Source organism: Variovorax sp. Soil_C_19, assembly GCF_057657255.1.
The window spans coordinates 1-57,032 of record NZ_JBDGIV010000021.1 but is presented as its reverse complement, the minus strand read 5'-3'; the positions used below and the strand labels follow the sequence as shown (position 1 = coordinate 57,032).

Annotated in this window: 48 protein-coding genes, 1 pseudogene and 1 riboswitch (1 of these 50 running past the window's edge); of the genes and pseudogenes, 42 read left to right on the top strand and 7 right to left on the bottom strand. The window is 68.9% G+C overall.

Translation table 11 applies throughout. From position 1 onward, the window contains the following. A pseudogene (locus AC3A6R_RS25430) lies at positions 1–779 on the top strand (nucleoside hydrolase); it begins 392 nt to the left of the window's first position. 6 nt (positions 780–785) lie between these two features. Here AC3A6R_RS25430 and recQ read toward each other — a convergent pair. Further along, the gene (gene recQ / locus AC3A6R_RS25425; protein ID WP_487860640.1) at positions 786–2,690 is read right to left on the bottom strand and encodes a DNA helicase RecQ; all 1,905 of its coding nucleotides are present in this window, start codon (positions 2,688–2,690) and stop codon (positions 786–788) included. Between the two features lie 320 nt (positions 2,691–3,010). On the opposite strand from recQ, the gene AC3A6R_RS25420 reads away from it, so the two are divergent. From AC3A6R_RS25420 to AC3A6R_RS25350, 15 genes are all read left to right on the top strand, one after another. Further along, positions 3,011–3,979: an ABC transporter substrate-binding protein gene (locus AC3A6R_RS25420; protein WP_487860639.1), complete on the top strand. Its 969-nt coding sequence runs from the start codon at positions 3,011–3,013 to the stop codon at positions 3,977–3,979. A gap of 13 nt (positions 3,980–3,992) precedes the next feature. Next, entirely contained in the window at positions 3,993–4,859 is an 867-nt protein-coding gene (locus AC3A6R_RS25415; RefSeq protein WP_487860638.1) for an ABC transporter permease, read from the top strand. Positions 4,860–4,870: 11 nt separating this feature from the next. Beyond that, a complete protein-coding gene (locus tag AC3A6R_RS25410) occupies positions 4,871–5,656 on the top strand; it encodes an ABC transporter ATP-binding protein (protein ID WP_487860637.1) in 786 nt (261 codons plus the stop codon). Between the two features lie 19 nt (positions 5,657–5,675). After that, positions 5,676–6,425: a histidine utilization transcriptional repressor HutC gene (gene hutC / locus AC3A6R_RS25405; RefSeq protein ID WP_487860636.1), complete on the top strand. Its 750-nt coding sequence runs from the start codon at positions 5,676–5,678 to the stop codon at positions 6,423–6,425. Positions 6,426–6,480: 55 nt separating this feature from the next. Next, the gene (gene hutH / locus AC3A6R_RS25400; protein WP_487860635.1) at positions 6,481–8,052 is read left to right on the top strand and encodes a histidine ammonia-lyase; all 1,572 of its coding nucleotides are present in this window, start codon (positions 6,481–6,483) and stop codon (positions 8,050–8,052) included. Between the two features lie 16 nt (positions 8,053–8,068). Continuing rightward, on the top strand, positions 8,069–9,787 hold the full coding sequence (gene hutU / locus AC3A6R_RS25395) for a urocanate hydratase (protein WP_487860634.1): 1,719 nt from the start codon (positions 8,069–8,071) through the stop codon (positions 9,785–9,787). 155 nt (positions 9,788–9,942) lie between these two features. Further along, positions 9,943–10,677: an IclR family transcriptional regulator gene (locus AC3A6R_RS25390; RefSeq protein ID WP_487860633.1), complete on the top strand. Its 735-nt coding sequence runs from the start codon at positions 9,943–9,945 to the stop codon at positions 10,675–10,677. A gap of 59 nt (positions 10,678–10,736) precedes the next feature. Then, a complete protein-coding gene (locus tag AC3A6R_RS25385; RefSeq protein WP_487860632.1) occupies positions 10,737–11,489 on the top strand; it encodes a transporter substrate-binding domain-containing protein in 753 nt (250 codons plus the stop codon). 7 nt (positions 11,490–11,496) lie between these two features. Further along, positions 11,497–12,165, top strand: coding sequence for an amino acid ABC transporter permease (locus AC3A6R_RS25380; protein WP_487865949.1), 669 nt, complete (start codon positions 11,497–11,499; stop codon positions 12,163–12,165). Next, complete coding sequence (locus AC3A6R_RS25375; protein ID WP_487865948.1) at positions 12,162–12,734, top strand: HutD/Ves family protein; 573 nt, start codon at positions 12,162–12,164, stop codon at positions 12,732–12,734. The genes AC3A6R_RS25380 and AC3A6R_RS25375 overlap by 4 nt, the downstream gene beginning before the upstream one ends. A 25-nt stretch (positions 12,735–12,759) precedes the next feature. Next, positions 12,760–14,040, top strand: a complete 1,281-nt coding sequence (gene hutI / locus AC3A6R_RS25370; RefSeq protein WP_487860629.1) for an imidazolonepropionase — start codon at positions 12,760–12,762, stop codon at positions 14,038–14,040. Continuing rightward, entirely contained in the window at positions 14,037–15,467 is a 1,431-nt protein-coding gene (locus tag AC3A6R_RS25365; protein WP_487865947.1) for a formimidoylglutamate deiminase, read from the top strand. The genes hutI and AC3A6R_RS25365 overlap by 4 nt, the downstream gene beginning before the upstream one ends. Positions 15,468–15,474: 7 nt before the next feature. Next, the gene (gene hutG / locus AC3A6R_RS25360) at positions 15,475–16,299 is read left to right on the top strand and encodes an N-formylglutamate deformylase (RefSeq protein ID WP_487860627.1); all 825 of its coding nucleotides are present in this window, start codon (positions 15,475–15,477) and stop codon (positions 16,297–16,299) included. Between the two features lie 41 nt (positions 16,300–16,340). Continuing rightward, positions 16,341–17,390, top strand: a complete 1,050-nt coding sequence (locus AC3A6R_RS25355) for a homocysteine S-methyltransferase family protein (protein WP_487860626.1) — start codon at positions 16,341–16,343, stop codon at positions 17,388–17,390. Between the two features lie 182 nt (positions 17,391–17,572). After that, positions 17,573–18,361: an SH3 domain-containing protein gene (locus AC3A6R_RS25350; protein WP_487860625.1), complete on the top strand. Its 789-nt coding sequence runs from the start codon at positions 17,573–17,575 to the stop codon at positions 18,359–18,361. A gap of 18 nt (positions 18,362–18,379) precedes the next feature. On the opposite strand, the gene AC3A6R_RS25345 is transcribed toward AC3A6R_RS25350, so the two are convergent. From AC3A6R_RS25345 to AC3A6R_RS25335, 3 genes are read right to left on the bottom strand one after another with little or no spacing between them, the layout of a single operon-like run. Next, positions 18,380–18,799 carry a PIN domain-containing protein gene (locus tag AC3A6R_RS25345; protein ID WP_487860624.1) on the bottom strand — a complete coding sequence of 140 codons (420 nt, stop codon included), beginning with the start codon at positions 18,797–18,799 and terminating at the stop codon, positions 18,380–18,382. Beyond that, positions 18,799–19,059 (bottom strand): type II toxin-antitoxin system prevent-host-death family antitoxin, encoded by a 261-nt coding sequence (locus AC3A6R_RS25340; protein ID WP_487860623.1) that lies wholly within the window; start codon positions 19,057–19,059, stop codon positions 18,799–18,801. Before AC3A6R_RS25340 ends, AC3A6R_RS25345 begins: the two co-directional genes overlap by 1 nt. Positions 19,060–19,114: 55 nt before the next feature. Next, entirely contained in the window at positions 19,115–20,029 is a 915-nt protein-coding gene (locus tag AC3A6R_RS25335) for a LysR family transcriptional regulator (RefSeq protein ID WP_487860622.1), read from the bottom strand. Between the two features lie 103 nt (positions 20,030–20,132). On the opposite strand from AC3A6R_RS25335, the gene AC3A6R_RS25330 reads away from it, so the two are divergent. The 5 genes from AC3A6R_RS25330 (at position 20,133) to AC3A6R_RS25310 (ending at position 26,742) form a co-directional block, all read left to right on the top strand. After that, on the top strand, positions 20,133–20,597 hold the full coding sequence (locus AC3A6R_RS25330) for a PACE efflux transporter (RefSeq protein ID WP_487860621.1): 465 nt from the start codon (positions 20,133–20,135) through the stop codon (positions 20,595–20,597). 49 nt (positions 20,598–20,646) lie between these two features. Further along, a riboswitch (S-adenosyl-L-homocysteine riboswitch) is annotated at positions 20,647–20,750 on the top strand. A 59-nt stretch (positions 20,751–20,809) separates the two neighbouring features. Further along, positions 20,810–23,524 carry a methionine synthase gene (metH, locus tag AC3A6R_RS25325; protein ID WP_487861086.1) on the top strand — a complete coding sequence of 905 codons (2,715 nt, stop codon included), beginning with the start codon at positions 20,810–20,812 and terminating at the stop codon, positions 23,522–23,524. A gap of 43 nt (positions 23,525–23,567) precedes the next feature. Continuing rightward, positions 23,568–25,379 (top strand): ArnT family glycosyltransferase, encoded by a 1,812-nt coding sequence (locus AC3A6R_RS25320; protein WP_487860620.1) that lies wholly within the window; start codon positions 23,568–23,570, stop codon positions 25,377–25,379. Then, positions 25,376–26,347 (top strand): glycosyltransferase family 2 protein, encoded by a 972-nt coding sequence (locus AC3A6R_RS25315; RefSeq protein ID WP_487860619.1) that lies wholly within the window; start codon positions 25,376–25,378, stop codon positions 26,345–26,347. The genes AC3A6R_RS25320 and AC3A6R_RS25315 overlap by 4 nt, the downstream gene beginning before the upstream one ends. Continuing rightward, positions 26,344–26,742: a GtrA family protein gene (locus tag AC3A6R_RS25310; protein WP_487865946.1), complete on the top strand. Its 399-nt coding sequence runs from the start codon at positions 26,344–26,346 to the stop codon at positions 26,740–26,742. Before AC3A6R_RS25315 ends, AC3A6R_RS25310 begins: the two co-directional genes overlap by 4 nt. A 4-nt stretch (positions 26,743–26,746) precedes the next feature. Here the strand turns inward: AC3A6R_RS25310 and AC3A6R_RS25305 are convergent, their stop codons facing one another. The 3 genes from AC3A6R_RS25305 to AC3A6R_RS25295 are packed head-to-tail and all read right to left on the bottom strand — an operon-like array spanning position 26,747 to position 29,463. Next, positions 26,747–27,946: an amidohydrolase family protein gene (locus AC3A6R_RS25305; RefSeq protein WP_487860617.1), complete on the bottom strand. Its 1,200-nt coding sequence runs from the start codon at positions 27,944–27,946 to the stop codon at positions 26,747–26,749. Further along, the gene (locus AC3A6R_RS25300) at positions 27,892–28,668 is read right to left on the bottom strand and encodes a TetR/AcrR family transcriptional regulator (protein WP_487865945.1); all 777 of its coding nucleotides are present in this window, start codon (positions 28,666–28,668) and stop codon (positions 27,892–27,894) included. Before AC3A6R_RS25300 ends, AC3A6R_RS25305 begins: the two co-directional genes overlap by 55 nt. Positions 28,669–28,689: 21 nt before the next feature. After that, positions 28,690–29,463, bottom strand: a complete 774-nt coding sequence (locus AC3A6R_RS25295) for a ferredoxin--NADP reductase (RefSeq protein ID WP_487865944.1) — start codon at positions 29,461–29,463, stop codon at positions 28,690–28,692. 316 nt (positions 29,464–29,779) lie between these two features. Here AC3A6R_RS25295 and AC3A6R_RS25290 point away from each other — a divergent pair, with 316 nt between their 5' ends. From AC3A6R_RS25290 to tssH, 21 genes are all read left to right on the top strand, one after another. Beyond that, entirely contained in the window at positions 29,780–31,405 is a 1,626-nt protein-coding gene (locus tag AC3A6R_RS25290) for a 6-hydroxynicotinate reductase (RefSeq protein ID WP_487865943.1), read from the top strand. Positions 31,406–31,407: 2 nt separating this feature from the next. Continuing rightward, positions 31,408–32,322 (top strand): UPF0280 family protein, encoded by a 915-nt coding sequence (locus tag AC3A6R_RS25285; RefSeq protein ID WP_487865942.1) that lies wholly within the window; start codon positions 31,408–31,410, stop codon positions 32,320–32,322. A 21-nt stretch (positions 32,323–32,343) separates the two neighbouring features. Then, positions 32,344–32,985 carry an amino acid synthesis family protein gene (locus AC3A6R_RS25280; protein WP_487860612.1) on the top strand — a complete coding sequence of 214 codons (642 nt, stop codon included), beginning with the start codon at positions 32,344–32,346 and terminating at the stop codon, positions 32,983–32,985. A gap of 124 nt (positions 32,986–33,109) precedes the next feature. Beyond that, positions 33,110–33,697, top strand: a complete 588-nt coding sequence (locus tag AC3A6R_RS25275) for an amino acid synthesis family protein (protein WP_487860611.1) — start codon at positions 33,110–33,112, stop codon at positions 33,695–33,697. 139 nt (positions 33,698–33,836) lie between these two features. Next, on the top strand, positions 33,837–35,045 hold the full coding sequence (locus AC3A6R_RS25270) for an ABC transporter substrate-binding protein (RefSeq protein WP_487860610.1): 1,209 nt from the start codon (positions 33,837–33,839) through the stop codon (positions 35,043–35,045). Between the two features lie 82 nt (positions 35,046–35,127). Then, complete coding sequence (locus AC3A6R_RS25265) at positions 35,128–37,050, top strand: ABC transporter permease (RefSeq protein WP_487860609.1); 1,923 nt, start codon at positions 35,128–35,130, stop codon at positions 37,048–37,050. Between the two features lie 607 nt (positions 37,051–37,657). Continuing rightward, complete coding sequence (locus AC3A6R_RS25260; RefSeq protein WP_487865941.1) at positions 37,658–38,449, top strand: ABC transporter ATP-binding protein; 792 nt, start codon at positions 37,658–37,660, stop codon at positions 38,447–38,449. Beyond that, complete coding sequence (locus AC3A6R_RS25255; RefSeq protein ID WP_487865940.1) at positions 38,446–39,180, top strand: ABC transporter ATP-binding protein; 735 nt, start codon at positions 38,446–38,448, stop codon at positions 39,178–39,180. The genes AC3A6R_RS25260 and AC3A6R_RS25255 overlap by 4 nt, the downstream gene beginning before the upstream one ends. Positions 39,181–39,219: 39 nt before the next feature. After that, positions 39,220–39,933 (top strand): bifunctional nicotinamidase/pyrazinamidase, encoded by a 714-nt coding sequence (gene pncA / locus AC3A6R_RS25250; protein WP_487863202.1) that lies wholly within the window; start codon positions 39,220–39,222, stop codon positions 39,931–39,933. A gap of 17 nt (positions 39,934–39,950) precedes the next feature. Next, positions 39,951–40,466: a (2Fe-2S)-binding protein gene (locus AC3A6R_RS25245; protein WP_487865939.1), complete on the top strand. Its 516-nt coding sequence runs from the start codon at positions 39,951–39,953 to the stop codon at positions 40,464–40,466. Next, complete coding sequence (locus tag AC3A6R_RS25240; RefSeq protein WP_487865938.1) at positions 40,463–44,239, top strand: molybdopterin cofactor-binding domain-containing protein; 3,777 nt, start codon at positions 40,463–40,465, stop codon at positions 44,237–44,239. Before AC3A6R_RS25245 ends, AC3A6R_RS25240 begins: the two co-directional genes overlap by 4 nt. A 65-nt stretch (positions 44,240–44,304) precedes the next feature. Next, the gene (locus AC3A6R_RS25235) at positions 44,305–45,495 is read left to right on the top strand and encodes a fumarylacetoacetate hydrolase family protein (protein WP_487865937.1); all 1,191 of its coding nucleotides are present in this window, start codon (positions 44,305–44,307) and stop codon (positions 45,493–45,495) included. Positions 45,496–45,633: 138 nt separating this feature from the next. Beyond that, positions 45,634–46,728, top strand: coding sequence for a type VI secretion system protein TssA (gene tssA, locus AC3A6R_RS25230; RefSeq protein WP_487863198.1), 1,095 nt, complete (start codon positions 45,634–45,636; stop codon positions 46,726–46,728). A gap of 86 nt (positions 46,729–46,814) precedes the next feature. Beyond that, positions 46,815–47,384, top strand: a complete 570-nt coding sequence (tssB, locus tag AC3A6R_RS25225; RefSeq protein WP_487863197.1) for a type VI secretion system contractile sheath small subunit — start codon at positions 46,815–46,817, stop codon at positions 47,382–47,384. A 14-nt stretch (positions 47,385–47,398) separates the two neighbouring features. After that, a complete protein-coding gene (gene tssC / locus AC3A6R_RS25220) occupies positions 47,399–48,913 on the top strand; it encodes a type VI secretion system contractile sheath large subunit (protein WP_487863196.1) in 1,515 nt (504 codons plus the stop codon). Between the two features lie 48 nt (positions 48,914–48,961). Further along, entirely contained in the window at positions 48,962–49,444 is a 483-nt protein-coding gene (locus AC3A6R_RS25215; RefSeq protein ID WP_487863195.1) for an Hcp family type VI secretion system effector, read from the top strand. A 135-nt stretch (positions 49,445–49,579) separates the two neighbouring features. Continuing rightward, positions 49,580–50,479, top strand: coding sequence for a type VI secretion system accessory protein TagJ (locus AC3A6R_RS25210; protein WP_487865936.1), 900 nt, complete (start codon positions 49,580–49,582; stop codon positions 50,477–50,479). Beyond that, a complete protein-coding gene (gene tssE / locus AC3A6R_RS25205) occupies positions 50,476–51,036 on the top strand; it encodes a type VI secretion system baseplate subunit TssE (protein ID WP_487863193.1) in 561 nt (186 codons plus the stop codon). The genes AC3A6R_RS25210 and tssE overlap by 4 nt, the downstream gene beginning before the upstream one ends. Before the next feature lie 124 nt (positions 51,037–51,160). Next, complete coding sequence (gene tssF, locus AC3A6R_RS25200) at positions 51,161–53,032, top strand: type VI secretion system baseplate subunit TssF (protein ID WP_487863192.1); 1,872 nt, start codon at positions 51,161–51,163, stop codon at positions 53,030–53,032. Further along, positions 53,029–54,189, top strand: a complete 1,161-nt coding sequence (gene tssG, locus AC3A6R_RS25195) for a type VI secretion system baseplate subunit TssG (RefSeq protein ID WP_487865935.1) — start codon at positions 53,029–53,031, stop codon at positions 54,187–54,189. The genes tssF and tssG overlap by 4 nt, the downstream gene beginning before the upstream one ends. After that, a complete protein-coding gene (gene tssH / locus AC3A6R_RS25190; RefSeq protein ID WP_487865934.1) occupies positions 54,186–56,909 on the top strand; it encodes a type VI secretion system ATPase TssH in 2,724 nt (907 codons plus the stop codon). The genes tssG and tssH overlap by 4 nt, the downstream gene beginning before the upstream one ends. Positions 56,910–57,032 lie beyond the last annotated feature (123 nt).

Here is a 57,032-nt window from a genome sequence, read left to right as displayed (position 1 = left end):
GCTGGCGGCCGGGGCCGGCGGCGACGGCTATCTGGGCGCCTGGAGCACGCCCGAGCCCAAGACCGACGCCGAGCTGGCGCCGATTCCCGACGGCTTCGCCACGCACACGCAGGTGCAGCCGCGCAGCGCGGTCGACTTCATCATCGACACGGTCAAGGCGCATCCGCACGAGGTGACCCTGCTCGCGATCGGCCCACTCACCAACATCGCCAAGGCGGTGCAGCGCAGCCCCGAGATCGTGCCGTTGATCAAGCAGATCATCTACATGGGCGGCGCCGTCCATGTGCCCGGCAACACCACCAAGGCGGCGGAGTTCAACTGGTGGTTCGATCCCGACGCCGCGCAGTTCGTGGTGCGGCTGCCGATCCCGCAGGTGGTGGTGCCGCTCGACGTGACCGACACCGTGCTCATGGACAAGGCGATCTACGACCGCATTGCGCACCCGCCCCGCCCCACCGCGGTGACCGAGGCGTTTCGCCAGGAGTGGTTTGCCGCCGACTTCGAGAAGGACCCGAACCACACCTCGAACATCTGGGGACACGCTGACCATCGCCTACCTGCTCGATCCCGCCTACGCGACCCAGGTCTCGGAAGAGTACGTGGACGTGATCGCGCGGCCGGGCGATCCCGAGAACGGCCGCTCGGTCGGCTACACGACGCCGCCGGCGGGCGCGCCGCTGCAGAAGATGAAGGTGGTGACGCGTTTCGACAACGCGCGGTTCTTCGCGCTCTACGTGGATCTGCTCACGCGGCCGGTGCCGGTGCGCCTGCCGCGCTGAGGCCGCCTAGAAAGCCGAGCACACCCGCAGCACCTCGCTGCCATAGGCCTCGAGCTTCTTCGTGCCGATGCCGCTGATGCCCTGCAGGTCTTCGAGCGTGGCCGGTGCGCGCTCGGCGATCGCAGCCAGGGTGGCGTCGTGGAAGATCACGTAGGCCGGCAGGTTGTGCTCGCGCGCCACCTCGGCGCGCCAGGCCTTGAGCGCCTCGAAGCGCTTCTGGCCCTCGGCGTCGAGGGCGGCCGCGGCCGGTGAGGGCGCGCCTCGCGCGGCCTTCTCGCGCCGCGCCTTGCCGCTGCGTGCGGCGGGCGACGAGATCGATTCGCGCAGCGACACCAGCGTCTCGCCGCGCAGCACAGCGCGGGAGGCTTCGGTGAGCTTGAGCGTGTTGTAGGCCTCGGCGTCGACCGCCACGGCGCCGATCGCGATGAGCTGGCGCAGCACGCCACGCAGCTGCACCTCGCTGAATTCCGCGCCGAGCCCGAAGGTGCTGATGCGCTCGTGCCCGTACTGGCGGACCTTGTCGGTCTCCTTGCCGCGCAGGATGTCCATGACATGGCCCGAACCGAAGCTGATGCCGCTTTGCTGCTGCACGCGGTACACCGTGGACAGCAGCTTGCGCGCCGCATCGGTGCCATCCCACACCTGCGGCGGATTCAGGCAGTTGTCACAGTTGCCGCAGGGCGTGCTCTTCTCGCCGAAGTAGCCCAGCAGCCGCACGCGCCGGCAGTCGCTCGCCTCGGCCAGCGAGAGCAGCGCGTCGAGCTTGCCGCGCATCACCTGCTTGAACTCCTCGCCCGCGGGGCTCTCGTCGATCATGCGGCGCTGGTTGACCACGTCCTGCAGACCGTAGGTCATCCAGGCATCGGCGGCTGCGCCGTCGCGGCCGGCGCGGCCGGTCTCCTGGTAGTAGCCCTCGATGTTCTTCGGCATGTCGAGGTGCGCCACGAAGCGCACGTCGGGCTTGTCGATGCCCATGCCGAACGCGATGGTCGCGACCATCACGATGCCTTCCTCGCGCAGGAACCGGTCCTGGTGCCGCTGGCGCACCGCTGCGTCCAGGCCCGCGTGGTAGGGCAGGGCATTGATGCCCGCGCCCTGCAGCATCACGGCCACGTCTTCCACGCGCTTGCGCGACTGGCAATAGACCACGCCCGCATCGCCCTCGTGCTCGCGTTCGATGAAGCGCAGCAGCTGCGTGGTCGCGTCCTTCTTCTCGACGATGGTGTAGCGGATGTTCGGCCGGTCGAAGCTCGAGACGAACTGGCGCGCCTCTTCGAGCTGCAGCCTCTCGACGATGTCGGCCCGCGTGAGCGCGTCGGCCGTGGCCGTGAGCGCGATCCGCGGCACGCCGGCATAGCGCTGGTGCAGCACCGTGAGCGCGCGGTACTCGGGGCGGAAGTCGTGGCCCCACTGGCTCACGCAGTGCGCCTCGTCGATCGCGAACAGCGAGAGCTTGCCGCGCGCGGCAAGCGCGTCCATCAGCTCGAGGAAGCGCGGCGTGGTCACGCGCTCGGGCGCGGCGTACAGCAGCGTGATCTCGGCGCGCGCCATGCGGCGCTCGACGTCCTGCGTCTGCTGCCAGTCGAGCGTCGAGTTGAGGAAAGCCGCGTCCACGCCGGCCTCGTGCAGTGCGCCCACCTGGTCGTGCATCAGCGCGATCAGCGGCGAGACCACCACCGCGAGGCCGTGCCCGGCGCGCTGCCGCGCGATGGCCGGGATCTGATAGCACAGCGACTTGCCGCCGCCGGTGGGCATCAGCACCAGCGCATCGCCGCCGGCCACCACATGCTCGACGATGGCTTGCTGCGGCCCGCGGAACTGCGCATAGCCGAAGACCTCGTGGAGGATGTCGGCGGGCGCGCTCGACGTGCTGTGGTCGGCGTCGGAGGGGAGGGGGGCAAGCGAGGACACGGGCGGCAGGCGGGCGGCGGAAGAACGGAACGAACGAAGGAAAAGGCGAAGAGGGAGCGCGGCCGTGGATTGTCCCCCAGCCACCAGGAAATGACCGTGGCACGAGGTTTGCAATCACAACGCCAGTCTCGAAGCCCTTCTTGTATAGACAGCAAAGTGGTGCATTGTCGTCCTGCCATGCACCGAATAGGTTCTCTCGGGTTATCCTGTATATACAAGTTGGGGCACACGGCAACAATGCGAGGCGCGCGCCACCCGGACGGACGACGGGGGCGCATCGCCGAGCCATCTCTTTCTCAAGAACGGAACCAGGAGTCCCCATGGTCAAGACGCTAGTTGTGAAGATTTCCCCGCTGCTGGCAGCGCTCGCCTGCACCGCAGGCCTGGCCGGCACGGCCGCTGCGCAGGAAACCAAGATTGCGCTCGGCATGTCGGGCTGGACCGGCTTTGCGCCGCTCACGCTGGCCGACAAGGCGGGCATCTTCAAGAAGAATGGCCTCGACGTCGAGATCAAGATGATCCCGCAGAAGGACCGGCACCTTGCGCTGGCCGCGGGCGCGATCCAGTGCGCCGCTACCACCGTGGAAACGCATGTGGCCTGGAACGCCAACGGCGTGCCGATCGTGCAGATCTTCCAGATGGACAAGTCCTACGGCGCCGATGGCATCGCGGTGCGCAACGACGTGAAGAGCTTCGCCGACCTCAAGGGCAAGACCATCGGCGTGAGCGCGCCCGGCACCGCGCCGTACTTCGGCCTGGCCTGGATGCTCAACAAGAACGGCATGACCTTGAAGGACGTGAAGACCGTCTCGCTCGAGCCGCAGCCCGCCGCGCAGGCCTTCGTGGCCGGCCAGAACGACGCGGCCATGACGTACGAGCCGTACCTGTCGACCGTGCGCGCCAATCCGGCGGCCGGCAAGATCCTGGCCACCACGCTCGACTACCCGATGGTGATGGACACCGTGGGCTGCGCGCCGACCTGGCTCAAGGCCAATCCCAAGGCCGCCGCCGCGCTCACCAAGTCGTACTTCGATGCGCTCGAGATGATCAAGGCCGACCCGGCCAAGTCGAACGAGATCATGGGCTCGGCCGTCAAGCAGAGCGGCGAACAGTTCGCCAAGTCGTCGGCCTACCTGCGCTGGCAGGACAAGGCCGCGAACCAGAAGTTCTTCGCAGGCGAGCTCATGAGCTTCATGAAGGAGGCCACGACGATCCTGCTCGAAGCCGGCGTGATCCGCAAGGCGCCCGAAGACTACGCCGCCACCTTCGATGCCAGTTTCGTCAAGTAAGGCCCTGCCGCCGATGGCGCCACGCGCAGCGCCTGCCGGCGAGGTCACGCAGCCCGCAGGGGCCGCGCCCGCCGCACCGGCTCCGCCCCTGCGGCGGCGCCGCGCATTCGCGCCGCTCGAACCCATCGGCGCGCGTGCGCGGGTACTGCTCGGGCTCGGCTTCTTCGTGGTGTTCGTGCTCGCGTGGTCCGTCGCCACGCTCGGTGGCTTCGTCTCGCCGACCTTCCTCGCAAGTCCGCCGACCATGGTCAAGGAAGGCTGGCTGCTCTTCACCGAGTACGGCTTCAGCCTGGACGTGGGCATGACGGTCTGGCGCGTGTTCGGCGGCTTCGTGCTGGCGGCCGTGTTCGCGGTGCCGCTGGGCATCGCCATGGGCACGTGGAAGACGGTCGAGGCCTTCTTCGAGCCCTTCGTCTCGTTCTGCCGCTACCTGCCGGCCTCGGCCTTCATCCCGCTGCTCATCCTCTGGGCCGGGCTCGGCGAAATGCAGAAGCTGCTCGTGATCTTCATCGGCTCGTTCTTCCAGATCGTGCTGATGGTGGCCGTCACCGTGGGCGGTGCGCGGCGCGACCTCGTCGAGGCGGCGTACACGCTGGGCGCCAAGAGCCGCGGCATCGTCGCGCGCGTGCTCATCCCCAGTGCCGCGCCGGGCATCGCCGAGTCGCTGCGCCTGGTGCTCGGCTGGGCCTGGACCTACGTGATCGTGGCGGAGCTGATCGGCTCGTCCTCGGGCATCGGCCACATGATCACCGACAGCCAGGCGCTCCTGAACACCGGCCAGATCATCTTCGGGATCATCGTGATCGGCGTCATCGGGCTGGTGTCCGACTTCGCCTTCAAGGCGCTCAACCGCCGCCTCTTCGCCTGGGCCGCACTGTGACGACAACGACGATGACGAACAACCAGCTTTCGATCCAGGGCGTGTCGCGCGTCTTCACCGGTGCCAAGGGGCAAAGCACGCAGGCGCTGCTGCCGATCGATTTCGAGGTGCGCGAGAACGACTTCGTCACCATCCTCGGGCCTTCGGGCTGCGGCAAGTCGACGCTGCTGCGCATCGTCGCGGGGCTCGACTTTCCCACCACCGGCCAGGTGCTGCTCGACGGCGAGCGCATCGAGGGGCCGGGTGCCGACCGCGGCGTGGTGTTCCAGAGCTACACGCTGTTCCCCTGGCTCACGGTGGCCCAGAACATCCGCTTCGGCCTGCGCGAGCGCGGCATGAGCGAAGCCGAGCAGAAGGAGCGCAGCGCGTTCTTCATCGCCAAGGTGGGCCTGCGCGGCTTCGAGAACCACTATCCGAAGCAGCTCTCGGGCGGCATGCAGCAGCGCACCGCCATTGCGCGCGCGCTCGCCAACGACCCCAAGATGCTGCTGCTCGACGAGCCCTTCGGCGCACTCGACAACCAGACCCGGGTGCTGATGCAGGAACTGCTGCTCGGCATCTGGGAATCGGCGCAGAAGACGGTGCTGTTCGTCACGCACGACATCGACGAGGCCATCTTCATGGCCAACCGCGTGGCCGTGTTCAGCGCCAGGCCGGGCCGCATCAAGACCGAGATCGCGGTCGACTTCCCGCATCCGCGCAAGTACACGATCAAGACCTCGCCCGAGTTCATGGCCATCAAGGCGCGCCTGACCGAAGAGATCCGGGCCGAGTCGATGGCGGCGGCCGAGCATTGAACAGGCGACCGGACCCGCAATGACCCCCGCCGCACGCCGCGCCGACCCCTCGCTTGCGCTCTATGCGCAGGTCAAGGACCACATCTCGCGCAAGATCCAGGACGGCACCTGGCCGGCCGGCCACCGCCTGCCGTCCGAGAGCGAGCTGGTCGCGCAGTTCGGCATTTCGCGCATGACGGTGAACCGCGCGCTGCGCGAGCTCGTGGCGCAGGGGCGCATCGTGCGCATGGCCGGCGTCGGCAGCTTCGTGGCCGAGACCAAGCCGCAGTCCACGCTGCTGCAGATCGCCAACATCGCGAGCGAGATCCGCCAGCGCGGCCACGACTACCGCTGCGAGATGCTCGCCGTCGAGCGCCTCGCGGCCTCGCCCGACGTGGCCGCCTGGCTCGACATGCGCGCGGGCAGCTCGGTGTTCCACAGCGTCTGCCTGCACCTGGACAACGACACGCCGGTGCAGCTCGAGGAGCGCTACGTCAACCCGCAGGTCGTGCCCGACTACCTCGCGCAGGACTTCGCCGCGGTGCCGCCCAGCGAATACCTCGTGCGCCACGTGCCCTTCGACCAGATCGAGCATGTCGTCGATGCCGTGCTGCCCACGCCCGAACAGGCCGGCCACCTCGCGATGGCGCCCGCCGATCCCTGCCTGCTGCTGACGCGCCGCACCTGGACGCGCAACATCCCGGTGACGTGGGTGCGCTGCCTGCACCCGGCCTCGCGCTACAGCCTGGGCAGCCGCTTTCGCGCCGACGGCAATCCTTCATTCGGATGAGCCCGCGACGGCAACCAAAGTCTTCTGACGCAACCACTTGTATAGACAGGTTCACATGGCCCAACCTTCCAACCCCGCCACCCTGACCCTCACGCCCGGCCAGGTCGACCTTGCGATGCTGCGCCGCATCCACCAGCACAGCGGCCTGCGCCTTGCCCTCGATCCGTCGGTGCAGGAAGGCATGGCCCGTGCCGAAGCCGCCGTGCGCCGCATCGTCGAGAACGACGAGGTGGTCTACGGCATCAACACCGGCTTCGGCAAGCTCGCGAGCACGCGCATCGGCAACGACCACCTGGCCGACCTGCAGCGCAACCTCGTGCTCTCGCACAGCGTGGGCACGGGCGAGCCGCTGGCCGCGCCGGTGGTGCGGCTGGTACTCGCCACCAAGGCCGTGAGCCTGGCCCGCGGCCATTCGGGCGTGCGGCCCGCGCTCGTCGATGCGCTGCTGGCGCTCTTCAATGCGGGCGTGATGCCGCGCATCCCGTGCAAGGGCTCGGTCGGCGCCTCGGGCGACCTCGCGCCGCTCGCGCACATGGCCTGCGTGCTGATCGGCGAAGGGGAAGCGACCCTGCCCGACGGCCGCGTGGTCGGCGGTGCCGAGGCGATGCGCAGCGTGGGCCTCGAACCCTTCGTCCTCGGCCCCAAGGAAGGCCTGGCGCTGCTCAACGGCACGCAGGTGTCGACCGCGCTCGCGCTCGCGGGTCTTTTCGGTGCCGAGAACGTGTTCGCCTCGGCCTTGATGTCGGGCGCGCTGTCGCTCGAGGCGATCCAGGGGTCGATCAAGCCCTTCGACGCGCGCATCCATGCGGCGCGCGGCCAGCCGGGGCAGGTGGCGGTCGCGGCGGCGGTGCGCACGCTGCTCGACGGCAGCGAGATCGTGCCCTCGCACGCCGACTGCGGGCGCGTGCAAGACCCGTATTCGGTGCGCTGCATTCCGCAAGTGATGGGCGCCTGCCTCGACAACCTCGCGCATGCCGCGCGCGTGTTGGCGATCGAAGCCAATGCGGCATCGGACAACCCACTGGTGTTCTGCGACACCGGCGAAGTGATCTCGGGCGGCAACTTCCACGCCGAGCCGGTGGCCTTCGCGGCCGACATCATTGCGTTGGCCGTGAGCGAAGTGGGCGCGATCGCCGAGCGCCGCATCGCGCTCTTGCTCGACACGGGCCTGTCGGGCCTGCCGCCGTTCCTGGTGCACGACGGCGGCCTGAATTCGGGCTTCATGATCGCGCAGGTCACGGCCGCGGCGCTCGCGTCGGAGAACAAGTCGCTCGCGCATCCCGCGAGCGTCGACAGCCTGCCCACTTCGGCCAACCAGGAAGACCATGTGTCGATGGCCACTTTCGCGGCGCGCCGGCTCGGCGACATGGTGAACAACACGGCGGTCGTGGTGGGCATCGAAGCGATGGCCGCCGCGCAGGGCATCGAACTCAAACGCGGCGTGGCCCCCGGCGGCGGGCTCAAGAGCTCCGCGCTGGTCGAAGCCGAATTCGCCAACATCCGCCAGAAGGTCGCCTTCCTCGAGCGCGACCGCTACCTCGCACCCGACATCGAAGCCATGCGCCAGTGGGCGCTCGCAGCCGAGCTGCCGCGCGCGCTGCGCGACATCCTTCCCAGCCATTCCTGAAACTGGAGATCCACCGATGAATGCTCCCGACACCCTCGCGCTGCAAGGCGCCGACCCCCGCCACGACCCGACGCGCGTGATCCGCGCCCCGCGCGGCAGCCAACTGAACTGCAAGAGCTGGCTCACCGAGGCGCCTTTCCGCATGCTGCAGAACAACCTCGACGCCGAGGTCGCCGAGCGGCCGCAGGACCTCGTGGTCTATGGCGGCATCGGCCGCGCCGCACGCAACTGGGAATGCTTCGACCAGATCCTCGCGTCGCTCAAGGAGCTGGGCGACGACGAGACGCTGCTGATCCAGTCGGGCAAGCCGGTCGGCGTGTTCAAGACGCACCCGGATGCGCCGCGCGTGCTGCTCGCCAACTCGAACCTCGTGCCCAAGTGGGCCAACTGGGAGCACTTCAACGAGCTCGACCGCCTCGGCCTCTTCATGTACGGCCAGATGACCGCGGGCAGCTGGATCTACATCGGCAGCCAGGGCATCGTGCAGGGCACCTTCGAGACCTTCGTCGAGGCCGGCCGCCAGCACTACGGCAACAGCCTCGCGGGCAAGTGGATCCTGACGGCCGGCCTGGGTGGCATGGGCGGCGCGCAGCCGCTCGCGGCCACGCTCGCGGGCGCGGTGTCGCTCAACATCGAATGCCAGCAGTCGAGCATCGACTTCCGCCTGCGCACGCGCTACGTCGACAAGCAGGCGCGCGACATCGACCATGCGCTCGAACTCATCCGCCAGCACTGCGATGCGAAGGAGGCGGTGTCGATCGCACTGCTCGGCAACGCGGCCGATGTGCTGCCCGAACTGGTCAAGCGCGCGAAGGCCGGCGGCATCCGGCCCGACCTCGTGACCGACCAGACCTCCGCGCACGACCTGATCAACGGCTACCTGCCCGCGGGCTGGAGCGTTCCGCAGTGGCAAGCCGCGATGAAGGACCCGTCGCAGCACGACGCCCTCCGGACCGCCGCCGCCAAGTCGTGCGCCGTGCATGTGCAGGCCATGCTCGACTTCCAGGCCATGGGCATTCCCACGGTCGACTACGGCAACAACATCCGCCAGGTCGCGTTCGACGAGGGTGTCGCCAATGCCTTCGACTTCCCGGGTTTCGTGCCGGCCTACATCCGGCCGCTGTTCTGCGAGGGCAAGGGCCCGTTCCGCTGGGTGGCGCTCTCGGGCGACCCCGAAGACATCTACAAGACCGATGCCAAGATCAAGGAACTGTTCCCCGACAACACGCACACGCACCGCTGGCTCGACATGGCGCGCGAGCGCATCGCCTTCCAGGGCCTGCCCGCGCGCATCTGCTGGCTCGGCCTCGGCGAGCGCCACATCGCGGGGCTGGCATTCAACGAGATGGTGAAGAACGGCGAACTCAAGGCGCCCATCGTCATCGGCCGCGACCACCTCGACACCGGCTCGGTCGCGAGCCCCAATCGCGAGACCGAAGCGATGAAGGACGGCACCGATGCGGTGTCCGACTGGCCGCTGCTCAACGCGCTGCTCAATACCGCCGGCGGCGCGACCTGGGTCAGCCTGCACCACGGCGGCGGCGTCGGCATGGGCTATTCGCAGCATTCGGGCGTGGTGATCGTCTGCGACGGCACCGACGCCGCGGCGAAGCGCATCGCGCGCGTGCTCTGGAACGACCCCGCCAGCGGCGTCATGCGCCATGCCGATGCGGGCTACGACATTGCCGTCGCCACCGCGAGGAAGCAGGGGCTCAAGCTGCCGATGGTCCGCTGAGGGCGCGCGTTGCGGCCGACAAAGGTAAGCCGAAGGTAGGAAGAAAAACCCAGCCAATTCCCATTCAATGGGAATGAAGCCTTGGACGTGGGAACGGCCGGCCAGATACTGCAGACCGCATTCCGCCACTCCATCCGACGCCCACGCCCTTTCCGATGACGCCGCCGACCGATGCCTCCGCTCACAACGACCGCGCACTGCGCGTGCTGTCGGTGCTGGCGCAGTGCAATTCGGCCCTGACCGCGGCGCAGCTGGTGGAGGAAACCGGCTTGTCGAAGAGCACGCTCTATCGGCAGATCGCGATGCTGCGGCGCTGGGGCTTCGTGATGGAGTCCGACGGGCGCTATTCGCCGGGCCCGGTGAGCGTGCAGCTCGCGAGCGGCTTTGACGGCAACTCCGACCTCGTGATGGCCGCGCGTGCCGACATGCGCGCGCTCGCGCAGCAGAGCCATGAAAGCGTCGCGCTGGTCACGGCCGTGAACGACCGCGTGGTGTGCCTCGAGATGATTGACAGCGAGCATTCGCTGCGCTGCTCGTTCGACCGCGGCCGCAGCGTGCCGGCGCGCGACGGCGCGAGCGCCAAGTGCCTGCTGGCCCACATGCCGGCCGAGCAGCGCGATGCGCTGCTCGACGCGCTCGGCGAACCGCCTGAACAACGCGCGCGGCGCGCCAGCGAACTCGACGCGATCCGCGAGGCTGGCCATGCGGTGACGCAGGGCGAGGTCGATGCCGGCGTCTGGGGTGCCAGCGCACCGCTGCTCGCGGCCAACCGGCGCCTGCGCGGCGCGATCACGCTGATGGCGCCGCTCACGCGCGTCGAAGGCATGGAAGCTGCATTGCGCCACATGGCCGTCGTCACAGCGGCGCGCATCTCTCGCGCGCTGCAGTAGCCCGCAGCGCGCGCACCCTTCGTCTTTCCCTTTTTTTCTCACCACGGAAGCTCCTCAACATGAACACCCGTCGCACCCTCGTCGCCGCCGCACTCGCCGGCCTCGCCTTCTTCGGTCTTGCCGGCGCTGCACAAGCGCAGGGCGAGCCGCTGCGCGTGGCCACTGATGCCACCTTCCCGCCGATGGAGTTCGTCGAGAACGGCAAGCGCACGGGTTTCGACGTGGAGCTGGTCGAGGCCATCGGCAAGACCCTGGGCCGCAAGGTCGAATGGATCGACATCGACTTCAAGGGCCTGATCCCCGGACTGATCTCGCGCCGCTTCGACATGGCCGTGTCGGCCATCTACATCACCGAAGAGCGCAGGAAGGTCGTCGACTTCACCGCGCCCTACTACGCGGGCGGCCTCGTCGTGATGGTGAAGGAGGGCAACACGTCGATCCAGAAGCCGGCCGACATCAACGGCAAGAAGGTCAGCGTGCAGGTGGGCACCAAGTCGGTCGCCTTCACGAAGGAGAAGTACCCGCAGGTGCAGCTGCTCGAAGTCGAGAAGAACCAGGAGATGTTCAACCTCGTCGACATCGGCCGCGCCGATGCCGCGGTGACCGGCAAGCCTGCCGCCTACCAGTACGTGCGCACGCGCGGCGGCCTCAAGGTGCTGCCCGAGCAAATCACCACCGAGGAATACGGCATGGCGATCCGCAAGGACACGCCCGAGCTCACCAAGGCGGTGAACGGCGCGATCGAGAAGCTCAAGGCCGACGGCACCTATGCGCAGATCGTGAACAAGTGGTTCAACAGCAGCGCCAAGTAAGCGCGCCATGGATCTGGATTTCTCGCCGGTCTGGCAGGGCTGGCCCGCGCTGCTTCGCGGCGCGCTCGTCACCGTGGAGATCACCGCCTGCGCACTGCTGCTGGGCTGCGTGGTCGGCCTGCTGGTCGGCATCGGCCGACTGAACCCGAAGCGGCGCTGGCTCTACGGCATCTGCACCGCCTATGTGGCGGCCATCCGCGGCACGCCGCTCCTGGTGCAGCTGTTCATCCTGTTCTTCGGCCTGCCGCATTTCGGCATCCTGCTGCCGGCCTTCCTGTGCGGCGTGCTGGGGCTCGGCGTGTATTCGGGCGCCTATGTGTCGGAGATCGTGCGCGGTGCCATCCAGTCGATCGACCGCGGCCAGACGATGGCGGCGCAGTCGCTCGGCATGACGCCGGGCGTGGCGATGCGCGAGATCGTGCTGCCGCAGGCGGTGATCCGCATGATCCCGCCGCTCGGCAACGAGTTCATCGCGCTCATCAAGAACTCGGCGCTGGTGTCGCTGCTCACCATTCACGACGTGATGCACGAGGGGCAGAAGATCATCAGCGTGTCGTACCGCTCGCTCGAGGTCTACCTGGCCATCGCGCTCGTGTACTTCGTGCTTACGGGCACGATGACGCTGGTGCTCCGGCACTTCGAGCGCAAGCTGGGGCAGGGCGGGCTGGTGCGATGAGCGTGGTCCGCTTTTCCCGCGCCACGCTTCCCGCCACCCCCTGGAAGAACGGCGGCGGCACCACGCAGGAGATCGCAAGCTGGCCGCCGGGCGCGGGGCTCGATGCCTTCGGCTGGCGCGCGAGCATCGCGACCATCGCGCAGCCCGGCCCGTTCTCGGTCTTCGCGGGCATCGACCGCCAGATCATGCTGCTCGAAGGCGACGGCGTGCGCCTCTTCACGCACGACGCGCGCATCGACCACCGGCTCGACGTGCCGCACCGACCGTTCGCCTTTCGCGGCGACGAGGCCATCGATTGCACGCTGCTCGGCGGCGCCTCGAACGACTTCAATGTGATGGTGCGCCGCGGCCAGTGGCGCGCCGAGCTGCAGCTGCTCGACGACGCTGCAACCATCGCGCCCGCGCCGCATGGCGTGCTGCTCGCGCTGCGCGGTGCCTGGCGCATCGGCGACGCCCATTGCGCCGAAGGCGAGGGCCTGTCCTGGACCGACGAGCACACGGCGGCATGGCAGGCCGTACCCGCCGAGTCCGGTGCACGGCTTCTCGCGGTGCGCATCATGCCGGCGTAAGCTGCGGAAAGACAACCCCACACACATGACATCCGCCAACCGATTTCCCTCGGCCGACGGCCTCTGGACCGCGCTGCGCCTGGCACCGGGCGCAGCGCCCGGCGCTGCGCCGGACACCGAGGCCGACGCCACGATCGCCGTCACCGGCGGCATGGTGCGCTGGGTCGGCGCACGCCATGCGGTGCCGGCCGAGTTCGCCGGCCTCGCGCCACACGATGGCGGCGGCGCGCTCGTCACGCCCGGCCTCGTCGACTGCCACACGCACCTCGTCTACGGCGGCCAGCGCGCCAACGAATTCGCGATGCGGCTCGCGGGCGCCAGCTACGAGGAAGTGGCGCGTGCCGGCGGCGGCATCGTGTCGTCGGTGCGCGCCACGCGCGAGGCCGACGAGGACACGCTCTTTGCCGCGGCCGCCGCACGCCTCGAGCAGCTGCTGGCAGACGGCGTCTGCGCGATCGAGATCAAGTCGGGCTACGGCCTCTCGCTCGAACACGAGCGCAAGCAGCTGCGCGTGGCGCGGCGCCTGGGCGAAGCCTACGGCGTGACCGTGCGCACCACCTTCCTCGGTGCGCATGCGCTGCCGCCCGAGTACGCCAACCGCAGCGGCGATTACATCGATGCGGTGTGCCGCGAGATGCTGCCCGCGCTCGCGGCCGAAGGGCTGGTGGACGCGGTCGACGTGTTCTGCGAGCGCATCGCCTTTTCGCTCGACGAGACCGAGCAGGTGTTCCAGGCCGCGCAGGCGCTCGGCCTGCCCGTGAAGCTGCATGCCGAGCAGCTCTCGGACATGGGCGGCGCCGCGCTGGCCGCGCGCTATGGCGCGCTCTCCTGCGACCACATCGAGCACCTGTCGGCCGAGGGCATCGCGGCCATGCGCCGCTCGGGCACGGTGGCCGTGCTGCTGCCCGGCGCCTACTACACGCTGCGCGACACGCACCTGCCGCCCATCGAAGCGCTGCGCGCCGCCGGTGTGCCGATGGCCGTGTCGACCGACCACAACCCCGGCACCTCGCCCGCGCTCTCCTTGCTGCTGATGATGAACATGGCCTGCACGCTGTTTCGCCTGACCGTGCCCGAGGCGCTGGCTGGCGTCACCGTGCATGCGGCGCGCGCGCTCGGCCTGCAGGCCACGCACGGCGCCATCGCTCCGGGCATGCCGGCCAACTTCGTGCTGTGGAACGTGCGCGATGCGGCCGAGCTCGCCTACTGGTTCGGCCAGCGGCCGGTGCGCTGCGTGGTGCGGCAGGGGCGTATTTCTTTTCCCTCTCCCTCTGGGAGAGGGCAGGGTGAGGGCCTGCGGCCATGAATGCGAGCCCTCACCCCAACCCTCTCCCAGAGGGAGAGGGAGCAGGACAAACGCTCTTCGCAGCCGATGCGCTGCTGCCCGCAGGCTGGGCCAAGAACGTCCTGCTGACGTGGAACGACGCGGGCCAGCTCACGCAGGTACGAGCCGGTGCGCAACGCAGCGCCGACACGCCGGCCGCCCACGGCCCGGTGATCCCCGGCATGCCCAACCTGCATTCGCACGCCTTCCAGCGCGCGTTCGCGGGGCTCACCGAACACCGTGCCGAGGCCACCGACAGCTTCTGGAGCTGGCGCACGCTGATGTACCGCTTTGCCGCGCGCCTCGGCCCCGCGCACATGGAGGCGATCGCCACCTGGCTCTATGCCGAGATGCTCGAGGCGGGCTACACCAGCGTGTGCGAGTTCCAGTACGTGCACCACGACATCGGCGGGCGCCCGTATGCCGACGATGCGACGCTGAGCCTCGCGTTGCTGCGCGCCGCGCAGAACGCCGGCATCGGCTTCACGCTGCTGCCGGTGCTCTACCAGGCGAGCGGCTTCGGCGGCCAGCCCCCCAATGAAGGCCAGCGCCGCTTCATCCGCAGCACCGACTCGATGCTGCGCCTGCTCGAGGCCCTGAAGCCCGTCTGCGACGCGCAGGGCGCACGCCTGGGCCTTGCGCCGCATTCGCTGCGCGCGGTGCCGCCCGGGGCGCTGGCCGAGGCGCTCGCGGGGCGCGACGCGATCGACCGCACCGCGCCGATCCACATCCACATCGCCGAGCAGACCAAGGAGGTCGACGACTGCATCGCCTGGAGCGGGCAGCGTCCGGTCGCGTGGCTGCTCGACCATGCGAAGGTCGATGCGCGCTGGTGCCTGGTGCATGCCACGCACATGGACATGGCCGAGTACGAGCGCGGCGCGGCAAGCGGCGCGGTCGTGGGGCTGTGCCCGACCACCGAGGCCAACCTCGGCGACGGCATCTTCGACTTCACGGCCTGGCGCCGGCACGGCGGCGCCTGGGGCGTCGGCTCCGACAGCCACGCCACGGTCAATGCCGCGGAAGAACTGCTGATGCTCGAATACAGCCAGCGGCTTGCGCGTCGGCAGCGCAACGTCGGCGCCGAGCCCGCGCATCCACACGTGGCCACCGCGCTCACGCTCGGCGCGGTGCAGGGCGGTGCCCAGGCTTCGGGTCGCGCCATCGGCGGGCTGGCCGCGGGCCAGCAGGCCGACTTCGTCGTGCTCGATGCCGCGCACCTCGCGCTGCAGGGCCTCGGCGCCGCCGATGCGTTGTCGTCGCACGTGTTCGCGAGCCACCGCACCTCCGCCATCGACGCGGTCTGGGTGGCGGGCCGGCCGCGCGTCGTGGCCGGACGCCATGCGCTGCACCACGAAGCCGCCGCCGCGTTCGCCGCGGCGCGCAGCGAACTGCTGAAAGAGAATTGAGATCCTCATGCCCTTCACCACCACCGAACCCGCCTTCCGCTTCCGCCAGGGCACGCGCCCGCTGCTGATCTCGATGCCGCACGTCGGCACCCATGTGCCGCCCACGCTCGCCGCGCGCCTGACCGACGAGGCGCGCCACGTGCCCGACACCGACTGGCACCTCGAGCGCCTCTACGACTTCGCCGACGAACTCGGCGCCTCGGTGCTCGTGGCGACACATTCGCGCTACGTGATCGACCTGAACCGTCCGCCCGACGGCGCGAGCCTGTACCCGGGCCAGAGCGTCACGGGCCTGTGCCCGGTCGACACTTTCGACGACACGCCGGTCTATGCCTCGCGCGACGACCTGCCCGGCGAGGCCGAGGTCGCCGAGCGCCGCGAGGCGATCTGGCAGCCCTATCACCGGCAGCTCGCGGCCGAGCTCGCGCGCCTGAAGGCCGCGCACGGCACCGTCGCGCTGTGGGACGCCCATTCGATCCGTTCGGTGCTGCCGCGCTTCTTCGAAGGCAAGCTGCCCGACCTGAACCTGGGCACCGGCAAGGGCACGAGCTGCGACCCGGTGCTGGCCGCGCAACTGCTTGAGATCGGCAAGGCGGCGAAGGGCTACACCGCGGTACTCAACGGCCGCTTCACCGGCGGCTACATCACGCGCGCCTACGGCAACCCGGCCGCGGGCGTGCATGCGGTGCAGCTCGAGATGACGCAGTCGAGCTACATGCAGGAGCAGCTGCCCTTCGACTACCTGCCCGACGTGGCCGCGGGCGTGCAGCCGCATGTGCGCCGGATGATCGAGGCGATGCTGGCGTTCGTCGAAGCCGCGCCAAAGGGCTGACAGCCGCCAGGGCCAGCCCCCGCTTCCTACAATCGGGGTCTATGAAGCCCCTCGTCTACACCCGCGGCCAGGCCCTTGCCGGCATCCTCGAAAAGCGCATCGCCATCCTCGATGGCGCGATGGGCACGATGATCCAGCGCTTCAGGCTCACCGAGGCGCAGTACCGCGGCGAGCGCTTCAAGGACTTCGAGCGCGACGTCAAGGGCAACAACGAGCTGCTCTCGCTGACCCGGCCCGACGTGATCCGCGACATCCACGAAGGTTATCTCGCCGCGGGCGCCGACCTCGTCGAGACCAACACCTTCGGCGCGACCACCGTCGCGCAGGAAGACTACAAGATGGCGCACCTCGCGCGCGAGATGAACTTCGAATCCGCCAGGCTCGCGCGCGCGGCCTGCGACAAGTTCAGCACTCCGGACAAGCCGCGCTTCGTGGCCGGCGCGCTCGGCCCCACGCCCAAGACCGCGAGCATCAGCCCCGACGTGAACGACCCCGGCGCGCGCAACGTGAGCTTCGAGGAACTGCGCGCCGCCTACTACGAGCAGACCGAGGCGCTGGTCGAGGGCGGCGCCGACCTGCTGCTGGTCGAGACCATCTTCGACACGCTCAATGCCAAGGCCGCGCTGTTCGCGGTCGACGAGTACTTCGAGGCGAGCGGCGAGCGCCTGCCGCTGATCATCAGCGGCACCGTCACCGACGCTTCGGGCCGCATCCTCAGCGGCCAGACCGTGACCGCGTTCTGGCACAGCGTGCGGCATGCCCGGCCGCTGGCCGTGGGCCTGAACTGCGCACTTGGCGCGGCGCTCATGCGGCCCTACATCCAGGAGCTGGCCAAGGTCGCGGGCGACACCTTCATCAGCTGCTACCCGAACGCGGGCCTGCCCAACCCGATGAGCGAGACCGGCTTCGACGAGACGCCCGACGTCACCTCGCGGCTGCTGCACGAATTCGCGGCCGAAGGGCTCGTCAACATCGTCGGCGGCTGCTGCGGCACCACGCCCGACCACATCGCGGCGATCGGCCAGGCCGTGGCGCCGATGCCCGTGCGTTTGTTGAACAACAGCGCTGGCTTCTACCGCGAAGCCGCCTGACTGTCCCACCCCCGAAGCGGCTCACTTCGTGTAGCCGCCTCCCCCTCAAGGGGGCAACACCAGCGGCCCGGCAAAGCCGGTTCCGCGGTGTTCGCACGGAGGGAGGAAGAGCGCGCCGTCGGCTGATTGACGGTGATGGAGGCTGCGCCGAGGCTGGGCGCACACAAGAAAGCCCCTTCGCCATGAACCCCAAGCATTCCTTCTCCTTGCGCTGGCTCGGCATCGGTGCGCTGGCGTTTGCGCTGCCGTTGTTGGCGGCCGCGCAGCAGGCCTACACGCGCGCGTCGGTCAACCTGCGCGCCGGCCCGTCGGGCGACTATCCGCTGGTGGCGCGCCTGGCGCCCGGCCAGCCGCTCGATGTGATCGGCTGTACCAGCGGCTACGGCTGGTGCGACGTGGTGCTGCCCGACGGTGGCCGCGGCTGGGTCTGGTCGCGCAGCCTCGATTACGCGTGGCAGGAGCAGCGCGTGCCGCTCGCGACCTATGCCGCAACGATCGGCGTGCCCGTCGTGACCTTCGTGATCGGCAACTACTGGGCCAACTACTACCGCGACCGGCCCTGGTACGGCGAGCGGCGCTGGTGGGGCCGCAGGCCGCCGCCACCGCCCGTGGCGGGCTGGCGTCCGCCGCCGCCGGTGCGGCCGGCCTGGCAGCCGCGGCCCTGGCCGGGGCCTGGCTTCAAGCCCGGGCCGGCGCACGGCGTGCGCCCCCCGCACGCGCCGGGCCACCCGCGCCCGCACCCGGGTCCGGGCTTCCGCCCGCCGGGCGACCCCGGGTTCAAGCCGCCGCGGCCCCAGCCCGTGCATCGGCCCGGACCGCCATCGCGCCCGCCGCAGATGCACCCCGGTGGCGGGCGACACGAAAGTGGCGGCGGCGGACGCCCGCATGGGCGCGGGGAAGGCAAGGGCGGTGGTGGCCGGGGCGGTGGCGAAGGCGGCGGCCGGGGTGGCGGCCACGGGAGCCGCAACTGAGCGCGCCCGCTTTGCCTTTCAGTCGCCGGTCGGCCAGGGATTGAGCAGCTTGGCGCCGGTGTTCTCGAAATCGCGGATGTTGCGCGTGACCAGCGTGAAGCGATGGGTCAGTGCTGTCGCCGCGATCATCGAGTCGCGATAGTTCTTCGGGTCGGGCACATGCATCGGCGCGCAGGCCATGGCGGCTTCTGCGCCAAACGGAAGGATCCGGCCGTCGAAGGCGAGACGCAGGCTTTCGAACCAACGGCGCAGGGCGCCGCCCTGGGGAGGCGCTTTTCGCTCCATCCGCAGGATTCCGGTCTCGAGTTCGAGCACGGTGACCGCGGAAAGGAAGAAGTGACTTTGGGGGATCGATGCCGCCCACTCGCGAACCGCCGCCGATGGGTTCGGCTTGCCGTGCCGGAGTTCCGATACGACGTTGGTGTCGAGGAGGTACATCAGCCGAGGTCCGGCGTCTTCAATTCGAGGTCGGCGCGCGGGAAGTCGATGGCGACATCCTCCGTGGACGGAAGGCTGTCCATCAATGCGAGCAGCGACATGTCCGCCTTGCCGTGGACACGGTCGTAGTCCTCGATGCGCTGGAGCACGTATTCGGGCACGCCCCGGTTCGTGATGTAGACCGGGCCGTCGGCTGCCGCCCGCTTGGCTGCGGCGACGTCGCGGGTGAAATCTCGGCTCGAGATGCTGGTGACGGTCATGACAACAACTCCCTTCAAGTTTTGCTTGTATGTTATGACATTGTCCGGTTCCACGTCAACCCTCGGCAGCCGCCTTGGCCGCCTGCCGGTCCCGCGCAATCAACGCCACGAAGCGCTGCGCGCCCAGCCCCAGCGGCCGCTCGCGCGACCACACCACGTCGACCCACAGGTCGAGCCCGTTGCTGAGGTTCTCGAACGGAATCTCGACCAGCGCACCGGTCGCCACGTGCGGCCGGGCGAAATTGCGCGGCAGCCAGCCCCAGCCGAGGCCGGCGGTGATCAGGCTCAGCGCGGCCAGCGCGTTGTCGGTGCGCCAGACATGGCGCGCGAACACGAAGCGCGGGTCGCTGGTGGCGAGGTCGCGTCCGGCCACCACGATCTGCCGCGTGTTCGTGAGGTGCTCCTCGCGCAGGCGCTGGCCCGCGGCCGCCTGCAGCACCGGATGGCCGGGCGCCATGACCGCCACCATGGTGTCGCTGCCCACCTCCTGGAATCCTTCGCGGCCGTCGAGGCTCGGCCGCTCGAACACCAGCGCCAGCTGCGCGCGCCCGCTGTGCAGCAGGGCCAGCGCATCGGCCTGCGGCGCCGCCAGCACCTCGACCTGCAGCAGCGGGTATTCGTCGGCGAGCGCCGCGAGCGGACCGCTCCAGGGCGCCGCCAGCAGTTCGGGCGCGATCGCCAGCGTGAGGCGGTCTTCGAGCCCCCGCGTGAGCGCGAGCGCCTGCACCTGCAACTGCTTGAGCTGCGCCGCGAGCAGCCGCGCCTGCGGCTCCAGAGATCGCGCGGCGGCGGTCGGCTGTGGCTCGCGGCCGCTGCGGTCGAACAGCGGCAGCGCCAGCTCGGCCTCGAGGTTGGCGATCGCCATGCTCACCGCCGACGGCACCTTGTGCAGCGCACGCGCCGCGGCCGAGAAGGAGCCGTGGTCGATCACGGCCAGAAAGACTTCGACGCTGTCGCTGGAGAAGGCCATGGGTGTCGATCTATCAATAAAACTGAAACAAGTTAACTCTTTATATCAGCAAATCACAAATAAAGTCCAGGCATCGCTTTTTCATTTGCCAGAGGAACAGGTCATGCAGGGCATCCAACGCCGCGTCGTCTACATCGCTCTTTACGAAGGGATCGCCATCGTGGCCGCCAGCGCCGGGCTGGCGCTGATGACGGGCGCGGGGCTCGGCCATTCGGGCGCGCTGGCCGTCGCGGCCTCGGTGGTCGCGGTGATCTGGAACCTGCTGTTCAACGCGCTTTTCGAGCGCTGGGAAGCGCGCCAGCTGGTTCGCGGGCGCAGCCTGCGCCGCCGTATCGCCCATGCGATCGGCTTCGAGGGCGGCCTGATCGCGGTGCTGGTGCCGCTGTTCGCCTGGGGCCTGGGCGTGTCGCTCTGGGAGGCGCTCGTCATGGACCTGGGCCTGGTGGTGTTCTTCCTGGTCTACACCTTCGTCTTCAACTGGGGCTTCGACCGCGTGTTCGGCCTGCCGGCCTCGGCCGCCCCCGCCACGCCCGCGCCAGCGGACGGGATGGCGCGCCAGGGCGCCTGAACGCCCCCGCGCGGCCGCGGCGCCTGCCGCAGCCGGTAAAATCACGCTCCCTTCCAAGGAGCGTTGCAGCGGCGGCCCACACAGCGGCCCGCCGTCAGGCTTGGAAGGCGCCCTGCTGGCCGGGGCGCAAGCCGCCAACGACGCTCACCTGCCGTTTTTCCCTGCACAGGTGAGCCCCGATGAGTGATGTTTCCACGACCCCCGTTCCCGCGATGAAGCTGTCCGGCCTCGAGCCGGTGGCCATCGGTGCCGGCTCGCTGTTCGTCAACATCGGGGAGCGCACCAACGTCACCGGCTCGAAGGCCTTCGCGCGGATGATCCTGAACGGCCAGTTCGAAGAGGCGCTGGCCGTGGCGCGCCAGCAGGTCGAGAACGGCGCGCAGGTGATCGACATCAACATGGACGAAGCCATGCTCGACAGCAAGGCCGCGATGGTGCGCTTCCTGAACCTGATCGCGAGCGAGCCCGACATCGCGCGCGTGCCGGTGATGGTCGACAGCTCGAAGTGGGACGTCATCGAGGCGGGGCTGCGCTGCATCCAGGGCAAGGGCATCGTCAACTCCATCTCCATGAAGGAAGGCGTCGACAAGTTCAAGCACGAGGCCCGGCTCGTGCGGCGCTATGGCGCGGCGGCGGTGGTGATGGCCTTCGACGAGAAGGGCCAGGCCGACACCTTCGAGCGCAAAATCGAGATCTGCGAGCGCGCCTACCGCATCCTTGTGGACGAGGTGGACTTTCCGCCCGAGGACATCATCTTCGACCCGAACATCTTCGCGATCGCCACCGGCATCGAGGAGCACGACAACTACGCGGTCGACTTCATCAACGCGGTGCGCTGGATCAAGCAGAACCTGCCGGGCGCCAAGGTGTCGGGCGGCGTCTCCAACGTGAGCTTCAGCTTCCGCGGCAACGACCCGGTGCGCGAAGCGATCCACACCGTGTTTCTCTACCACGCGATCCAGGCCGGCATGGACATGGGCATCGTCAACGCCGGCATGGTCGGCGTGTACGACGACCTCGAGCCGACCTTGCGCGAGCGCGTGGAAGACGTGGTGCTGAACCGCCGTTCCGATGCGGGCGAGCGCCTGGTCGAAGTGGCCGAGACCGCCAAGAGCGGTGCCAAGGACGACAGCAAGAAGCTCGAATGGCGCGGCACGCCGGAGCATCCGGTGCACGTCAACCAGCGCCTGTCGCACGCCATGGTGCACGGCATCACCGACTTCATCGTCGAGGACACCGAAGAGGCCTACCAGCAGATCCTCGCCAAGGGCGGCCGGCCGCTGCACGTGATCGAAGGCCCGTTGATGGACGGCATGAACATCGTGGGCGACCTGTTCGGCCAGGGCAAGATGTTCCTGCCGCAGGTGGTGAAGTCGGCGCGCGTGATGAAGTCGGCCGTGGCCCACCTCATTCCCTACATCGAGGAAGAGAAGCGCCAGGACGAGGCCGCGGGCCGCGACGTGCGCACCAAGGGCAAGATCATCATCGCCACGGTGAAGGGCGACGTGCACGACATCGGCAAGAACATCGTCACCGTCGTGCTCCAGTGCAACAACTTCGAGGTGGTGAACATGGGCGTGATGGTCCCGTGCCACGAGATCCTGGCCCGGGCCAAGGTCGAGGGCGCGGACATCGTCGGCCTCTCGGGCCTGATCACGCCGAGCCTCGAGGAGATGCAGTACGTGGCCGGCGAGATGCAGAAGGACGACCATTTCCGCATCCGGAAGATCCCGCTCATGATCGGCGGCGCCACCACCAGCCGCGTGCACACGGCCGTGAAGATCGCACCGCACTACGAAGGCCCCGTGGTCTACGTGCCCGACGCCTCGCGCAGCGTGAGCGTGGCGCAGAGCCTGCTGTCGGATCAGGCGGCCGCCTACATCGGCGAGATCAACGCCGACTACGACAAGGTGCGGCTGCAGCACGCCAACAAGAAGCAGGTGCCGCTGTGGCCGCTCGCCAAGGCGCGCGCCAACAAGACGCCGATCGACTGGTCGAACTACGTGCCGCCGGTGCCCAAGTTCATCGGCCGGCGCGTGTTCAAGAACTTCGACCTGACCGAGCTCGCGAAGTACATCGACTGGGGCCCGTTCTTCCAGACCTGGGACCTGGCCGGGCCGTTCCCCGCGATCCTCAAGGACGAGGTCGTCGGCACCGAGGCCGTGCGCGTCTATGCCGACGGCCAGCGCATGCTCAAGCGACTGATCGAAGGGCGCTGGCTCACCGCAAGCGGCGTGGTGGGCTTCTGGCCCGCCAACACGGTGAACGACGACGACATCGCGCTCTATACCGACGAGACGCGCAGCGAAGTGGCGCTCACCTGGTACGGCATGCGCCAGCAGGCAGAGAAGCACGTGATCGACGGCGTGATGCGCCCGAGCCGCTGCCTGGCCGACTTCGTCGCGCCGAAGGACAGCGGCCTGGCGGACTACGTGGGCGTGTTCGCGGTCACCGCGGGCCTGGGCGTCGAGAAGAAGGAGAAGTACTTCACCGACGACCTCGACGACTACTCCGCCATCATGCTCAAGGCGCTGGCCGACCGGCTGGCCGAGGCCTTTGCCGAGGCGCTGCACCATCGCGCGCGCACCGACTTGTGGGGCTACGCGAGCGACGAGGCGCTCGGCAATGACGAGATGATCGCCGAGAAATACCGCGGCATCCGCCCCGCGCCCGGCTACCCAGCCTGCCCCGACCACAGCGTGAAGCGCCCGATGTTCGACCTTCTGGGTTGCGCGGACATTGGCATGACGCTCACCGAAAGCCTCGCTATGATGCCGGCCGCCAGCGTGAGCGGTTTCTACCTGAGCCACCCCGACGCCACGTACTTCAACGTCGGCAAGATCGGGCACGACCAGCTGCAGGACCAGGCCGCGCGGCGCAAGCAGAGCGAATCCGAACTCGAGCGCCTGCTGGCACCCAACCTTTGAACCCGCCGGCCGCCCGGCACCGGGAGTCGTTATTCAGAAGCTGATGTTTGCAGCCGCGCAGTACGCGGCATGGGCGGTCTTCGTGGTCGCCTGCTGGGGCGCGGGACGCGCGCTGCTTGCGCACCTGGCGCCGCCGCCCCGTCGCGATGCCTGGCTCGAGGCGGCCATGGCCGCGGCCCTCGGGGTCGGCTTCTTCATCTGCGCCTTCCAGCTGCTCGCGGTCTTCGGCCTGTTCAAGCCGCAGGCCACGGCGGCGCTGGTCGGCGCGGGCGTGCTGGCGGCGGCGCTGCAGGCAAGGCCCTGGTGGCGCGCGCTGCGGGTGCTGCGCGGCACTGCGGCCGTCGCCGCCCGGGCGCCCTGGGCGCGCAACGAGAAGATCGCCGCCATCGCGCTCGCGCTGGTGGCGCTGCCATCGATCGTCGCGCCGCTCGCGCCACCGGCCGCGTTCGACGAGCTCATGTACCACCTGCCCTATGCGCGCCTGGTGGCCGAGCAGGGCAGCCTCGGCATCCACGAGTGGCTGCGCTACCCCTGGTTCCCGTACAACTACAACCTGCTCTATGCGGCCGCGCTGCAACTCGGCGACGACGTGCTGCCGCACCTGCTCAACGGACTGGCCGGCGCGCTCTCGGTGCTGATGGTCTTTCGCCTCGGGATGCTGCATGCGAACCGGCTCACCGCCTGCATCGGCGCCGCGATCTGGCTCGGCATCGGCGACTATTCGAATGCGCTCATCGACATGGGCGTGGCGCTCTTCGTGCTCACGGCCTGCGTGGCGCTGTGGTGGTGGCGCGAGTCCGAGCCGGTGGCGGGCGGCATGCGCTGGCTCGGCGTGGCGGCCTTCGCGCTCGGCGTGGCTGCGGGTTCCAAGTACCAGGCGCTGACCTTCCTGCCGCTGGTGGCGCTGTTCGTCGTGTGGCACGAGCGGCGGCCCAAGGCCTGGGCGCTGGCGCTGGCCTGCTTCCTCGTGCCCTGCATCTATTGGTATGCCCGCAATGCCGTGATGACCGGCGACCCGTTCAACCCGATCGGCGCCCGCGTGTTCGGCTTCACCGACTGGATCCCGGCCGACTACGTGCAGCAAGTCGCCGATGTGCGCGACCATGCCGCGCGGCCCAACCTGCTGATCTGGGCCGTGTTCCTCGCGCCCTTCGGCCTGCTCTGGAAGCGCTCGCCCGCGCTGCGCGCCGCCGGCTGGTTCAGCTTCTATTCGGTGGCCGTCTGGCTCATCACTTCGCGCTATCCGCGCTACCTCACGGCCTCGTACCCGCTGATCGCGCTGACGGCGGCCATCGGCTGGCAGGTGCTGTTCGGCTGGATCGCCAAGGGCCTGGGCCGCATGTTCGGCCGCCGCGGGCTGCCGGGCGGCGCCGCTGCGGCGGTGGTGTCGCCGGGGCGCTTCGGCCTCGCGGCCGACTGGGCCGCCGTGCTGCTGCTGGCCGCGCTGGCCGCGGTGTCGATGCGCCAGACCGCCGAGAAGATCGCGATGATCTCGCCCACACAAGAGACGCGCGAAGCCTTCCTGCGGCAGAACGTGCCCGGCTACGGCGCCATGGACTACCTGCGCCGGCATGCCGACGGGCGCGTCTACCAGATCGCGCTCAACGAGGCGATTTACTACGGGCCGAATCCGATCTGGGGCGACACGCTCGGCCCCTGGCGCTACCGCGACTTTTTGCTGCTGCCGCCGGGCGACATGGCGCGCAAGCTCGCCGGCCTGGGCTTTACCGCCATCGTCATGCCGACCTCGTTGGTGCCCACGCTCGCCACCCGGCCCGGCTTCGACGCGCACTTCACCCTGCTGTACGAACAGGACGGCGGCCGGGCGTACCGTATCCTCTCGAGCGCACCATGAACGAGCCCCAGACGCCAGCCACCGCCCCGATGCGCATCGCCGCGGTCATCCCCTGCTACAACGAGGCGCTTTCCATCGCGCAGGTGATCGCCGAGTTCCGCGCGGCGCTGCCCGAGGCCGAGATCCACGTCTTCGACAACAACTCGACCGACGACACCGGCGCCATCGCGCGCGCGAACGGCGCCTGGGTCACGCACGTGGCCGCGCCCGGCAAGGGCAACGTGGTGCGCCGCATGTTCGCCGACGTCGAGGCCGACGTCTACGTCACGGTCGACGGCGACGCCACCTACGACGTGGCCAGCGCGCGGCGGCTGGTCGATGCGCTGGTGGAGGGCAACCTCGACATGGTGGTGGGCAGCCGCGTCGACGATGGCCAGAACGCGCTCACCTACCGCACCGGCCACCGCTTCGGCAACCGGCTTCTGACCGGCGCCGTCGCGCAGCTCTTCGGCGGCGGCCTGACCGACATGCTCTCGGGCTACCGCGTGTTCTCGCGCCGCTACGTGAAGTCGTTCCCCGCGCTGTCGCAGGGCTTCGAGATCGAGACCGAACTCACCGTGCATGCGCTCGAACTGCGCATGCCCTATGCCGAGATCGCGACCGCCTACACCACGCGCCCCGAGGGCTCGCACAGCAAGCTCTCGACCTACCGCGACGGCTGGCGCATCCTCAGGACCATCTGCAAGCTGTTCATCAGCGAGCGGCCGCTGCAGTTCTTCTCGATCTTCGCGGCGGTGCTGGGCATCGGCGCGATCGCGCTGGCGATCCCGCTCCTCATCACTTACATGCACACCGGCCTGGTGCCGCGCCTGCCCACCGCGGTGCTCGCGACCGGCGCCATGCTCGCGGCCATGCTGTCGATGGTGTGCGGCGTGGTGATGCACGCGATCCGGCTCGCGCGCCGCGAAACCAAGCGGCTGCGCTACCTCGGGGTGCCGGGCGTCGGGCTGTTCCGCCGCGGGGCATGAAACCCGGCCGCGAGTTCCTGCTGTTCGCCGCGGTCGGCGCAGCGGGTTTCGTGGTCGACGTGGCGGTGCTGTACCTCGCCGCGCCCTGGCTCGGCTGGTACGGCGCGCGCGTGGTGTCGTTCCTGGCGGCGGCCACCGCGACCTGGGCGCTGAACCGGCGGTACACCTTCGCGGCGCGGCCGTCGGGCAGCTCGCTCGTGCGCGAATACCTCGGCTATCTCGTCACCATGCTCGGTGGCGCGGTCGTGAACTACGGCGCCTACGTGGGGGTGCTGCATGCCTTCGAAGGCCGCTGGGTGCCGGCGCTCGGCGTCGCGGCGGGCAGCTGTGCGGGGCTCGTGGTCAATTTCGTGGCCGCGCGGCAACTCGTCTTCAAGGCGCGCCGCCGGCCCTAGCCTCTCAGTGCGCGCCCGAGACCACCACCGGGATCTCGGTCGCGGGCGGCGTGTTGCGGCTGCGGCCGCAGCGCACGATGCCGTCGATCATCACCATGCCCACGCCCGGGATGTCGCCGAGCTGCACGCTCTCGAGCAGGCCCGGCGCGGGCGAATGCTGGGCCCGGTCCATGAACACGAAGTCGGCATCGCGGCCCACTTCGACGAGGCCGCAGTTGAGCTTGCGGATCTTCGCGGTGTTGCCGGTGGCGAAGCAGAACACCAGCTCGGCCGGGATGTTCGCGATCGAAGACAGCATCGCAATCATGCGCAGGATGCCCAGTGGCTGCACGCCCGAGCCCGCGGGCCCGTCGGTGCCGAGGATCACGCGGTGCGGGCACTTGAGCTCGAGCGCCGCCCGGGCCGCCGCGATGGCCACCTTCTCGTTGCCGTTGTGCACGATCTCGATCGCGCGCGAGCTCTTCTCGCACAGCTCGCACACGTGCGCCTCGGGCAGCGAGGTGTGGCCGCCGTTGATGTGGCCGATCACGTCGGCGTCGGCCTCGAGCACCACGTCCTTGTCGATCAGGCCCGAGCCCGGAATCGAGGGCCCGCCCGTATGGATCGTGCTCTGGATGCCGTACTTGCGCGCCCAGGCGACCATCTCCTTGGCCTCGTAGCCGGCCTTGACCGAGCCCAGGCCGACTTCGCCGAGCAGGCTCACGCCGGCTTCGGCGAGTTCCTTGAAATCGCTCTCGACCATGCCCTTCTCGATCACCGGTGCGCCGGCCAGCACCTTCACGCCGCCGGGACGGAAGTTGTCGAACGCACGCTGCGCTGTGATGGCCAGCGCCTTCAGGCCCACGATGTCCTTCGGCCGGCCCGGCAGGTGCACTTCGCCGGCCGAGATCATGGTGGTCACGCCGCCGTGCATGGTCGAGTCGATCCAGCCGATCTGTCCCTGGCGCGGCGTCCAGTCGCCGAAGACCGGATGCACGTGGCTGTCGATCAGGCCCGGCGCGACGCAGGTCTTCTTCGCGTCGATGACCGTCTTCGCGCCTTCGAGGTCGCAGTCCTTCTGCTTGCCGACTGCGACGATCAGGCCGTCGTTCACCACGATGGTGTCGGCGTCGAGGATGGGCCGGTCGATGTCGCCCGACAGCAGGAGCCCTATGTTCTGGATGACGACCTTGCCCGACTTGCCGCCGGTTGCGATTTCTGCCATGGGGTTTTGTCCTCGTCGTGGGGTGGAGTGATGTTGTTTGGGGCCTGGGCTTCGTCGGCCCGCACGGTGCGCAGCAGCGTCTCGATCACGAACGCTTCCCAGTGCGCGATCGCCTCGGGCGACTCCAGCGGCTCGCCGAGAAAGGCCGTGAGCGTGTGCCGGTTCGAGGTGTAGAAGTAGCCGGTCGAGGCGATCAGCAGATAGATGTCGCGCGCCACCAGGTCGCGGCGGAACAGCCCCTGCGCCGCGCCGCTCGCGAGGATCTCGGCAAGGATCGACACCGCGCGCGACGAATACTCGCGCGCCCGCAGCGACTTCGAGATGTGCCGGCCCTTGTGCAGGTTCTCGGTGTTGAGCAGCGTGACGAACTCGGGGTTCTTGCGGTAGTAGCCGAGCACGAAGCGGATCACCTCGGTCAGCGCCTCGACCGGCCGCGAGGCGTCGAGCGCGATCGCGGCCTCGGCATCGTCCATGCGCTGGTAGATGCCTTCGAGCACCGCGATGAACAGGCCTTCCTTGCTGCCGAAGTAGTAATAGATCATGCGGTCGTACGACTTCGCGGCCTTGGAGATCTTCTCCACGCTGCCGCCGTCGTAGCCGTATTTCGCGAAGACCTTGGTCGCCGCCTTCAGGATGCTGTCGCGCGTGGCCTGCGCCGCGGCCTCGCGCACGCCGGTGCGGCGCTGGGGCTTGGCGGCGGCGGTGCTGCGGCTGTCGGCCATCGTTCGCGCGGCGGGGCCTGGCTACTTCTCGGCGAAGGCGCGCTCGACGACGAAATCGCCGGGCGTCGAGGTGTTGCCTTCCTTGAAGCCGCGCTTCTCGAGAATGTGCTTCAGGTCGACCAGCAGGCCGGGGCTGCCGCAGAGCATGACGCGGTCTTCCACCGGATTGATCGCCGGCAGGCCGAGGTCGTCGGTGAGCTTGTTGGTCTCGATCAGGTCGGTGATGCGGCCCTGGTTGCGGAACTCCTCGCGCGTGACCGTGGGGTAGTAGAGCAGCTGCTTCGCAACCATCTCGCCGAGGAACTCGTGCTTGGGCAGGTGGTCGGTGACGAGGTCGTGGTAGGCCAGCTCGTCGACCTGGCGCACGCCGTGCACCAGGATGACCTGCTCGAACTTCTCGTAGGTCTCGGGGTCGCGAATCACGCTCATGAACGGTGCGAGCCCGGTGCCCGTGCCGAACAGGTAGAGGCGCTTGCCCGGCAGCGTGTAGTCGATCAGCAGCGTGCCGGTCGGCTTGCGCCCGACGATGATGGTGTCGCCGACCTGGATGTGCTGCAGCTTCGAAGTGAGCGGGCCCTCTTCGACCTTGATGCTCAGGAACTCGAGGTGTTCCTCGTAGTTGGGGCTCACGATGCTGTAGGCACGCAGCAGGGGCTTGCCGTTGACCTTCAGCCCGATCATCGTGAAATGGCCGTTCGAAAAGCGCAGCGCCGGGTCGCGCGTGGTGGTGAAGGTGAACAGGCGGTCGGTCCAGTGGTGGACGCTCAGGACGCGTTCTTCGCTGAATGCACTCATACGGAACTCAAGAGTTGTTGGGTTGTGGACAGTGAGGATGGCTGAGCCGGAATGCACCTTCGAGGGGCGGCAAGCACCGGCCGGCTGCGAACCCTCCATTGTCGTTGGTCGGAAAAACCCCGATGAACACCGCGAGAAAACACCATTGCAAGCACCGGGCCCGTTTGCTACATTGGTCTCGAATGTAGTGAACGCAACATGAAAGTGTAGGGAATGCTACACAAACGGCAGGCGGCGCACAAGCGGGCAGACGGCACGTTTGTTGCAAACCCCACCGGACCTGCTGCCTCCGCACACTGCCCACGAGATCGCCCCGATGACCGAACACACCAAGACAGACGGACTGCCCGGCATGGACATGCCGGTGGCCTTCGAAGCCGGCGCCAGCGCCTTCGGCAAGGCCCCGCCGCGCAACGAGAAGATGAGCACCGCCAAGGTCGAGTGCAACGCCTGCCCGGTGCTGTGCCAGATCTCCGAGGGCCGCACCGGTGCCTGCGACCGCTATGCCAACCGCGAGGGCGTGCTGGTGCGCGTCGACCCCGTGGTGCTGCTGCGCCGCGAGCTCGCCGCCGAGACGCCCGCGCTGGTGCCCTTCGACCGGCCCGGCGCCACGGCCGCCGAGGGCGCCGAGGCCGGCGCTCCCGACTGGAACGGCGACCTGCTGCATGCCGACCAGGTCTTCGTGACCGGCGTGGGCTCGTCCACCACCTATCCCGACTACAAGCCCGCGCCCTTCATCGTGGCCTCGAAGGCCGAGGGCGTCGACATGGTCACGGTCGTCACCGAAGGCATCTTCAGCTACTGCAGCTTCAAGGTGAAGATCGACACCGACCGCTTCCTCGGTCCCGAGCAGGCCAATGTGCGCTACCGCGGCGAAGTCGTGGGCCATGTCACCACCGCCGAATACGGCTCGCAGATGCTGTCGCTCGGCGGCGTGCACCACCTCACGGGCGGCAGCAAGAAAGAGGGCCGCATGACGGTCGAGCTGATGCAGCTGCTCGGCAACAAGAAGGCGGTGGAGTGCACCATCGACGGCGGCTCCACGCTGGTGGTCCAGGCCGGCCGCGCGCCTATCGTCAACGGCGTCGAGGAGCAGCGCATGCGCGTGGGCTGCGGCTCGGCCGCAGTCGGCATCTTCGCGCGCCAGTTCGCGGGCGTGGCCGACGAGGTGGTGGTGGTCGACGACCACATCACCGGCGTGCTGACCGAGCACCAGGCCGGGCGCTGCCTCGACATGCCGCCTTCGGGCATCCAGATGCTGGGGCGCAAGTCCACGCCGGGGCGCTACTTCCAGGTCGCGAACCCGGGCAACGGCTGGGGCGGCACCGACATCGCCGACCCGCTCGCGATCATCGAAGGCTGGGAGGAGGGGGTGGCGCGCCCCGGCCTGCGCCTGTTGATGACATCGACCACCGGCGAGCATGCGCAGTGGTACGTGCTCGACGATGCGCTGAAACCCGTCGAGCAGCCGATGCCGCCCGAGGTGCGCCGCATCGTCGAGCGCATCGGCGAGAACTGCGAACCATCGCTGTGCACGGTGCTGTTCCTCGGTGGTGCGGGCGGCAGCTTGCGCGCCGGCGTGACCGAGAACCCGGTGCTGCTCACGCGGGCCATCAAGCGCGCGCTCGTCAACGTGACCTGCGGCGGTGCCCCGGCCTATGTGTGGCCCGGCGGCGGCATCACGGTGATGGCCGACGTCATGCGCATGCCCGACAACAGCTTCGGCACCGTGCCCACGCCGGCCATCGTGGCGCCGATCGAGTTCAGCATGCGGCGCGCCGACTACGAGGCGCTCGGCGGCCACGTGGCGCACATCTTCCCACTCGAGCAGGCGCTGGCGCGCGGCGCATGGCAGGAGGACGGCGCGCCGCTTGCACGCCAGTGGCTCGCGATGGACGCGGCCAATCCGTGGCCGCTCGGCCACGCGCCGATGCTGGGGTGACCATGGCCGCCCAACGCACCGCGCTGGACGAGCGCCGCTGGCATTTCCAGCACGGCCCGATCGACATCGTGGTCGAGGCGCACGGCGATCCGTACGCCGTCGCCGCCGCGCACGACGCGGCATGGGCGCGCTTCGTCCATGTGCTCGACGGACTGGTGCGCGAGCTGCCGCTGCTGCGCCTGCCCGCGAGCGACAACAGGCGACCGCGTGGCGCCGTCGCTGCGCGCATGTGGCAGGCCTGCGCCCCGTTCTCGCCGATGTTCCTCACGCCGATGGCGGCCGTGGCAGGCTCGGTGGCCGAGGAGCTGGTTGCCTTCTACGAACGCCCCGGCATCGAGCGCGCCTGGATCAACAACGGCGGCGACATCGCGCTGTACCTTGCGCCGGGCCAGTCGGCACGCGTGGGCGTGTATGCCGACCTGGCGCGCTTCGACTGGCGCAGCCACGCGCGCGAAGGCGGCCTCCTCACCACCGACGGGCAGTTCGAGATCCGCGCCGCCCAGCCCGTGCGCGGCGTGGCCACGAGCGGCTGGCGCGGCCGCAGCTTGTCGCTCGGCATCGCCGACAGCGTGACCGTGCTCGCCGCCACCGCCGCCCAGGCCGATGCCGCTGCCACGGTGATCGCCAATGCGGTCGACGTGGACGATGCCGCGGTCGTGCGCCGGCCCGCCAACGAATGCAAGGACGACAGCGACCTGGGCGATTTCCTGGTCACGGTCGACGTGCCGGCGCTCGCGCCCGCGCAGGTGCGGCGTGCGCTCGACGCCGGCGCCGTGTGCGCGCAGGCGCTGCAGAAAAGCGGCCTGGCCTGGGCCGCCCTGCTCGTTTGCCAGGGGCAGTTTCGAGTCGTCGAGCCCTTATGCTCCAAGTCGCTGCCCGCTGCGCAGGCCGATGCAGTTGGTTCAGTATTTGCTTAACGAAAAGCAAGGTTCTTTCCCATGATCGATATACGCCGCGTCTTCACCCAGGTCGAGCACATCCACCACGAGTTCGGCCCGCGCGCCGAGACGCCGCTGGTGCGCGGTGCCATCGGCGCGGTGCTGACCAATCCGTTCGCCGGCCGCTACGAGCCCGACATCCTGCCGATGATGGCGCTGCTCGATCCCGTGGGCGTCGACATGGCGCACCGGCTGCATGCGGCCATGGACGTGCCGCTCGCACAGATCGCCACCTACGGCAAGGGCGCCATCGTTGGCGCAGCGGGCGAGCTCGAGCATGGCGCGCTCTGGCACGTGCCCGGGGGCTATGCGATGCGCGAGCTGCTCGGCTGGAAGGGCGACCGCGCCGCCTACACCGCGGGCAAGGGCGAGGCCAAGACCGGCCAGCCCGGCAATGCGCTGTCGATCGTGCCCTCGACCAAGAAGGTCGGCCCGCCGGGCGCCGCGCTCGACGTGCCGCTCACCAACATCAATGCGAGCTACGTGCGCGGCCAGTTCGATGCCATCGAGGTGCGCGTGCCCGGCGCGCCGGCCGCCGACGAGATCGTCTTCATCCTCGCGATGAGCACCGGCTACCGCGTGCATGCGCGCGTGGGCGGGCTGCTGGCCGAGAACATCAGCAAGTGGGACGGCCTGAGATGAAGTACTCCCCCAAGCTTGCCCACTTCGTGTGGCCGCCAACCCCCTCGCCGGGGGCAACACCAGCGGCCCGGCAAAGCCGGTTCCGCGGTGTTCCCGCATTTCAGAGACAAGGAATCAAGAGAGCATGACCACAGCCAACATCCGCAAGCTCGTCATTCAAGTCGACGAAACCCGCAAGGAAATGGGCCGCGAGATCACGCCGCCCACGCGCCGCGCCGTCGCCATCGCGGTGATCGAGAACCCCTACGCCGGGCGCTACAGCGAGAACCTCGACGAACTCATCGCGATCGGCGAGGAGCTCGGCGCGCTGCTCGGCCAGAAGGCCGTGAAAGCGCTCGGCATCGAGCCGGGCCAGGTCCAGAGCTACGGCAAGGCTGCCATCGTCGGCGAAGGCGGCGAGCTCGAGCATGCGGCGGCGATCCTGCATCCCAAGCTCGGCGCGCCGCTGCGCGTGGCGGTCGAGAAGGGCGCGGCGCTCGTGCCCTCGGCCAAGAAGCGCGGCACGCTCGGCACCGCCATCGACGTGCCGCTCGGCCACAAGGACGCGGCCTTCGTGCGCAGCCATTTCGACGCCGTCGAGGCGCGCGTGTCCGACGCGCCGCGCGCCGGCGAGATCGTGGTCGCCGTGGCCGTCACCGACAGCGGCCGGCCGCTGCCGCGCATCGGCGGCCTTCAAGCGAGCGAGATCAAGGGCGAAGACGGGTTGAGATGAGTACTCCCCCAGTCTTCGCGCACTTCGTGTCGCTTCGCCAACCCCCTCACCGGGGGCAACACCAGCGGCCCGGCAAAGCCGGTTCCGCGGTGTTCCCCGTAAAGACCTCGTTTTTCTTGTCCCTTCCAGGAGCTTCCCGATGAACCCACTGCGCCATGTCTTCTGCGCCGCTTCCGCCCTCACGCTGGCGACGGCGGCCCTCGTTCCTGCGCACGCCCAGGGCGTGATCAAGATCGGCGAGATCAACAGCTACAAGGCGCAGCCCGCCTTCCTCGAGCCCTACAAGAAGGGCATGGAACTCGCGGTGGACGAGATCAATGCCAAGGGCGGCGTCAATGGCAAGAAGATCGAACTCATCAGCCGCGACGACAACGCCAACCCCGGCGACGCGGTGCGCGTGGCCGAGGAGCTGGTCTCGCGCGAGAAGGTCGACGTGCTCGCGGGCGCCTTCCTCTCGAACACCGGCCTGGCGCTGACCGACTTCGCGAAGCAGAAGAAGTTCTTCTACCTGGCCGCCGAGCCGCTGACCGACAAGATCGTCTGGGCCAACGGCAACAAGTACACCTACCGCCTGCGCCCCTCGACCTACATGCAGGTCGCGATGCTGGTGCCCGAGGCCGCCAAGCTCAAGAAGAAGCGCTGGGCGGTCGTGTACCCCAACTACGAATACGGCCAGTCGTCGGTCGCCACCTTCAAGACGCTGCTGAAGGCCGCGCAGCCCGACGTCGAGTTCGTGGCCGAGCAGGCGCCGCCGCTCGGCAAGGTCGATTCGGGCAGCGTGGTGCAGGCGCTGGCCGACGCCAAGCCCGACGCGATCTTCAACGTGCTGTTCGGTGCCGACCTGTCGAAGTTCGTGCGCGAAGGCAACACGCGCGGCCTGTTCAAGGGCCGCGAGGTAGTGAGCGTGCTGACCGGCGAGCCCGAGTACCTCGACCCGCTCAAGGACGAGGCGCCCAACGGCTGGATCGTGACCGGCTACCCGTGGAACGGCATCAAGACGCCCGAGCACAAGGCCTTTCTCGATGCCTACCAGGCCAAGTTCAAGGACTATCCGCGCCTGGGCTCGGTGGTCGGCTACAGCGCCATCTACTCGATCGCCGAAGGCGTCAAGAAGGCCGGCGGCACCGACACCGAGAAGCTCGTCGCGGCCTTCAAGGGCCTGCAGGTCGACACACCCTTCGGCAAGATCAGCTATCGCGCGCAGGACAACCAGTCGACCATGGGCGCGTATGTCGGCAAGACGAAGAACGAAGGCGGCAAGGGCGTGATGGTCGACTACGTCTACCTCGACGGCGCCAAGTTCCAGCCGACCGACGACGAAGTCAAGAAGATGCGCCCCGCAGACTGACTGCGCGGCTCCTGCACCGCGTCCGCGGCCCTTCTTGCATGAAGGCGCGGAGGCGGATGTCTCCCGTTTCCTCAGGGTCCTTATGAGTTTTTCAGGCTTCGTTGTTCAGTTGCTCAACGGGTTGGCCGGCGCGTCCTCGCTGTTTCTCGTGGCCGCCGGCCTTTCGCTGATCTTCGGCGTGACGCGCATCGTCAATTTCGCCCATGGCTCGTTCTTCATGGTGGGCATCTACATCGCGTACACGCTGGTCGACAAGCTGGGCTCGAGCCTGGGCTTCTGGCCCGCGCTGCTGGTCGCGGCGCTCGCGGTCGGCGTGCTAGGCGCGCTGATCGAGGTGCTGCTGCTGCGCCGCATCTACAAGGCGCCCGAGCTGTTCCAGTTGCTCGCCACCTTCGCGCTCGTGCTGGTCATCAAGGACGCGGTGCTGTGGCTCTGGGGGCCCGACGAACTGCTGGGGCCGCGTGCGCCGGGCCTCAAGGGCTCGGTCGAGATCCTCGGGCGGCAGTTTCCGTCGTACGACCTGTTCCTGATCGTGGTCGGGCCGGTGGTGCTCGGGCTGGTGTGGCTGCTGCTCACGCGCACCCGCTTCGGCACGCTGGTGCGCGCCGCCACGCAGGACCGCGAGATGGTCAGCGCACTCGGCGTGAACCAGGCCTGGCTCTTCACCGCGGTGTTCGCGCTCGGCGCGCTGCTCGCGGGACTGGGCGGTGCACTGCAGTTGCCGCGCGAACCCGCGACGCTCGAGATGGACCTCAACACCATCGGCGCGGCCTTCGTGGTGGTGGTGGTCGGCGGCATGGGGTCGCTGCCCGGCGCCTACGTGGCTGCATTGCTCATCGCCGAGATCAAGGCGGTGTGCATCTGGCTCGGGGTGGTGGAGATCTTCGGCGTCGACGTGTCGTTCTCGAAGCTCACGCTGATGGTCGACTTCCTCGTGATGGCCGCCGTGCTGGTGTGGCGCCCGTGGGGCCTGTTCGGCCGCGCGCAGGCACCGAGCCGCTACGTCGGCATGCAGGAGGAGCCGCTGCGCCGCCCCGGCAACGCCTACATGGCGGGCGCTGCCGTGCTCGCGCTGCTGCTCGCGGGGCTGCCGCTGCTCACGGCCGATTCGCCCTACACGCTGGTGCTCATGATCGACCTGATGATCGCGGCGCTGTTCGCGACCAGCCTGCACTTCATCATGGGCCCGGCCGGCATGCATTCGTTCGGGCATGCGGCGTACTTCGGCCTCGGTGCCTACGGTGCGGCGCTGCTCGCGCGCTCGCTGAACCTGCCGATGGAACTCACGCTCGTGGTCGCACCGCTCGTGGCCGCGCTCGGCGCCTTTGTCTACGGCTGGTTCGCGGTGCGGCTGTCGGGCGTGTACCTGGCCATGCTCACGCTCGCCTTCGCGCAGATCACCTGGGCCATCACCTACCAGTGGGACAGCTTCACGGGCGGCAGCAACGGCCTCACCGGCGTGTGGCCATCCGACTGGCTGTCGGACAAGCGGGCCTATTACTGGCTCACGCTGGTGCTGGTGGGTGCGGGCGTGTGGTGGTTGCGGCGCGTGCTGTATTCGCCGTTCGGCTATGCGCTGCGCGCGGGCCGCGACTCGGTGCTGCGCGCGGACGCGATCGGCATCGACGTCAAGCGCATGCAGTGGGCCGCCTTCGTCATCGCGGGTGCGGTGGCGGGGCTCGCCGGTGCGCTGTTCGCGTTCTCGAAGGGCAGCATCTCGCCCGAGACGCTCGGGGTGGGCCGCTCGGTCGACGGTCTCGTGATGGTGCTGCTCGGCGGCATCCAGACGCTCGCGGGGCCGGTGGTCGGTGCCGTCACCTTCACCTGGCTGCACGACACGGTGGCGCGCAACACCGATTACTGGCGCGCGATGCTCGGGGCGATCATCCTGCTCTTGGTGCTGTTGTTTCCGCAGGGGATTGCGGGGGCGATCAGGCAGTTGTGGGGGCGTTTTTCTTCCTCTTCGCGTGAGGCGGAGGGGCGGACGGGGGAGGTGCGGACGTGAGGGGTTCTTTTGGGTTTCGGGGCCGGGTTTCGCCCCGGCGGGCGAGCTACTTTCTTTTGCTTCGCCAAAAGAAAGTAGCCAAAGAAAAGGCGACCCCGCTGTCTGCGACCCCTTCGCTGCGCTACGGGGCAACCTGCGGTGCTCGCGTTTCGCGGGGTCTCGCAGAACTCGCTTCGCTCAAACAGCTGCGAGCCCTGATCCGCGAAACACTCCGCTCCTCGGCGCAGCCAGAGGGGATTTGGAGACCATGCGGGCCATTGCTGCGCTCGGCCGCCAACGCGAGCACGCGCAGCGTGCTCGCTTGCGCCCGGGGCCGAGCGCAGCGATGGCCCGTCGGTTCCCCACCCCCTTCTGGCTGTGCCGAGGAGCGCAGGCGGAGGCGGGATCAGGGCCGCAGCTGTTTGAGCGAAGCGAGTTCTGCGGACCCCCGCCGCAGCCGAGCACCGCAGGTTGCCCGTAGCGAAGCGGAGGGACACAGACAGCAGGGTCGCCTTTTCTTTGCTTACTTTCTTTTGGCGAAGCAAAAGAAAGTGAGTCGCCCGCCGGGGCGAGACCCGGCCCCGAACCCCAAAAAGAAACAAGCACCTCACGAAGGCCATCCAACCCAATGACTCTCCTCAAGGTCACCAACCTAGGCAAGTCCTTCGGCGGCGTCAAAGCCGTCGACGGCATCAGCTTCGAGCTGCCCCCCGGCGAGCTGCTCGCGCTCATCGGCCCGAACGGTGCAGGCAAGTCCACCACCTTCAACATGGTGAACGGCCAGCTCAAGGCCGACCAGGGCTCGATCACGCTCGACGGCCAGGAACTCGTCGGCCGCAGGCCGCGCGAGATCTGGCGCATGGGCGTGGGCCGCACTTTCCAGATCGCCGAAACCTTCGCCTCGCTGACCGTCGTCGAGAACGTGCAGATGGCGCTGCTCTCGCACGACGGCAAGCTGTTCTCGATGTGGCGCCGCGCGGCCGACCATCGGCGCGACGAGGCGCTGGCGCTGCTCGACCAAGTCGGCATGAAGGCGCAGGCCGACCGGCCCTGCAGCGTGCTGGCGTACGGCGACGTGAAGCGCGTCGAGCTCGCGATCGCGATGGCCAACAGCCCGAAACTGCTGCTCATGGACGAGCCCACCGCCGGCATGGCGCCCCAGGAGCGCAATTCGCTGATGGCGCTGACCAAGCAGCTCGTGATCGACCGCGGCATGGCGGTGCTCTTCACCGAGCACAGCATGGACGTGGTGTTCGCGTACGCCGACCGCATGATCGTGCTCGCGCGCGGCCGCCTCATCGCGCAGGGCAAGCCGCTCGAGATCCGCGACCATCCGAAAGTGCAGGAGGTGTACTTCGGCAGCGGCAAGACCTTCGAGAAAGTGGCCGCCAAGGCGGCCGCGATGGGAGCGACAGCATGAGCGCACACGAACCGCTGCTCGAAGCCAAGGCGCTGTGCGCCTGGTACGGCGCCGCGCAGATCCTTTACGACGTCGACCTCGAGGTGCGGCGCGGCGAGGTGGTCGCACTCATGGGCCGCAACGGCGCGGGCAAGTCGACCACGCTCAAGACGCTGATCGGCATGCTCTCCAAACGCCGCGGCGCGGTGCGCTTTCTCGGCCACGACATCTCGAAGGGCGAGCCGCACCATGCGGCGCGCCTGGGCCTGGGCTTCGTGCCCGAGGACCGGCGCGTGTTCACCGACCTCACGGTGCTGGAAAACCTCGAGGTCGGCAAGCAGCCCCCGCGCCGCTGGGCCGACGGCAGCGAGGCGCCGCTCTGGACGCCCGAGCGGCTGTTCACCCTGTTCCCCAACCTCGGCGAGATGCCCCACCGCCCGGGCGGCCGCATGAGCGGCGGCGAGCAGCAGATGCTGACCGTGGCGCGCACGCTCATGGGCAACCCGTACCTCGTGCTGCTGGACGAGCCCTCGGAGGGCGTGGCGCCGGTGATCGTCGAGCAGATGGCGAACATGATCCTCGAACTGAAGGCGCAGGGCGTGAGCATCCTGCTGTCGGAACAGAACATGCACTTTGCCGAGCTCGTCTCCGACCGCGCCTATGTGCTCGAGAAGGGACAGATCCGCTACCACGCCACGATGGCCGAGCTCGCGGCCAACGAGGAAGTGCGCCGCGCCTACCTCAGCGTCTAGCCTCCGTCATTGTTCGACGAAAGAAAAAGGAGTCCCGCCATGCATCGCAGAAGCTTCGCAACCTACGCCGCCGTCCTCGGGTTGTGCGGCGGGCTCGCCCTCGACGCCTTCGCAGCGGGTCCGCTCAAGCCCGACGGCAGGTCCGCACTGCTCGTGATCGACGTGCAGAACTGCTTCGTCGATGGCGGCACGTTGCCCGTCAAGGGCGGGGCCGAGGTGGTGCCGGTGATCAATCGGCTCGCCGGCGCTTTCGAGAACATCGTCGTCACGCAGGACTGGCACACGCCGGGCCATGCCTCGTTCGCGAGCGCGCATGCGGACCAGAAGCCGTTCAGCAGCGTCAAGCTGAGCTACGGCAAGCAGGTGCTCTGGCCCGACCACTGCGTGCAGGGCACCGACGACGCGGCGCTGCACAAGGACCTGAAGCTTCCGGGCGCGCAGCTGATCATCCGCAAGGGCTTCAACAAGGGCGTCGACAGCTATTCGGCCTTCGAGGAAGCCGACCGCAAGACGCCGACCGGCCTCGGCGGCTACCTCAAGCAGCGTGGCATCAAGACGGTCTACGTGGCCGGGCTCGCCACCGACTTCTGTGTGGCATGGACCGCGCTCGACGCGCGCAAAGCCGGTTTCGAGGTCTACGTGATCGAGGACGCCACGCGTGCGATCGACCTCGACGGTTCGCTCGCGGCGGCCTGGAAGCAGATGGCGGCCAAGGGCGTCAAGCGCATCCAGTCCGGCGATATTCCGAGCTGAAGGACGGCTGCATCCCCGTGACGACGACCCACTGCGGTGCTGAAGAAAAGAACGAGGCTGCGCTGTGCCTGCAGGTCAATGGCCGTGCGCACACGCTCGACAACGTGCCGCGGGAGGCCACGCTGCTGCACCTGCTGCGCAACGACCTCGGGCTCAACGGGCCGAAATACGGCTGCGGGCTCGGGCAGTGCGGCGCCTGTACGGTGCATGTGGACGGCATTGCGGCGCGCGCCTGCGTGATCCCGGCGCACGGCGTGGCGGGCCGCACCATCACCACGCTCGAAGGCCTTGGCACGCAAGCAAACTGGCATCCGGTGCAGGCCGCGTTCGAAGCGGCGCAGGCCGCGCAGTGCGGCTACTGCCTGAACGGCATGGTGATGCAGGCCGCGGCGCTGCTCGCGCGTGACCCGCACGCGAGCGAGGCGCGCATCCGCAGCGAACTCTCGGGCAACCTGTGCCGCTGCGGCACGCACATCGAAATTCTTGACGCGGTGCAGCGCGCGGCCGCGCGCCTGCGCGCACCGGCCGCATGACGCGCCGCGCCGACCTGCCGCGCACGCGCGCGGAATTCCTTTCGGCCGACGGCGTGCTGCTGGTGGTGCGCGAGACGCCGCCCCCACCGCCGCCCGCCAAGGGGCAGCCCGCCTTCATCGCGGGCAACCCTGCCGAAGGCGACGAGATCCTGCTTGCGGTGTGGGACGACGGCAGCGCCTCGGCGCTCAACGGCCATGTCGACCTGGGCACCGGCATCCAGACCGCGCTCGGCCAGATCGTTGCCGAAGAGCTCGAGCTCGGCATGCCGTGCGTGCGCGTGATGCTCGGCGACACCGCGCGTGCGCCGAACCAGGGCGCGACCATCGCGAGCGCATCGATCCAGATCCATGCGCAGCCGCTGCGCCTCGCGGCTGCACAGGCGCGCGCATGGCTGCGCGCGCGCGCGGCCGAGCGGCTCGGCGTGGCGCCGGAGGCGCTGGAGCTGCGCAACGGCATGGTGCGCGTGGCCGCCGAGCCGGAGCGGCGCGCAAGCTACGCCGCGCTGGTGGCCGGCCAGCGCACGGTGCTGCGGCTCGATCCGCAGGCGCAGCCCAAGGACCCGGCCGACTACCGCATTGTCGGCACCCGGCAGGCGCGCGTCGACATACCGGCCAAGCTCGCGGGCGAGCAGGTCTTCGTGCACGACATGCGCGTGCCCGGCATGCTGCATGGTCGCGTGGTGCGGCCGCCTTATGCAGGAGCGGACCACGGCGACTTCATCGGCAACACGCTCGAGTCGGTCGACGAAGCGTCGATCGCGCACATCCCGGGCATTCGCGCGGTGGTGGTGATCCGCGATTTCGTGGGCATCGTCGCCGAGCGCGAGGAGCACGCCGAACAGGCGCTGCGCGAGCTGCGCGTGCGCTGGAAGCCCTGGCCCGGCATGCCCGATCTTTCCGACGTGGCGCAGGCGCTGCGCGACAACCCCTCGACCCAGCGGCTGCTGGTCGACGAGGGCGACGTCGATGGCGCCATCGCGCAGGCCGCGCAACCGATGCCGCGCACCTACGTCTGGCCCTACCAGATGCATGCGTCGATCGGCCCCTCGTGTGCGCTGGCCGCGTGGCAGCCCGATGGAGAGGGCTGCGAGGTTCGGCTGCGCTGCTGGACCGGCACGCAGAACCCGCACGTGCTGCGCGCCGACCTGGCCCGGCTCATGGGCCTCGAGGACCCGCAGGTCGACGTGGTCCGCATGGAGGCCGCCGGCTGCTACGGTCGCAATGGTGCCGATGACGTGGCTGCCGATGCGGCGCTGCTCGCGCGGGCCGTGGGCGTGCCGGTGCGCGTGCAGCTCACGCGCGAGCAGGAGCACGCCTGGGAGCCCAAAGGCGCCGCGCAGCTGATGGACGTGGATGGCGGGCTCATGGCCGATGGCCGCGTGGCCGCCTACGACTTCGCCACCTCGTACCCGTCGAACGGCGCGCCGACGCTCGCGCTGCTGCTCACGCGCACCATCGAGCCCGTGGCGCAGGCCTTCGAGATGGGCGACCGCACCGCGCGCCCACCCTATGCGTTCGACAACCTGCGCGTGAAGGTCAACGACATGGCGCCGATCGTGCGGGCGTCGTGGCTGCGCGGCGTGTCGGCGCTGCCGAGTTCGTTCGCGCACGAGTCGTACATCGACGAGCTCGCCACCGCGGCGGGCGTCGATCCAGTGCAGTTCCGCCTGCGCCACCTGAACGATCCGCGCGCGGTGGAACTGGTGCAGGCGACCGCGCAGAAGGCCGGCTGGCGCATGCGCACCGGGCCGCAGGAGAAAGCCGATGGCGGGCTCGGCCCGGGCGGTGACATCCTCTTCGGCCAGGGCTTCGCCTATGCGCGCTACGTCCACAGTAAATGGCCGGGCTTCGGCGCCGCTTGGTCGGCCTGGGTGGCCGACGTCGAGGTCAACCGCACGACCGGCGAAGTGCACGTGCGCCGCGTGGTGGTGGGGCACGATGCAGGCCTGCTGGTCAACCCCGCGGGCGTCGAGCACCAGGTGCATGGCAACGTGATCCAGACCACCAGCCGCGCGCTCAAGGAGCAGGTGCAGTTCGCACCGCAATCCGCTGAGGCGCCCGCGGGTGGCGCGCAGTTGCCGGGCGTGTTGCCTTCGGGCGTGGTCGCGAGCCGCGAGTGGGGCAGCTACCCGATCATCAACTTCCGCGACGTGCCGGTGATCGAAGTCATGCACATGCCGCGGCCCGGCGAGCCTTCGCTGGGCGCGGGCGAGTCGTCGTCGGTGCCGGGCACGGCGGCGATCGCGAACGCGATCTTCGATGCGACAGGTGTGCGGTTTCGTAAGCCGCCGTTCACGCCCGAGAAGGTGCTGGCCGAACTGAATCGGGCATTTCTCCCTCCCCCTCCGGGGGAGGGCGGGGGTGGGGGTGGGGGCCAGCGGCGTGTGGATGGTGACGCTGTCGTGCCCCCATCCCAACCTTCCCCCGGAGGGGGAAGGAGCAATGCCGTCTGGCCGAGGCGCAAAGGAGTGTGGGCCACGGCCGCTGCACTCGCCATTGGCGGCATCGGCGTCATCGCCGGCCTTCTCGGCTGGCGCTCGGCCATCGCACCCGTCGCGCTCACCGCACCCGTCTACAGCCAGGCGACCATCGAACGCGGCCGCGTGCTCGCCGCGCTCGGCGATTGCGCCGTGTGCCACACCGCGCCCGGCGGCGCGCCCAACGCCGGCGGACGCGCGATGGCAACGCCGTTCGGCACGCTCCACACCACCAACCTCACGCCCGACGCCGAGACGGGCCTCGGCCGCTGGTCGTTCAGCGCCTTCCAGCGCGCGATGCGCGAAGGCATCTCGCGCGACGGCCATCATCTGTACCCGGCGTTTCCGTACACCGCCTTCGCGAAAACCAGCGACGACGACCTGCAGGCGCTGTACGCGTACTTTATGGCGCTGCCCGCGGTGCGCGCCGAAACGCCGAAGGCCGAACTGAAGTTTCCGTTCAGCCTGCGCCCGCTGATGGCCGGATGGAACGCGCTTTTCCACGACCCGGCACCGGCGCAGCCCGTGGCGGCGCAGAGCGCCGAATGGAACCGCGGCGCGTACCTCGTGAACGGCCTCGGCCATTGCGGCGCCTGCCACACGCCGCGCAATGCACTCGGCGCCGAGCAGGGTGGCAGCGCGTTCCTGTCGGGCGCGATGGTCGACGGCTGGGAGGCGCCGCCGCTCACGGCCGCATCGAAGTCCGCGATGCCGTGGGATGCCGAATCGCTTTACCGCTATTTGCGCAACGGCCATTCGCCGCGCCACGGCATCGCGGGCGGGCCGATGGCCGAGGTGGTGCGCGAGCTCGCCGTGGTGCCCGACACCGACATCCGCGCCATGGCCACCTACCTCGCGTCGTTCAACCCCGCGCCGGTGCCCGAAGCCGAGGCCGAGGCCCAGGCACGGCGCGTCGTCGACAACGCGGCACGCACGCAGGGCCAGTTGCTCGGCCCGGCGCAGCGCATGTTCGACAGCGCCTGCGCCGCCTGCCACCACGACGGCGACGGTCCCACGCTGCTGGGCGTGAACACGCCGCTAGCGCTCAACAGCAACCTCACGAGCGCGAAGCCCGACAACCTGCTGCGCACCATCCTCGACGGCGTGCGCGAGCCTGCGAGCCGCGACATCGGCTTCATGCCCGCCTTCCGCGAAGCGCTCGACGACCGCCAGATCGCCGAACTCGCGGGCTACATGCGCGCGCGCTTCGCGCCGCAGGCGCCGGCGTGGGACGACCTGCAGGCGCAGGTGGCACGCGTGCGGGCGGATGCCGCTGCTGCTGCACGCGGGCACTGAGCGGCTTGGCCGCGCGCCCGGCGCTACGATCGCCTTCTTCCCGATACCCACCAGAGACAACAACCATGCCCCTCGACCTCGACGCCGCCTCGTGCCTTCCGCAAGACGCCTCGCGCGCCACCCTCGTCGGCCGCATCTGGCAACCGAACGTCGGCCCGGTACTGGTCGCGGTCCATGAAGGCGGCCTGCACGACCTTTCGCAAGTGGCGCCCACGATGAGCGACCTGCTCGAAGCCGCGGGCTCGCCCGCCGACGCCGTGCAGCGCGCGGTACAGGCTGGCAAGGCGCCGCGCATTGCGTCGCTAGCCGACACCATTGCCAACAGCGACGGGACCGTTTCGCGCGATGAAGCGAAGCCCTGGCTGCTTGCGCCTTGCGACCTGCAGGCAGTCAAGGCCAGCGGCGTGACCTTCGTCGAGAGCCTGCTGGAGCGCGTGATCGAGGAACAGGCGCGCGGCGATGCGTCGCGGGCCGAGGCCACGCGTGCGGCGCTCGGCGGCGTGCTCGGCGACAACCTCGCGGGCATCGTGCCGGGATCGGCCGAGGCCGCGAAGGTGAAGGAAGTGCTGATCGCGCAGGGCGCGTGGTCGCAGTACCTCGAAGTGGGCATCGGCCCCGATGCCGAGATCTTCACCAAGGCGCCCGTGCTCTCGTCGGTGGGCACCGGCGCCGACATCGGCATCCATGCCGCCTCGGTCTGGAACAACCCCGAACCCGAGGTGGTGCTCGCGGTCAACAGCCGCGGCGAGACGCTGGGCGCGGCGCTCGGAAACGACGTGAACCTGCGCGACTTCGAGGGCCGCAGTGCGCTGCTGCTCGGCAAGGCCAAGGACAACAATGCCTCGTGCGCCATCGGCCCGTTCATCCGGCTGTTCGATGCGCACTTCGGCATCGACGATGTGCGGCGCACCACGGTGGCGCTCGAGGTGCGCGGGCCCGAGGGCTTTGTGCTCGAAGGTTCGAGCTCGCTCGCAAAGATCAGCCGCGATCCGCTCGACCTCGTGTCGCAGGCGATCGGCAAGCACCACGACTATCCCGACGGGCTCGTGCTGTTCCTCGGCACCATGTTCGCGCCGACGCAGGACCGCCACGGCCCGGGGCAGGGCTTTACGCACGTGGTCGGTGACCGCGTGCGCATTTCGGCACCCGAGCTGGGTAGCCTGGTCAACCGCGTCGTGCATGCCGACCAGGCGCCGCGGTGGACTTTCGGCTTAAGCGCGTTGATGCGCAATCTGGCGGGCCGCCAGCTGCTGTAAACGTTATTTCTACGAGTTCAAAGGAGTTGTACTTCTTTGTGACTCATTGGCAGCATGTTGCATTCTGTTGCTGTTGACCATTGTTCGCGTTCCCCTCAAGATACCCGCCTGTTAATGAAGTAACACGGGAGACAGAGGTTGCCGCCCAGCGAGATCGAACTACTGCAGTCGCCAGTCGAAGGTCCGCTTCCGTGTGGTGAAGACCTCGAGTACGACCCCGAGTACCTGGCACTGCAGCAAGCGGCGACGGGCAAGCGCGAACAGCAGTTCGGCTCGACCATCATCCCGGCCGAGCCGCCCGACTGGGCACGCGTGGAGCGCATCGCGAAGCAGCTCTGCCAGCGCACGCTCGACGTGCGCGTGCTGGTGCTGCTGACGCTGGCATGGACCGAGAGCCGGGGCCTGCCGGGCTACGTCGATGGCCTGCGCGTGGTCGACGGCGTGCTGCAGAAATTTTGGGACGCGGTGCATCCGCGCGTCGTCGACGATGGCTTCGAGGACCCGCTGCCGCGCATGAATGCGCTGGCCGCACTGGCCGAAGCCGAAGGACTCGGGCGCAGCGTGCGCGATGCGAAGCTGCTCGACGACGGCGGCGCATCCATGAGCCTGCGCCAGGTCGAGGCACTGCTCGATTCGAGCAAGGCCGACCAGATCGACTATCCGGGCGGCATTGCCCGGCTCAGGGAAGTGGCGCGCCGCGCCCAGGAGAAGGCGGCGGCGCCGGTGGTGGCCCTGCACGCGGCGCTCGAGCTGCTGCAGCGCATCCGCGAGACCTCGGAGCGCGCCCTCGGCCAGAGCTGGGCGCCCGACTTCTCTCGCCTCGAGCGGTCGCTGCGCACCGTCATCCAGCTGTTGCCCGAGCAGGCGCAGCCGGAGCCGACGGCCGCCCCAAGTGCCGACGCCGGGGCTGCCGATGCGAATTCGCAGGGCGCGCAGGGTTCAGCCTCTGCGGCGGGCGCAGGGCAGCACAACGTGGCCGCAGGCGCGCGCAAGCCGGGCATTCAAGAGATTGAAATATCGAGCCGTGATGATGTGCATGTGCTGCTGGAAAAAGCGTGCCAGTACCTGGAACGCACCGAACCCAGCCATCCGGCGCCGATGCTGATCCGGCGCGCGCAGCGGCTGCTGGACCTCAACTTCTTCCAGATCATCGAAGAGCTCGTGCCCGAAGGCGTTCAGAAGATTGAAAGCCTGGCGGGGCGGTCGCTGAGCGCGAGCTCGGCGGCCGAATGAACGACGGCCTTTGAGCCGCCTGCGCACGGCATCAGCAGCATCAGTCAAGGTCGATCAACACGCATTGAGATTCAAGAGGAAGCTTTATGGCAGACAACCGTGTCAGAAACAGTGGGCAGAAGTTCATTGCGCGCAACCGAGCGCCACGCGTGCAGATCGAGTACGACGTCGAGATCTACGGCAGCGAGCGCAAGATCCAGCTGCCGTTCGTGATGGGTGTGATCGCCGACCTCGCGGGCAAGCAGGTCGACCCGATGCCCGATCTCGCGGAGCGAGACTTCATGGCCGTGGACATCGACAACTTCGACGAGCGCATGAAGTCCATCAAGCCGCGCGTCGCCTTCCAGGTGCCCAACACGCTCACCGGTGAAGGCCAGATGAACGTCGACATCACCTTCGACAGCATGGACGACTTCTCGCCGGCGCGCATCGCGCGCCAGGTGGGCGCGCTCAAGCACCTGCTCGAAGCGCGCACCGAATTGTCGAACCTGCTGTCGTACATGGACGGCAAGAACGGGGCCGAGCAGCTGATCGCGCAGGCACTCCAGAACCCCGAGCTGCTGAAGTCGCTCGCCTCCGCGCCCAACCCCGCCGTGGCCAAGGCGGTGGAGGCGGCGAACGAGAAGTCGGGCACACCCGGCACCTCTTCCGAATAAGCAGGATCTCCACCATGAGCACCGCACCCAAACAGACAGCAGCACGCGCGAGCAGCGCCGCCACCGTCGAAGCGCTCGAGCCGAACGAGTTCTCCGACCTTCTGCAGCGCGAGTTCAAGCCCAAGACCGACCAGGCCCGCGACGCGGTGCAGAGCGCCGTCAAGACGCTCGCGGTCCAGGCGCTCGAGAGCACCGTCACCATCTCGAACGACGCCTACCGCACCGTGCAGGCAATCATCACCGAGATCGACCGCAAGCTCTCGGAGCAGATCAACCAGATCCTGCACCACGAAGACTTCCAGCAGCTCGAAGGCGCATGGCGCGGCCTGCACTACCTCGTCAACAACACCGAAACCGACGAGCAGCTCAAGATCCGCGTGATGTGCGCTTCGAAGCGCGAAGTGGCCCGCTCGCTCAAGCGCCACAAGGGCATCGGCTGGGACCAGAGCCCGCTGTTCAAGAAGATCTACGAGGCCGAGTACGGCCAGTTCGGCGGCGAGCCCTTCGGCGCGCTGATCGGCGACTTCCACTTCGACCACAGCCCGCCCGACGTCGAGATGCTCGGCGAGATGGCCAAGATCGCCGCGGCCGCGCACTGCCCCTTCATTGCAGGCGCCTCGCCCACGGTGATGCAGATGGACTCGTGGCAGGAACTGTCGAACCCGCGCGACCTGACCAAGATTTTCCAGAACACCGAGCACACCGCCTGGCGTTCGCTGCGCGAGTCGGAAGACGCGCGCTACGTCGGCCTGGCCATGCCGCGCTTCCTGGCGCGGCTGCCGTACGGCGCGCGCACCAACCCGGTGGACGAGTTCGAGTTCGAGGAAGAAACCGATTCGGCGCTGCACAACCGCTACACCTGGGCCAACTCGGCCTATGCGATGGGCGTGAACATCAACCGCTCGTTCAAGCAGTTCGGCTGGTGCACCTCGATCCGCGGCGTCGAGTCGGGCGGCGCGGTCGAGAACCTGCCCACGCACACCTTCCCGACCGACGACGGCGGCGTGGACATGAAGTGCCCGACCGAGATCGCGATCAGCGACCGGCGCGAGGCCGAGCTGGCGAAGAACGGCTTCATGCCGCTCGTGCACCGCAAGAACTCCGACTTCGCGGCCTTCATCGGCGCGCAGTCGCTGCAGCAGCCGGCCGAGTACTACGACGCCGATGCCACCGCCAACGCCAACCTGGCCGCGCGGCTGCCGTACCTGTTTGCGTGCTGCCGCTTCGCGCACTACCTGAAGTGCATCGTGCGCGACAAGATCGGTTCGTTCCGCGAGCGCGAGGACATGGAGCGCTGGCTCAACGACTGGATCATGAACTACGTCGACGGCAGCCCCGGCACGTCGTCGCAGGACACCAAGGCAATGAAGCCGCTGGCGGCGGCCGAAGTGCAGGTCGAGTCGATCGAGGACAACCCCGGCTACTACGCCGCCAAGTTTTTTCTCCGGCCGCACTATCAGCTCGAAGGGCTGACGGTGTCATTGCGGCTGGTTTCGAAGCTGCCGTCCAACAAGAAGGACAGCAGCTAGTTCAACCGTGTCCCGTGATCGGGCAACAATAACTTTGGGGGTTTCACCATGGCAGTAGACATGTTCATGCGCGTTGAGGGCGCGAACGGCGAATCCAAAGATTCGAACCACAAGGAGTGGACGGATATCACCTCGTTCGCATGGGGAGCGACGCAGCCCGGCAACATGGTCAGCGGCGGCGGCGGCGGCGTGGGCAAGGCAAGCTTCAACGACCTGCAGGTAATCGCGCGCATCGACAAGGCGGCACCGTCGGTGCTCAAGAACTGCGCGAGCGGCAAGCACCTGAGCAAGATCGAGGTCTCGGTGTGCAAGGCCGGCGGCTCGCAGATCGAGTACACGCGCGTCACGCTCGAGGAAGTGCTGGTCACCTCGGTGCAATACACGGCCGAGCAGGGCAGCGAGGCGGTGCTGGTGCAGTACGCCTTCCAGGCCGCCAAGGTCAAGCAGCAGTACTGGGAGCAGACCGACAAGGGCGGCAAGGGCGCCGAGACGGTGCTGGCCTGGAACATCAAGGAAAACAAGGAAGGCTGACCGCCGCTTTTTTCCTGCCCGGCCGGCCTTGCGCGCGCCGCACGAACGCGGCGCGCCGCGGCCGGCCTCTTCATCTACATGTTTCACTCGGCGGCGCCTTGTTGTGGGCCGCGTGCGAGTCAATGAGGACGTTTCATGGGCGATGGGTTTGCAGTGCTGGGCGAGCGCTCCGTGGCCGAGCACACCGAAGGGGTACAGCGGCAGATCCGCGCGAGTCCCCAGAACGCCAGCCTGCGCCTTGCGCTGTGCCATTTCCTGGCTCTCAAGGGCGAATGGCAGCGGGCTGAAGACCAGCTCAAGCTGGCCGCGAAGATCGATCCCGCGTTCGCGCCCGCCAGCGCCACCTGCGCCATGGCGCTCGCTGCCGAGCGCCAGCGCACCGAATTCTGGAACCACGGCGGCCCTGCGCCGGCCGTGATCGACGGCCGCGGCGAATGGGTCGACGCCCTCATCGCCGCCGCCGCGCTGCCGCCCGAGCAGGCCGCCGAGGCCGCCCGCCTGCGCGAAGCCGCGCGGCAGGCCGCACCCGCGGTGGCGGGCACCCTGTCGTTGGTCGACCGCACCGATGCGCGCGCCGTGCAGGCCATCGACGGCGAGCCGGTGCAAAGCAGCGCATTCGCCTGGCTCTGCGACGGCGACGTGCGCATCGGCGCCGTGCTGGAGCTGCTCACACCCTCGGGCTATGCCTGGCTGCCGCTGCCGGCGGTGCGCCGCATCAAGTTCGCGCGTCCGCAGCACCTGGTCGACCTGCTCTGGGCGCCGGCCATGATCGAGCTGCAGGACGGCCGCGGGCTCAACGGCCTGGTGCCGGTGCGCTATCCCGGCGCGCTCGATGCGCTTGACGACGAGGCCGTGCTGGGCCGCCGCACCGACTGGCTGCCGCTCGCGGGCGAGGAACAATATGCCGGTGTCGGCCAACGCACGTTGATCAGCGAAGCGGGTGACCATTCGCTGCTCGACATCCGCCAGATCGAGTTGGCCGACGCTGCTGAAGATGATGCAGCTGCCGGCGACGGGGAGCGCGTGGTCCAGTGAGCGCCGTGCTGCCCGCCAACCGTTCGGCCCCCGATGGCGACGGCGATCCGCAGGAAAGCGTTGCACGCGACCGCCTGCAGCCGGTGCTGCTCGACCGCCTGACCGACAAGCAGCCGCAGAACCGCCAGGAGCGCGCGGGCGCGTTCCTCATGAGCGGCAAGCTGTTGCGCGACTCGGTGCTGCGCGACCTGCAGTGGCTGCTCAACACCACCAACTTCGGCGCCGAGCACCAGATCAACGCGATGCCGCGCGCGCGTCGCTCGGTGGTCAATTTCGGCGTGCGCGGCTGGGCCGGCGGGCGCATGTCCGAGGTCGATTTCGCCGACGTGGAGGCCGCGATCCGCGCCGCCATCATCGACTTCGAGCCGCGCATCATGAAGGACAGCATCGACGTGCGCTGCGTCACCGACGCGAACGATCTCGAGCACCACAACCTGCTCGCGCTCGAGATCCGCGGCACGCTCTGGTCGGTGCCCTATCCGATCGAGTTCATCCTGCGTTCCGAGCTGGACCTTGAAAGCGGGCACATGGTGCTCCGTCCAACGGGAGGCTTGTGATGCGCTACCGCACCTCCGTGCAAGGAACACCGCGGAACCGGCTTTGCCGGGCCGCTGGTGTTGCCCCCGGTGAGGGGGAGGGAGAAGCGACACGCAGTGCGCGAAGCCTGGGGGAGAGCCACTGATGGACGCCAAGCTCCTCGACTATTACAACCGCGAGCTCACCTACATGCACGAGCTCGGGGCCGAGTTCGCCGAGCGCTATCCGAAGATCGCGGGGCGCCTGGGCATGCGCGGCATCGAGGTCAGCGACCCGTACGTGGAGCGCCTGCTCGAGGGCTTCAGCTTTCTCACGGCGCGCATCCAGCTCAAGATGGATGCGGAGTTTCCGCGCTTCTCGCAGCGGCTGCTCGAGGTGGTGTATCCCAACTTTCTCGCGCCGCTGCCCGCGATGGCCGTGGTGCAGATCGACGGCAACCTCAACGAGGGATCGCTGAAGGCCGGCTACGAGCTGCCGCGCCACACCATCCTGCGCGGCCGCATGATCAAGGGCGAGCAGACCGCCTGCGAATTCCGCACCGGCCATGCGGTCACGCTCTGGCCCATCAAGGTTGCCGAGGCCGGCATCGGCCCCGTGCCTGCGGAGATCGCGCATGCGATGCCGCTCGTGGCGCGGCAGGCCAAGAGCGCGCTCACCATCAAGCTCGAGGCCGTGGGCGGCGCCAGGTTCTCCGAGATGCCGATCGACCGGCTCGAGTTCTTTCTCTCGGGCGCCGAGCTGCATGCGCTGCGCGTGCTCGAGCTCGCGGTGCACCACGGCGTGGGGGTCGTGTGCCGCAGCGGCCCCGGCAGCACCGCGCGCATCGTGCCGCTCGGCGACGAGGCCGTGCGCCACGAGGGCTTCGACCCCGACCAGTCGCTGCTGCCCTACGACGCGCGCTCCTTCCAGGGCTACCGGCTGCTGCATGAGTACTTCGCGTTCCCCGACCGCTACCTGTTCTTCAGCGTGAAGAACCTGCGTGCCGCGGCCGCGGCCATGAGCGGCACGACGATGGAGATCGTGATCCTGCTCGACCGCGCCGACGCCGAGCTCGAGCGGCTCGTCGATGCGCGCCATTTCTCGCTGTTCTGCACGCCGATCATCAATCTCGTGCCGCGACGCAGCGACCGCATCCCGGTCGGTCCCGGGCAGCACGAGCACCATGCGGTGATCGACCGCACGCGCCCGCGCGACTTCGAGATCTTCACCGTCGAGCGCGTCACGGGCCACATGGCGAGCGGCTCGGAGGAGCGCGAGTTCAGGCCTTTTCTCGGCTCGTTCGCGGCCGACGACGGCGACTTCGGCGCGTACTTCTCGCTTCGCCGCGAGCCGCGCCTGGTGTCGGACCGCGCCCGCGCGCAGGGCACGCGCACCAGCTACACCGGCAGCGAGGTGTACGTGTCGCTGGTGGACCAGCACGATGCGCCGTTCCCGCACAGCCTGCGGCACATCACGATCGATGCGCTGTGCACCAACCGCGACCTGCCGCTCCTGCTGCCCACGGGGCTGGAGTCGGACTTCACGCTGCGCGTGTCGGCGCCGGTGCGCGCGGTGCGCATCCTGCGCGGGCCGTCGCGGCCCTATCCCGCGCTGGCGGAGGGCGCGCTCACCTGGCGCCTCATCAGCCATCTCGGGCTCAACTACCTGAGCCTGACCGACGTCGATGCGGCGCAAGGCGCGGCCGCGCTGCGCGAGATGCTCGACCTCTACGGCAACCTGGCCGACCCGGCGGTGCGCCGCCAGATCCAGGGCGTGCGCTCGATGGCGCTCGCGCCGGTGTTCCGGCGCCTGCCCGAGCCGGGGCCGATCGTCTTCGGCCGCGGCGTGGAGATCGCGCTCAAGATCGACGAGGTCGCCTTCTCGGGCGCGAGCCCGTACCTCTTCGGCGCGGTGCTCGAGCAGTTCTTCAGCCGGCATGTGTCGCTCAACGCGTTCACCGAGTTCTCGCTCGAAAGCCTGCAGCGCGGCGAGATCGCGCGCTGGGCGCCGCGCATCGGACGGCGGCCGACCGTATGAACCTGGCCGACACCCCCGACGGCGTGGCTGCAGGCGCGGGCGAGTTCGCCGAGGCCGGCGCGGCACCTGCAGCGGCACCGACGTCACGCCGCAGCGCCGCCGATGCGGACCCCGTGCTCTGGGCCAGGCTCGTCGAGCAGCCCTTCGAGCACGACCTCTTCATGCTGCTGCGCCGGCTCGACGCGCAGGGCGGGCATCCGCTGCTGGGCCGTGCGCCGCGCCCGGTCGACGAGCCGCTGCGCCTGGGCCAGGAGCCGTCGATGGCGTTCGCGCCATCGAACGTCTCGGGTGTCGATGTCGACGGCGACGGCCCGCCGCGCATCTCGATCTATGGCTTCGGCCTGTTCGGGCCCAACGGGCCGCTGCCGCTGCACCTGACCGAGTACGCGCGCGAACGCAAGCGCCACCACAGCGACCACACGCTGAGCGCCTTCGCCGACCTGTTCCACCACCGGCTGATCCTGCTGTTCTACCGCGCCTGGGCCGACGCGCAGTCGGTCAACAGCCTCGACCGGCCCGACGGCCACCGCTTCGTCGACTACGTCGCGAGCCTCATGAACATGGGGCAGCCGGGCCTCAAGCAGCGCGACCGCATCGCCGACCATGCGCGCACCCACATGGCCGGCCACCTCGTGCGCCAGACGCGCAACCCCGAGGGCCTGATCCAGATCCTGCGGCTGTACTTCGACGTGCCGGTGCGGGTCGACGAATTCGTGAGCGACTGGGTCATGCTCGACGAGCGGCAGGTCAGCCGCATCGGCCTGTTCGGGCGCAACCACCAGCTCGGCGGCGGCGCCACCATCGGCCTCGCAGTGCGCGACGCGCAAAGCAAGTTCCGCCTCGAACTCGGCCCGCTCTCGCAGGACGAGTTCCGCGCCTTCCTGCCAGGCAGCGCGCGGCTTTCGCAGCTGGTCGACTGGGTGCGCCAGTACATCGGCATCGAGTTCGCCTGGGAGCTGCGGCTCGTGCTGCGCAAGCCCGAGGCGCGCGGCATGCAGCTCGGCAGCGACCAGCGGCTCGGTTGGGGCAGCTGGCTCGGCGAACGCCTGTCCGACACCGACGCGGGCGACATGGTCTTCGCGCCCGAGGCGCTGTCTTCTCGCTCCGCCACGGCCGCCCGGGCCGGGGCTTCCACCGCTTCTTTCTCCCAGGTATGACCGACATCCGCCGCGTCTCGCTCTTCTCGAAACTGAACCCGATGCTCTACAAGGCATTGGAGACCGCCACCGCGTTCGCCAAGCTGCGCGGCAATGCCTACGTCGAGCTGGTGCACTGGCTGCACCAGATCCTCCAGCTGCAGGACAGCGACCTGCAGCGCATCGTCAAGCGCGCGGGCCTCAATCTCGATGCCGTCGAACAGGACCTGGTGCGCGCGCTCGACCGCCTGCCGCATGGCGCTACCTCGATCAGCGACATCTCCGAGCACGTCGACCACGCGGTCGAGCGCGCGTGGGTGTATGCGAGCCTGCGCTTCGAGGCCACATCGATCCGCGGCGGCTACCTGCTGGCGGGCATCGTCAAGACACCGGGCCTGCGGCAGGTGCTGTCGGGCATCTCGCGCGAGTTCGACAAGATCGTGCCCGACGTGCTGATCGCGCAGCTGCCCGCATGGACCGAAGGCTCGCCCGAGGACGACTTCGACGCCGCTGCACCGGCCGCTGTGCATGGGGGCGCGCCCGCGGCGGCGCACTCCGGCGACGGCCCCGCGGCCGGCGGTTCCGCGCTGGCCAAGTACGCGAGCGATCTCACGGCCAAGGCGCGCGCGGGCGAGCTCGACCCGGTGTTCGGCCGCGACGACGAGATCCGCCAGATCATCGACATCCTCATGCGCCGGCGCCAGAACAATCCGCTGCTCACCGGCGAGGCGGGCGTGGGCAAGACCGCGGTCGTCGAAGGCCTGGCCTCGCGGCTTGCCGCGGGCGAGGTGCCGCCCTCGCTCAAGGACGTGTCGCTGTGGGTGCTCGACCCCACGCTGTTGCAGGCCGGCGCGGGCGTGAAGGGCGAGTTCGAGCAGCGGCTGCGCCAGGTGATCGACGAGGTCGAGAAGAGCCCCAAGCCGATCGTCCTGTTCGTCGATGAGGTGCACACGCTGGTTGGCGCGGGCGGCACCGCCGGCACCGGCGATGCGGCCAACCTGCTCAAGCCGGCGCTCGCGCGCGGCCGGCTGCGCACCATCGGGGCCACTACCTGGTCGGAGTACAAGAAGTACATCGAGAAGGACCCGGCGCTCACGCGGCGCTTCCAGACCATCCAGGTGCACGAGCCCACCGAGCCCAAGGCCGTGGTGATGCTGCGCGGCATCTCGGCCGAACTCGAGAAGCACCACGGCGTGCTGATCCTCGACGCCGCGCTCGAGGCGGCCGTGAGCCTGTCGCACCGCTACATCCCCGCGCGCCAGCTGCCCGACAAGGCCGTGAGCCTGCTCGACACGACCTGCGCGCGCGTGGCGCTGAGCCAGCATGCGCTGCCCGCCGCGATCGAGGACCTGCAGCGCCGCATCGAGGTGCTCGGCATCGAGTCGGGCATCGCCGGGCGCGAGGCGGCCATCGGTGTCGGCGAGGCGAAGCGGGTCGACGACATCGCGGCCGATGTGGTTGCGGCGCAGGCCGAGCTCTCACTGCTGGAAGCGCGGCGCGTGGAAGAGGCGGCACTGGTCGCGCGCATCGTCGCGCTGCGCCAGCAGCTCGCGCCCGCGGCCGTGCCGGTGCAGGCGGAGGGCGATGAAGATGACGACGAAGCCGCGCCGGAAGACGTGCCGCCGCCGGCCGACCCGGAGCGCACGCCAGCGCAGTTGCGTGCCGAACTCGACGAGGCCCAGAACCAGCTCGCGCAGCTGCAGGGCGAGTCGCCGCTGATCCTCGCGGCCGTCGATGCGCAAGCCATCGCCACCGTCGTGGCCGACTGGACCGGCATCCCGATCGGCCGCATGGTGCGCGACGATGCGCAATCGGTGCTGCGGCTGGCCGAGACGCTGTCGGCGCGCGTGGTGGCGCAGCCCGACGCGCTCGAGACCATTTCGCGGCGCATCCGCACCGCGCGCGCGCGGCTCGACAACCCGAACAAGCCCGTGGGCGTGTTCCTGCTCTGCGGCCCCTCGGGCGTGGGCAAGACCGAGACCGCGCTTGCGCTGTCGGAGGCGCTCTACGGCGGCGAGCAGAACCTGGTCACCATCAACATGAGCGAGTTCCAGGAGTCGCACACCGTCTCCACGCTCAAGGGTGCGCCGCCCGGCTACGTGGGCTATGGCGAAGGCGGCGTGCTCACCGAGGCCGTGCGCCGCCGCCCCTACAGCGTGGTGCTGCTCGACGAGATCGAGAAGGCCCACACCGACGTGCACGAGATCTTCTTCCAGGTCTTCGACAGGGGCTGGATGGAAGACGGCGAGGGCCGGCACATCGACTTCCGCAACACCGTGATCATCATGACCTCGAACGTCGGCACCGACCTGGTCATGCAGCTGTGCGAAGACCCGACGCTTCGCCCCGACCCCGAGCCGCTCGCGCAGGCGCTGCGCGAGCCGCTGCTCAAGGTGTTCGCGCCGGCGCTGCTCGGCCGCCTCGTTGTAGTGCCTTATTACCCGTTGCACGCCGACGCGTTGCATCGCATCATCCGGCTCCAGCTCGACCGCATCGCCGCGCGCCTGGACGCGAACCACGGCATTGCGTTCGCCTACGACGACAGCGCCGTCGAACTCGTGGCGCGCCGCTGCACCGCCATCGAGTCGGGCGGCCGGATGATCGACGCGATCCTCACGCACACGATCCTTCCGCGGCTCAGCGAAGAGGTGATCGGCGCCACGGTCTCGGCGCGCAAGCTCGCGGGCGTGCGGCTGTCGGCGGCGGAGGACGACTTTCAGTACGAGTTTTCGCAAGCATAAGAAGGCATCAAGGAATGCATCAAGGAGACAACTTTCATGGCGCGAGTCGTTACGGCCCACACCCCGCTGGGTGAAGAGCAGCTGAAGTTCCGCTCGATGCGCGGCACCGAGGGGCTGTCGCAG

What these genes read in the sequence shown, in the direction of transcription:
- AC3A6R_RS25420 (WP_487860639.1), top strand. Translation starts at nt 3,011, where the DNA reads ATGGTCAAGACGCTAGTTGTGAAGATTTCCCCGCTGCTGGCAGCGCTC.
- AC3A6R_RS25415 (WP_487860638.1), top strand. Translation starts at nt 3,993, where the DNA reads ATGGCGCCACGCGCAGCGCCTGCCGGCGAGGTCACGCAGCCCGCAGGG.
- AC3A6R_RS25410 (WP_487860637.1), top strand. Translation starts at nt 4,871, where the DNA reads ATGACGAACAACCAGCTTTCGATCCAGGGCGTGTCGCGCGTCTTCACC.
- hutC (WP_487860636.1), top strand. Translation starts at nt 5,676, where the DNA reads ATGACCCCCGCCGCACGCCGCGCCGACCCCTCGCTTGCGCTCTATGCG.
- hutH (WP_487860635.1), top strand. Translation starts at nt 6,481, where the DNA reads ATGGCCCAACCTTCCAACCCCGCCACCCTGACCCTCACGCCCGGCCAG.
- hutU (WP_487860634.1), top strand. Translation starts at nt 8,069, where the DNA reads ATGAATGCTCCCGACACCCTCGCGCTGCAAGGCGCCGACCCCCGCCAC.
- AC3A6R_RS25390 (WP_487860633.1), top strand. Translation starts at nt 9,943, where the DNA reads ATGACGCCGCCGACCGATGCCTCCGCTCACAACGACCGCGCACTGCGC.
- AC3A6R_RS25385 (WP_487860632.1), top strand. Translation starts at nt 10,737, where the DNA reads ATGAACACCCGTCGCACCCTCGTCGCCGCCGCACTCGCCGGCCTCGCC.
- AC3A6R_RS25380 (WP_487865949.1), top strand. Translation starts at nt 11,497, where the DNA reads ATGGATCTGGATTTCTCGCCGGTCTGGCAGGGCTGGCCCGCGCTGCTT.
- AC3A6R_RS25375 (WP_487865948.1), top strand. Translation starts at nt 12,162, where the DNA reads ATGAGCGTGGTCCGCTTTTCCCGCGCCACGCTTCCCGCCACCCCCTGG.
- hutI (WP_487860629.1), top strand. Translation starts at nt 12,760, where the DNA reads ATGACATCCGCCAACCGATTTCCCTCGGCCGACGGCCTCTGGACCGCG.
- AC3A6R_RS25365 (WP_487865947.1), top strand. Translation starts at nt 14,037, where the DNA reads ATGAATGCGAGCCCTCACCCCAACCCTCTCCCAGAGGGAGAGGGAGCA.
- hutG (WP_487860627.1), top strand. Translation starts at nt 15,475, where the DNA reads ATGCCCTTCACCACCACCGAACCCGCCTTCCGCTTCCGCCAGGGCACG.
- AC3A6R_RS25355 (WP_487860626.1), top strand. Translation starts at nt 16,341, where the DNA reads ATGAAGCCCCTCGTCTACACCCGCGGCCAGGCCCTTGCCGGCATCCTC.
- AC3A6R_RS25350 (WP_487860625.1), top strand. Translation starts at nt 17,573, where the DNA reads ATGAACCCCAAGCATTCCTTCTCCTTGCGCTGGCTCGGCATCGGTGCG.
- AC3A6R_RS25345 (WP_487860624.1), bottom strand. Translation starts at nt 18,799, where the DNA reads ATGTACCTCCTCGACACCAACGTCGTATCGGAACTCCGGCACGGCAAG.
- AC3A6R_RS25340 (WP_487860623.1), bottom strand. Translation starts at nt 19,059, where the DNA reads ATGACCGTCACCAGCATCTCGAGCCGAGATTTCACCCGCGACGTCGCC.
- AC3A6R_RS25335 (WP_487860622.1), bottom strand. Translation starts at nt 20,029, where the DNA reads ATGGCCTTCTCCAGCGACAGCGTCGAAGTCTTTCTGGCCGTGATCGAC.
- AC3A6R_RS25330 (WP_487860621.1), top strand. Translation starts at nt 20,133, where the DNA reads ATGCAGGGCATCCAACGCCGCGTCGTCTACATCGCTCTTTACGAAGGG.
- metH (WP_487861086.1), top strand. Translation starts at nt 20,810, where the DNA reads ATGAAGCTGTCCGGCCTCGAGCCGGTGGCCATCGGTGCCGGCTCGCTG.
- AC3A6R_RS25320 (WP_487860620.1), top strand. Translation starts at nt 23,568, where the DNA reads ATGTTTGCAGCCGCGCAGTACGCGGCATGGGCGGTCTTCGTGGTCGCC.
- AC3A6R_RS25315 (WP_487860619.1), top strand. Translation starts at nt 25,376, where the DNA reads ATGAACGAGCCCCAGACGCCAGCCACCGCCCCGATGCGCATCGCCGCG.
- AC3A6R_RS25310 (WP_487865946.1), top strand. Translation starts at nt 26,344, where the DNA reads ATGAAACCCGGCCGCGAGTTCCTGCTGTTCGCCGCGGTCGGCGCAGCG.
- AC3A6R_RS25305 (WP_487860617.1), bottom strand. Translation starts at nt 27,946, where the DNA reads ATGGCAGAAATCGCAACCGGCGGCAAGTCGGGCAAGGTCGTCATCCAG.
- AC3A6R_RS25300 (WP_487865945.1), bottom strand. Translation starts at nt 28,668, where the DNA reads ATGGCCGACAGCCGCAGCACCGCCGCCGCCAAGCCCCAGCGCCGCACC.
- AC3A6R_RS25295 (WP_487865944.1), bottom strand. Translation starts at nt 29,463, where the DNA reads ATGAGTGCATTCAGCGAAGAACGCGTCCTGAGCGTCCACCACTGGACC.
- AC3A6R_RS25290 (WP_487865943.1), top strand. Translation starts at nt 29,780, where the DNA reads ATGACCGAACACACCAAGACAGACGGACTGCCCGGCATGGACATGCCG.
- AC3A6R_RS25285 (WP_487865942.1), top strand. Translation starts at nt 31,408, where the DNA reads ATGGCCGCCCAACGCACCGCGCTGGACGAGCGCCGCTGGCATTTCCAG.
- AC3A6R_RS25280 (WP_487860612.1), top strand. Translation starts at nt 32,344, where the DNA reads ATGATCGATATACGCCGCGTCTTCACCCAGGTCGAGCACATCCACCAC.
- AC3A6R_RS25275 (WP_487860611.1), top strand. Translation starts at nt 33,110, where the DNA reads ATGACCACAGCCAACATCCGCAAGCTCGTCATTCAAGTCGACGAAACC.
- AC3A6R_RS25270 (WP_487860610.1), top strand. Translation starts at nt 33,837, where the DNA reads ATGAACCCACTGCGCCATGTCTTCTGCGCCGCTTCCGCCCTCACGCTG.
- AC3A6R_RS25265 (WP_487860609.1), top strand. Translation starts at nt 35,128, where the DNA reads ATGAGTTTTTCAGGCTTCGTTGTTCAGTTGCTCAACGGGTTGGCCGGC.
- AC3A6R_RS25260 (WP_487865941.1), top strand. Translation starts at nt 37,658, where the DNA reads ATGACTCTCCTCAAGGTCACCAACCTAGGCAAGTCCTTCGGCGGCGTC.
- AC3A6R_RS25255 (WP_487865940.1), top strand. Translation starts at nt 38,446, where the DNA reads ATGAGCGCACACGAACCGCTGCTCGAAGCCAAGGCGCTGTGCGCCTGG.
- pncA (WP_487863202.1), top strand. Translation starts at nt 39,220, where the DNA reads ATGCATCGCAGAAGCTTCGCAACCTACGCCGCCGTCCTCGGGTTGTGC.
- AC3A6R_RS25240 (WP_487865938.1), top strand. Translation starts at nt 40,463, where the DNA reads ATGACGCGCCGCGCCGACCTGCCGCGCACGCGCGCGGAATTCCTTTCG.
- AC3A6R_RS25235 (WP_487865937.1), top strand. Translation starts at nt 44,305, where the DNA reads ATGCCCCTCGACCTCGACGCCGCCTCGTGCCTTCCGCAAGACGCCTCG.
- tssB (WP_487863197.1), top strand. Translation starts at nt 46,815, where the DNA reads ATGGCAGACAACCGTGTCAGAAACAGTGGGCAGAAGTTCATTGCGCGC.
- tssC (WP_487863196.1), top strand. Translation starts at nt 47,399, where the DNA reads ATGAGCACCGCACCCAAACAGACAGCAGCACGCGCGAGCAGCGCCGCC.
- AC3A6R_RS25215 (WP_487863195.1), top strand. Translation starts at nt 48,962, where the DNA reads ATGGCAGTAGACATGTTCATGCGCGTTGAGGGCGCGAACGGCGAATCC.
- AC3A6R_RS25210 (WP_487865936.1), top strand. Translation starts at nt 49,580, where the DNA reads ATGGGCGATGGGTTTGCAGTGCTGGGCGAGCGCTCCGTGGCCGAGCAC.
- tssF (WP_487863192.1), top strand. Translation starts at nt 51,161, where the DNA reads ATGGACGCCAAGCTCCTCGACTATTACAACCGCGAGCTCACCTACATG.
- tssG (WP_487865935.1), top strand. Translation starts at nt 53,029, where the DNA reads ATGAACCTGGCCGACACCCCCGACGGCGTGGCTGCAGGCGCGGGCGAG.
- tssH (WP_487865934.1), top strand. Translation starts at nt 54,186, where the DNA reads ATGACCGACATCCGCCGCGTCTCGCTCTTCTCGAAACTGAACCCGATG.